The sequence below is a fragment of the Kineococcus haloalkalitolerans genome (genome assembly GCF_050871905.1).
GTDB lineage: Bacteria > Actinomycetota > Actinomycetes > Actinomycetales > Kineococcaceae > Kineococcus.
The window spans coordinates 1-53,592 of the sequence record NZ_JBJLSH010000030.1 but is presented as its reverse complement, the minus strand read 5'-3'; the positions used below and the strand labels follow the sequence as shown (position 1 = coordinate 53,592).

General features: G+C 76.8%; 59 protein-coding genes. 26 read left to right on the top strand and 33 right to left on the bottom strand.

What is annotated here, in order from left to right; genetic code table 11:
• Nucleotides 1–571 (bottom strand): pentapeptide repeat-containing protein (locus tag ACRYMY_RS12885; protein WP_432547655.1); only part of this gene is annotated, 571 nt, incomplete at its 3' end.
• Nucleotides 572–633: 62 nt separating this feature from the next.
• Complete coding sequence (locus ACRYMY_RS12880) at nt 634–1,725, bottom strand: magnesium and cobalt transport protein CorA (protein ID WP_432547654.1); 1,092 nt, start codon at nt 1,723–1,725, stop codon at nt 634–636.
• A gap of 204 nt (nt 1,726–1,929) precedes the next feature.
• Between ACRYMY_RS12880 and ACRYMY_RS12875 the strand changes: the two genes are divergently transcribed.
• Genes ACRYMY_RS12875 through moeB form a run of 3 tightly spaced genes read left to right on the top strand, consistent with a single transcriptional unit; the run spans nt 1,930 to nt 5,328 of the window.
• On the top strand, nt 1,930–3,312 hold the full coding sequence (locus ACRYMY_RS12875; protein WP_432547653.1) for a uracil-xanthine permease family protein: 1,383 nt from the start codon (nt 1,930–1,932) through the stop codon (nt 3,310–3,312).
• Nucleotides 3,309–4,103 (top strand): hypothetical protein, encoded by a 795-nt coding sequence (locus ACRYMY_RS12870; protein WP_432547652.1) that lies wholly within the window; start codon nt 3,309–3,311, stop codon nt 4,101–4,103. Before ACRYMY_RS12875 ends, ACRYMY_RS12870 begins: the two co-directional genes overlap by 4 nt.
• A 46-nt stretch (nt 4,104–4,149) precedes the next feature.
• Nucleotides 4,150–5,328, top strand: a complete 1,179-nt coding sequence (moeB, locus tag ACRYMY_RS12865; protein ID WP_432547651.1) for a molybdopterin-synthase adenylyltransferase MoeB — start codon at nt 4,150–4,152, stop codon at nt 5,326–5,328.
• Here moeB and ACRYMY_RS12860 read toward each other — a convergent pair.
• From ACRYMY_RS12860 to ACRYMY_RS12825, 8 genes are all read right to left on the bottom strand, one after another.
• Nucleotides 5,256–5,990, bottom strand: coding sequence for a CDP-alcohol phosphatidyltransferase family protein (locus tag ACRYMY_RS12860; protein WP_432547650.1), 735 nt, complete (start codon nt 5,988–5,990; stop codon nt 5,256–5,258). The two genes, moeB and ACRYMY_RS12860, sit on opposite strands and share 73 nt — an antisense overlap.
• Nucleotides 5,991–6,080: 90 nt before the next feature.
• A complete protein-coding gene (locus ACRYMY_RS12855) occupies nt 6,081–6,713 on the bottom strand; it encodes a GntR family transcriptional regulator (protein WP_432547649.1) in 633 nt (210 codons plus the stop codon).
• A gap of 76 nt (nt 6,714–6,789) precedes the next feature.
• Nucleotides 6,790–7,767: a 3-hydroxyacyl-CoA dehydrogenase family protein gene (locus tag ACRYMY_RS12850; protein WP_432547648.1), complete on the bottom strand. Its 978-nt coding sequence runs from the start codon at nt 7,765–7,767 to the stop codon at nt 6,790–6,792.
• A 75-nt stretch (nt 7,768–7,842) separates the two neighbouring features.
• A complete protein-coding gene (locus tag ACRYMY_RS12845; protein WP_432547647.1) occupies nt 7,843–8,607 on the bottom strand; it encodes a triose-phosphate isomerase family protein in 765 nt (254 codons plus the stop codon).
• 36 nt (nt 8,608–8,643) lie between these two features.
• Nucleotides 8,644–9,144 carry a ribose-5-phosphate isomerase gene (locus ACRYMY_RS12840; RefSeq protein WP_432547646.1) on the bottom strand — a complete coding sequence of 167 codons (501 nt, stop codon included), beginning with the start codon at nt 9,142–9,144 and terminating at the stop codon, nt 8,644–8,646.
• 37 nt (nt 9,145–9,181) lie between these two features.
• Nucleotides 9,182–10,891 (bottom strand): dihydroxyacetone kinase family protein, encoded by a 1,710-nt coding sequence (locus tag ACRYMY_RS12835; RefSeq protein ID WP_432547645.1) that lies wholly within the window; start codon nt 10,889–10,891, stop codon nt 9,182–9,184.
• Nucleotides 10,892–10,914: 23 nt separating this feature from the next.
• Nucleotides 10,915–11,826, bottom strand: coding sequence for a sugar phosphate isomerase/epimerase family protein (locus ACRYMY_RS12830; RefSeq protein WP_432547659.1), 912 nt, complete (start codon nt 11,824–11,826; stop codon nt 10,915–10,917).
• Between the two features lie 205 nt (nt 11,827–12,031).
• Nucleotides 12,032–12,802, bottom strand: coding sequence for a GntR family transcriptional regulator (locus ACRYMY_RS12825; protein ID WP_432547644.1), 771 nt, complete (start codon nt 12,800–12,802; stop codon nt 12,032–12,034).
• A gap of 89 nt (nt 12,803–12,891) precedes the next feature.
• On the opposite strand from ACRYMY_RS12825, the gene ACRYMY_RS12820 reads away from it, so the two are divergent.
• The gene (locus tag ACRYMY_RS12820) at nt 12,892–14,214 is read left to right on the top strand and encodes a M20/M25/M40 family metallo-hydrolase (protein WP_432547658.1); all 1,323 of its coding nucleotides are present in this window, start codon (nt 12,892–12,894) and stop codon (nt 14,212–14,214) included.
• Between the two features lie 35 nt (nt 14,215–14,249).
• On the opposite strand, the gene ACRYMY_RS12815 is transcribed toward ACRYMY_RS12820, so the two are convergent.
• A complete protein-coding gene (locus tag ACRYMY_RS12815; RefSeq protein WP_432547643.1) occupies nt 14,250–15,266 on the bottom strand; it encodes a tyrosine-type recombinase/integrase in 1,017 nt (338 codons plus the stop codon).
• 842 nt (nt 15,267–16,108) lie between these two features.
• On the opposite strand from ACRYMY_RS12815, the gene ACRYMY_RS12810 reads away from it, so the two are divergent.
• Both ACRYMY_RS12810 and ACRYMY_RS12805 read left to right on the top strand, forming a co-directional pair.
• Nucleotides 16,109–16,687: a DUF7010 family protein gene (locus tag ACRYMY_RS12810; RefSeq protein WP_432547642.1), complete on the top strand. Its 579-nt coding sequence runs from the start codon at nt 16,109–16,111 to the stop codon at nt 16,685–16,687.
• 243 nt (nt 16,688–16,930) lie between these two features.
• Nucleotides 16,931–17,863, top strand: coding sequence for a phosphotriesterase family protein (locus tag ACRYMY_RS12805; protein ID WP_432547641.1), 933 nt, complete (start codon nt 16,931–16,933; stop codon nt 17,861–17,863).
• Nucleotides 17,864–17,873: 10 nt separating this feature from the next.
• On the opposite strand, the gene ACRYMY_RS12800 is transcribed toward ACRYMY_RS12805, so the two are convergent.
• Together ACRYMY_RS12800 and ACRYMY_RS12795 are read right to left on the bottom strand one after the other, a co-directional pair.
• A complete protein-coding gene (locus ACRYMY_RS12800) occupies nt 17,874–18,488 on the bottom strand; it encodes a maleylpyruvate isomerase N-terminal domain-containing protein (RefSeq protein WP_432547640.1) in 615 nt (204 codons plus the stop codon).
• On the bottom strand, nt 18,485–19,465 hold the full coding sequence (locus tag ACRYMY_RS12795) for an EamA family transporter (protein ID WP_432547639.1): 981 nt from the start codon (nt 19,463–19,465) through the stop codon (nt 18,485–18,487). Before ACRYMY_RS12795 ends, ACRYMY_RS12800 begins: the two co-directional genes overlap by 4 nt.
• A gap of 91 nt (nt 19,466–19,556) precedes the next feature.
• On the opposite strand from ACRYMY_RS12795, the gene ACRYMY_RS12790 reads away from it, so the two are divergent.
• The 4 genes from ACRYMY_RS12790 to ACRYMY_RS12775 all read left to right on the top strand — a co-directional run bounded on the left by ACRYMY_RS12790 (nt 19,557) and on the right by ACRYMY_RS12775 (nt 22,317).
• Nucleotides 19,557–20,468, top strand: coding sequence for a LysR family transcriptional regulator (locus tag ACRYMY_RS12790; RefSeq protein ID WP_432547638.1), 912 nt, complete (start codon nt 19,557–19,559; stop codon nt 20,466–20,468).
• Nucleotides 20,469–20,541: 73 nt separating this feature from the next.
• A complete protein-coding gene (locus ACRYMY_RS12785) occupies nt 20,542–21,438 on the top strand; it encodes a hypothetical protein (protein WP_432547637.1) in 897 nt (298 codons plus the stop codon).
• An 88-nt stretch (nt 21,439–21,526) separates the two neighbouring features.
• Nucleotides 21,527–21,952 carry a hypothetical protein gene (locus ACRYMY_RS12780; protein ID WP_432547636.1) on the top strand — a complete coding sequence of 142 codons (426 nt, stop codon included), beginning with the start codon at nt 21,527–21,529 and terminating at the stop codon, nt 21,950–21,952.
• Entirely contained in the window at nt 21,949–22,317 is a 369-nt protein-coding gene (locus tag ACRYMY_RS12775) for a winged helix-turn-helix domain-containing protein (protein ID WP_432547635.1), read from the top strand. The genes ACRYMY_RS12780 and ACRYMY_RS12775 overlap by 4 nt, the downstream gene beginning before the upstream one ends.
• A 46-nt stretch (nt 22,318–22,363) precedes the next feature.
• Here ACRYMY_RS12775 and ACRYMY_RS12770 read toward each other — a convergent pair whose 3' ends face one another.
• Nucleotides 22,364–23,008, bottom strand: coding sequence for a dihydrofolate reductase family protein (locus ACRYMY_RS12770; RefSeq protein ID WP_432547634.1), 645 nt, complete (start codon nt 23,006–23,008; stop codon nt 22,364–22,366).
• Nucleotides 23,009–23,120: 112 nt separating this feature from the next.
• On the opposite strand from ACRYMY_RS12770, the gene ACRYMY_RS12765 reads away from it, so the two are divergent.
• From ACRYMY_RS12765 to ACRYMY_RS12750, 4 genes are read left to right on the top strand one after another with little or no spacing between them, the layout of a single operon-like run.
• Nucleotides 23,121–23,351 carry a hypothetical protein gene (locus ACRYMY_RS12765; RefSeq protein WP_432547633.1) on the top strand — a complete coding sequence of 77 codons (231 nt, stop codon included), beginning with the start codon at nt 23,121–23,123 and terminating at the stop codon, nt 23,349–23,351.
• On the top strand, nt 23,348–23,677 hold the full coding sequence (locus ACRYMY_RS12760; protein ID WP_432547632.1) for a hypothetical protein: 330 nt from the start codon (nt 23,348–23,350) through the stop codon (nt 23,675–23,677). The genes ACRYMY_RS12765 and ACRYMY_RS12760 overlap by 4 nt, the downstream gene beginning before the upstream one ends.
• A complete protein-coding gene (locus ACRYMY_RS12755) occupies nt 23,671–24,423 on the top strand; it encodes a DUF4037 domain-containing protein (protein WP_432547631.1) in 753 nt (250 codons plus the stop codon). Before ACRYMY_RS12760 ends, ACRYMY_RS12755 begins: the two co-directional genes overlap by 7 nt.
• 38 nt (nt 24,424–24,461) lie before the next feature.
• Complete coding sequence (locus ACRYMY_RS12750; protein ID WP_432547630.1) at nt 24,462–25,073, top strand: flavin reductase family protein; 612 nt, start codon at nt 24,462–24,464, stop codon at nt 25,071–25,073.
• A 13-nt stretch (nt 25,074–25,086) separates the two neighbouring features.
• On the opposite strand, the gene ACRYMY_RS12745 is transcribed toward ACRYMY_RS12750, so the two are convergent.
• On the bottom strand, nt 25,087–25,863 hold the full coding sequence (locus tag ACRYMY_RS12745; protein WP_432547629.1) for a phosphatase domain-containing protein: 777 nt from the start codon (nt 25,861–25,863) through the stop codon (nt 25,087–25,089).
• Between the two features lie 91 nt (nt 25,864–25,954).
• Here ACRYMY_RS12745 and ACRYMY_RS12740 point away from each other — a divergent pair, with 91 nt between their 5' ends.
• A complete protein-coding gene (locus ACRYMY_RS12740; RefSeq protein WP_432547628.1) occupies nt 25,955–26,524 on the top strand; it encodes a P-loop NTPase family protein in 570 nt (189 codons plus the stop codon).
• Between the two features lie 62 nt (nt 26,525–26,586).
• On the opposite strand, the gene ACRYMY_RS12735 is transcribed toward ACRYMY_RS12740, so the two are convergent.
• The 4 genes from ACRYMY_RS12735 to ACRYMY_RS12720 all read right to left on the bottom strand — a co-directional run bounded on the left by ACRYMY_RS12735 (nt 26,587) and on the right by ACRYMY_RS12720 (nt 28,884).
• Complete coding sequence (locus ACRYMY_RS12735) at nt 26,587–26,871, bottom strand: putative quinol monooxygenase (protein WP_432547627.1); 285 nt, start codon at nt 26,869–26,871, stop codon at nt 26,587–26,589.
• A gap of 47 nt (nt 26,872–26,918) precedes the next feature.
• Nucleotides 26,919–27,680: a DUF899 family protein gene (locus ACRYMY_RS12730; protein WP_432547626.1), complete on the bottom strand. Its 762-nt coding sequence runs from the start codon at nt 27,678–27,680 to the stop codon at nt 26,919–26,921.
• 111 nt (nt 27,681–27,791) lie between these two features.
• Nucleotides 27,792–28,124 carry a helix-turn-helix domain-containing protein gene (locus tag ACRYMY_RS12725; RefSeq protein ID WP_432547625.1) on the bottom strand — a complete coding sequence of 111 codons (333 nt, stop codon included), beginning with the start codon at nt 28,122–28,124 and terminating at the stop codon, nt 27,792–27,794.
• 82 nt (nt 28,125–28,206) lie between these two features.
• Entirely contained in the window at nt 28,207–28,884 is a 678-nt protein-coding gene (locus tag ACRYMY_RS12720) for a DUF4386 domain-containing protein (RefSeq protein ID WP_432547624.1), read from the bottom strand.
• A gap of 218 nt (nt 28,885–29,102) precedes the next feature.
• Here ACRYMY_RS12720 and ACRYMY_RS12715 point away from each other — a divergent pair, with 218 nt between their 5' ends.
• Complete coding sequence (locus ACRYMY_RS12715) at nt 29,103–29,798, top strand: TetR/AcrR family transcriptional regulator C-terminal domain-containing protein (protein ID WP_432547623.1); 696 nt, start codon at nt 29,103–29,105, stop codon at nt 29,796–29,798.
• A 15-nt stretch (nt 29,799–29,813) separates the two neighbouring features.
• Here the strand turns inward: ACRYMY_RS12715 and ACRYMY_RS12710 are convergent, their stop codons facing one another.
• Entirely contained in the window at nt 29,814–30,248 is a 435-nt protein-coding gene (locus tag ACRYMY_RS12710; RefSeq protein ID WP_432547622.1) for an SRPBCC domain-containing protein, read from the bottom strand.
• 190 nt (nt 30,249–30,438) lie between these two features.
• On the opposite strand from ACRYMY_RS12710, the gene ACRYMY_RS12705 reads away from it, so the two are divergent.
• Nucleotides 30,439–31,212, top strand: coding sequence for a carbonic anhydrase (locus ACRYMY_RS12705; protein WP_432547621.1), 774 nt, complete (start codon nt 30,439–30,441; stop codon nt 31,210–31,212).
• A gap of 38 nt (nt 31,213–31,250) precedes the next feature.
• On the opposite strand, the gene ACRYMY_RS12700 is transcribed toward ACRYMY_RS12705, so the two are convergent.
• From ACRYMY_RS12700 to ACRYMY_RS12685, 4 genes are all read right to left on the bottom strand, one after another.
• Nucleotides 31,251–31,685 carry a hypothetical protein gene (locus ACRYMY_RS12700; protein ID WP_432547620.1) on the bottom strand — a complete coding sequence of 145 codons (435 nt, stop codon included), beginning with the start codon at nt 31,683–31,685 and terminating at the stop codon, nt 31,251–31,253.
• A 9-nt stretch (nt 31,686–31,694) separates the two neighbouring features.
• Entirely contained in the window at nt 31,695–32,303 is a 609-nt protein-coding gene (locus tag ACRYMY_RS12695) for a GNAT family N-acetyltransferase (protein WP_432547619.1), read from the bottom strand.
• A 5-nt stretch (nt 32,304–32,308) separates the two neighbouring features.
• On the bottom strand, nt 32,309–32,602 hold the full coding sequence (locus tag ACRYMY_RS12690; RefSeq protein WP_432547618.1) for a Dabb family protein: 294 nt from the start codon (nt 32,600–32,602) through the stop codon (nt 32,309–32,311).
• 90 nt (nt 32,603–32,692) lie between these two features.
• Nucleotides 32,693–34,747, bottom strand: a complete 2,055-nt coding sequence (locus tag ACRYMY_RS12685; RefSeq protein ID WP_432547617.1) for a PP2C family protein-serine/threonine phosphatase — start codon at nt 34,745–34,747, stop codon at nt 32,693–32,695.
• Between the two features lie 87 nt (nt 34,748–34,834).
• On the opposite strand from ACRYMY_RS12685, the gene yidD reads away from it, so the two are divergent.
• The 4 genes from yidD to ACRYMY_RS12665 all read left to right on the top strand — a co-directional run bounded on the left by yidD (nt 34,835) and on the right by ACRYMY_RS12665 (nt 36,939).
• Nucleotides 34,835–35,143, top strand: coding sequence for a membrane protein insertion efficiency factor YidD (gene yidD / locus ACRYMY_RS12680; protein ID WP_432547616.1), 309 nt, complete (start codon nt 34,835–34,837; stop codon nt 35,141–35,143).
• 97 nt (nt 35,144–35,240) lie between these two features.
• Nucleotides 35,241–36,083, top strand: coding sequence for an HpcH/HpaI aldolase/citrate lyase family protein (locus ACRYMY_RS12675; protein WP_432547615.1), 843 nt, complete (start codon nt 35,241–35,243; stop codon nt 36,081–36,083).
• A 50-nt stretch (nt 36,084–36,133) separates the two neighbouring features.
• Nucleotides 36,134–36,469, top strand: a complete 336-nt coding sequence (locus ACRYMY_RS12670) for an AbrB/MazE/SpoVT family DNA-binding domain-containing protein (protein ID WP_432547614.1) — start codon at nt 36,134–36,136, stop codon at nt 36,467–36,469.
• Nucleotides 36,466–36,939, top strand: a complete 474-nt coding sequence (locus ACRYMY_RS12665; RefSeq protein ID WP_432547613.1) for a PIN domain-containing protein — start codon at nt 36,466–36,468, stop codon at nt 36,937–36,939. The genes ACRYMY_RS12670 and ACRYMY_RS12665 overlap by 4 nt, the downstream gene beginning before the upstream one ends.
• Here ACRYMY_RS12665 and ACRYMY_RS12660 read toward each other — a convergent pair.
• The 4 genes from ACRYMY_RS12660 to ACRYMY_RS12645 form a co-directional block, all read right to left on the bottom strand.
• Nucleotides 36,923–37,669, bottom strand: a complete 747-nt coding sequence (locus ACRYMY_RS12660) for a cupin domain-containing protein (protein ID WP_432547612.1) — start codon at nt 37,667–37,669, stop codon at nt 36,923–36,925. The two genes, ACRYMY_RS12665 and ACRYMY_RS12660, sit on opposite strands and share 17 nt — an antisense overlap.
• Complete coding sequence (locus tag ACRYMY_RS12655; RefSeq protein ID WP_432547611.1) at nt 37,666–38,589, bottom strand: DUF6807 domain-containing protein; 924 nt, start codon at nt 38,587–38,589, stop codon at nt 37,666–37,668. The genes ACRYMY_RS12660 and ACRYMY_RS12655 overlap by 4 nt, the downstream gene beginning before the upstream one ends.
• Nucleotides 38,590–39,036: 447 nt before the next feature.
• Nucleotides 39,037–39,828: a nitroreductase family protein gene (locus ACRYMY_RS12650; RefSeq protein WP_432547610.1), complete on the bottom strand. Its 792-nt coding sequence runs from the start codon at nt 39,826–39,828 to the stop codon at nt 39,037–39,039.
• A gap of 1 nt (nt 39,829) precedes the next feature.
• Nucleotides 39,830–40,168, bottom strand: coding sequence for a hypothetical protein (locus ACRYMY_RS12645; protein WP_432547609.1), 339 nt, complete (start codon nt 40,166–40,168; stop codon nt 39,830–39,832).
• Between the two features lie 108 nt (nt 40,169–40,276).
• On the opposite strand from ACRYMY_RS12645, the gene ACRYMY_RS12640 reads away from it, so the two are divergent.
• Nucleotides 40,277–41,269, top strand: coding sequence for a P1 family peptidase (locus ACRYMY_RS12640; RefSeq protein ID WP_432547608.1), 993 nt, complete (start codon nt 40,277–40,279; stop codon nt 41,267–41,269).
• An 84-nt stretch (nt 41,270–41,353) separates the two neighbouring features.
• Here the strand turns inward: ACRYMY_RS12640 and ACRYMY_RS12635 are convergent, their stop codons facing one another.
• Both ACRYMY_RS12635 and ACRYMY_RS12630 read right to left on the bottom strand, forming a co-directional pair.
• On the bottom strand, nt 41,354–42,373 hold the full coding sequence (locus ACRYMY_RS12635) for a TerC family protein (RefSeq protein WP_432547657.1): 1,020 nt from the start codon (nt 42,371–42,373) through the stop codon (nt 41,354–41,356).
• A gap of 258 nt (nt 42,374–42,631) precedes the next feature.
• Complete coding sequence (locus ACRYMY_RS12630; protein WP_432547607.1) at nt 42,632–43,957, bottom strand: PucR family transcriptional regulator; 1,326 nt, start codon at nt 43,955–43,957, stop codon at nt 42,632–42,634.
• A 331-nt stretch (nt 43,958–44,288) separates the two neighbouring features.
• Between ACRYMY_RS12630 and ACRYMY_RS12625 the strand changes: the two genes are divergently transcribed.
• The 4 genes from ACRYMY_RS12625 (at nt 44,289) to ACRYMY_RS12610 (ending at nt 48,497) form a co-directional block, all read left to right on the top strand.
• Complete coding sequence (locus ACRYMY_RS12625) at nt 44,289–45,614, top strand: M15 family metallopeptidase (RefSeq protein ID WP_432547606.1); 1,326 nt, start codon at nt 44,289–44,291, stop codon at nt 45,612–45,614.
• 19 nt (nt 45,615–45,633) lie between these two features.
• Nucleotides 45,634–46,500, top strand: a complete 867-nt coding sequence (locus tag ACRYMY_RS12620; RefSeq protein WP_432547605.1) for a glycerophosphodiester phosphodiesterase family protein — start codon at nt 45,634–45,636, stop codon at nt 46,498–46,500.
• A 59-nt stretch (nt 46,501–46,559) separates the two neighbouring features.
• Nucleotides 46,560–47,981, top strand: coding sequence for an MFS transporter (locus tag ACRYMY_RS12615; RefSeq protein WP_432547656.1), 1,422 nt, complete (start codon nt 46,560–46,562; stop codon nt 47,979–47,981).
• A 168-nt stretch (nt 47,982–48,149) separates the two neighbouring features.
• Complete coding sequence (locus ACRYMY_RS12610) at nt 48,150–48,497, top strand: RNA polymerase-binding protein RbpA (RefSeq protein ID WP_432547604.1); 348 nt, start codon at nt 48,150–48,152, stop codon at nt 48,495–48,497.
• Nucleotides 48,498–48,634: 137 nt separating this feature from the next.
• Here ACRYMY_RS12610 and ACRYMY_RS12605 read toward each other — a convergent pair whose 3' ends face one another.
• The 3 genes from ACRYMY_RS12605 to ACRYMY_RS12595 form a co-directional block, all read right to left on the bottom strand.
• Nucleotides 48,635–49,261 carry an FxsA family protein gene (locus tag ACRYMY_RS12605; protein WP_432547603.1) on the bottom strand — a complete coding sequence of 209 codons (627 nt, stop codon included), beginning with the start codon at nt 49,259–49,261 and terminating at the stop codon, nt 48,635–48,637.
• Nucleotides 49,262–49,437: 176 nt separating this feature from the next.
• On the bottom strand, nt 49,438–51,096 hold the full coding sequence (gene lnt, locus ACRYMY_RS12600) for an apolipoprotein N-acyltransferase (protein WP_432547602.1): 1,659 nt from the start codon (nt 51,094–51,096) through the stop codon (nt 49,438–49,440).
• Between the two features lie 541 nt (nt 51,097–51,637).
• Nucleotides 51,638–53,386: an amidohydrolase gene (locus ACRYMY_RS12595; RefSeq protein WP_432547601.1), complete on the bottom strand. Its 1,749-nt coding sequence runs from the start codon at nt 53,384–53,386 to the stop codon at nt 51,638–51,640.
• Nucleotides 53,387–53,592: the final 206 nt, after the last annotated feature.

Here is a 53,592-nt window from a genome sequence, read left to right as displayed (position 1 = left end):
CCCCCCCCCCCCCCCCCCCCCCCCCCCCCCCCCCCCCCCCCCCCCCCCCCCCCCCCCCCCCCCCCCCCCCCCCCCCCCCCCCCCCCCCCGCCCCCGCCAGGTCCAGCTCCTCCACGGTGCAGCCGCGCAGGACCACGTCGGCGAGGTCCGCGCCGCGCAGGTTCACGTAGCCCAGGCGGCAGTCCACCAGCTCCACCGAGCGCCACGTCGCGTCGTACAGCTCCGCCGAACCCAGCCGCGAGCGCTCCAGGCGCACCCCGCCCCAGTCCACCCCGGCACCGGCGACCACCGGCACGTCCAGGTCGACGACCTCCACGTCCCGCCAGCGCGCCGAGCGCCACCGCGCCTCCTGCGCCCGCACCCCGCGCAGGCGGCACTCGCGCACCGCACCACCGGACACGTCGAAGACCTCCAGGCGCAGGTCCGCGAACTCCAGCGCCTCCGGCTGCGCGCGCGGGCCCAGGTCGCCGGGCAGCCCCGCGGCCAGCTCCGGCAGCCGCACGGGCTCCAGCCGCGGCACCCCGCCCCGCGCCGCACCCCGGCCCTCAGGGCGTCGTCGCCGGCTCGTCACGCGGTCACCGTAGGGGCCGCGCGCACCCCCGGCCAGGCGCGCGCCGGCACCCCGGGCCGGGCTCACAACCAGCCGCGGCGCCGGAACAGCGTGAACAGCAGGACGCTGACCCCCAGCATCAGCGCCAGCGCGAACGGGTAGCCCCACGCCCACCCCAGCTCCGGCATCACCTCGAAGTTCATGCCGTACACCCCACCCACCACCGTCGGGGCGAAGAGGATCGCCGCCCACGCGGAGATCTTCTTCACCTCCTCGCTCTGGGCGTAGCTGGCCTCCGTCAGCGAGCGCATCTCCTCGTTCTGCCGCTGCGCCACCAGCGTCGCGTTCACCGTGAGGATGTCGCGCAGCATCACCCGGAAGCCCTCGATGCGCTCGGTCGCCACCGTCACGTGGTCGGCCACGTCCCGCAGGTACCGCTGCAGCTCCTCGTCCACCCGGTACTTGGCGAACCCCGCGCTGAGCCCCGCCAGCATCTGCGTCAGCGGCGCCACCGCCCGCTGGAAGTCCACCACCTCCCGCGACAGCTCGTAGATGCGCCGCGACACCGCCGGGTCGCCCCCGAACACCTGGCTCTCGATCTCGTCGACGTCCTGCTCCAGCCCCCGCAGCACCGGCGCGAACCCGTCGACCACCACGTCCAGCACCGCGTACAGCACCGCCTCGGTGCCCAGCGCCAGCAGCTCCGGCTGCTCCTCCATCCGCCGCCGCACCAGCGCCAGGTCCGGCGACTCCGCGTGCCGCACCGTGATGACGAAGTCCGGGCCGATGAACAGGTGCAGCTCCCCGAACTCCACCTCCTCGCGCTCGTCCACGTACCGCGCCGCGCGCAGCACCACGAACAGCGTGTCCCCGTACCGCTCCAGCTTCGGGCGCTGGTGCGCCAGGACCGCGTCCTCCACCGCCAGCTCGTGCAGCCCGAACTCCGCCGCCAGCGACTCCAGCTCGTCCTCGGCCGGCCGGTACAGGCCCATCCACGCGAACGAGCCCTCCTGCGCGGTGTCCTCCGCCCGCAGCAGCGCGAACGTCTCGCCCAGCGAGGCCGGGGAGGCCACCCGCCGCCCGTCCCGGTAGACACCGCTGTCCACCAGGCTGCGCCGCCCGAACGTCGCCGCCGGGATCGCGCCGTCGTGCACCAGGTCCCGCGCCCGCTCCACCTCCGTGCGCGGTCCGGACCGGCGCCCCGGCGCCGGGCGCGGCAGCCGGCGCCCCCTCACCACGCGCGCACCCCCGCGCCCACCTCCGCGCTCACCCGGTCACCCCCACGCCCGCAGACCCTAGTCTTCGGCGGGCGAGCGCCCGCCCCGGCGGCGGCGCCCCGCGAACACCCCACCACCGCGCGAGAGGCACGACGTACCGGCATGGGCACCCCGAACCGCACCCCCGACACCCCCCGCCCCCCGCAGCCGGCGGCGCCGCGCCTCGGCTGGCGCCTGCACGGCGACGGCCGCCACGTCGCCCCCGGCGAGGTCGTCGCCCCCGACGAGCGGCTCAGCTGGTGGCGCACCACCGGCATCGGCGCCCAGCACGTCGTCGCCATGTTCGGCTCCACCGTCCTGGTGCCCGCCCTCACCGGCTTCCCCGCCTCCGCCACCCTCTTCTTCTCCGCCGTCGGCACCGCCCTCTTCCTCCTGCTCACCGGCAACCGGCTGCCCAGCTACCTCGGCTCCTCCTTCGCCTTCATCGCCCCGATCCTCGCCGCCTCCGCCACCGCCGGACCCGCCGTCGCCGCCGGCGGCGTCCTGCTCACCGGCGCCCTGCTCGCCCTCGTCGGCGCCGTCGTCCACCTCACCGGCGCCCGCTGGATCGACGCCCTCATGCCCCCCGTCGTCACCGGCAGCATCGTCGCCCTCATCGGCCTCAACCTCGCCCCCGCCGCCTGGGGCAGCTGCGGCGACGACGGCACCTGCTCCGGCTTCCGCGCCTCGCCCGGCACCGCCCTGGCCACCCTGGCCGCCATCGTCCTGGCCACCGTCGCCTTCCGCGGCCTGCTCGGGCGCCTGGCCATCCTCCTCGGGGTCGTCGCCGGCTACGGCGTCGCCGCCCTGCGCGGGGAGGTCGACACCACCCCCGTCGCCGAAGCCGCCTGGATCGGCTGGCCGCAGTTCACCGCCCCCGCCTTCGACGCGAGCGTCCTGGCCCTCTTCCTGCCCGTCGTCTTCGTCCTCGTCGCCGAGAACGTCGGCCACGTGCGCTCCGTCGCCGCCATGACCGGCCGCGACACCGGCCCCCTCACCGGCCGCGCCCTCCTCGCCGACGGCCTGGCCACCACCCTCGCCGGCACCGGCGGCGGCTCCGGCACCACCACCTACGCCGAGAACATCGGCGTCATGGCCGCCACCAAGGTCTACTCCACCGCCGCCTACTGGGTCGCCGCCGCCGCAGCCCTCCTGCTCAGCCTCTCGCCCAAGTTCGGCGCCCTCGTCGCCACCGTCCCCGCCGGCGTCCTCGGCGGCGCCGCCACCCTCCTCTACGGGATGATCGGCGTCCTCGGCGCCCGCATCTGGGTCCAGCACCGCGTCGACTTCTCCGAGCCCGCCAACCTCACCACCGCCGCCGTCTCCCTGGTCGTCGGCATCGCCAACTACACCGTCGTCACCGACGGCGGCCTGCAGTTCGAGGGCATCGCCCTGGGCACCGCCGCCGCCATCGCCACCTACCACCTCATGCGCGCCGTCGGCCGCCTGCGCGGCACCACCACCCCCGACGAGACCAGCGCCACCCAGCCCCTGGACACCCCGTGACACCGGGCTGGCTGCGACCCGCCGGGGACGTCGCCCTCGCCGTCCTGGCCGCCGCCGTGTCCGTCGGCCTCGGCGTCGAGCGCACCGACGCCTGGGACCCGCCCACCTCCACCGTCGTGCTCCTCGTCGTCCTCGCCGCGGCGCTCGCCGTCGCCTCCACGACGTGGTCGGCCGTCGCCGGCGTGCGCTCGCGGCGGCGCGGGGCGCGCCGGGAGGTGCTGGACCGGCTGCTCAGCGGCGCGCTGTGGGCGGTGGTCGACCTGACCGGCCGCGACGCCCGCGAGCTGGCCACCGCCGCGTACCGGGTGCGCGGGGACCGCCTGGTGCGGCTGCACCGGGTGCGGGCCCGGCGGCGGCCCGGCGCGTCGGGCACCGCGTGGGCGGTGGGCCAGGGCGTGTTGGGACGCAGCGTCGCCGAGGGGCGCGTCGTGGCCGTCGACCTGACCGCGACCCCGCAGGAGGGGAGGGGCTCGCTGGGCGACGAGGCGTGGGAGCGGTTGCGGGGCCTGCACGAGGTCGTCGTGGCCGTCCCCGTCGTCGACGACGCGGGGGAGTCCTCGCGCGTCGTGGGGTGCGTCGTCCTGGACGGACCGGCGGGTTCGCTCGAGGAGCTCACGGCTCCTGCGGTCCTCGGCGTCCTGGAGGCGGCCGGCGGGCTGCTGCTGGAGGTCGACGGCCGGGTGGCCGCGCGCAGCGCCGATGGACTTTCAAATACTATAGCGCGAGGCCTCAACACCACCGGTGCCGCCGCCCTCCAGCGGTCCCTCGACGACCTGGACGGCCGGGGCTGACGCCCCACCCACCCGCGAGCGCCGCCGACCGGGGCACACTCCTGGCGTGCACCTGCCGCCCCTCGTCGACCCGGCTCCCGCGCTGACCACCGCCGAGCGCCGCCGGTACGCGCGCCAGCTGCTCCTGCCCGAGGTGGGGGAGGTGGGGCAGCGTCGCCTGAAAGCCGCGCGGGTCCTCGTGGTGGGTGCCGGCGGCCTGGGTTCGCCGGCGCTCCTGTACCTGGCCGCCGCCGGCGTCGGCACCCTCGGCGTCGTCGACGACGACGTGGTGGAGGAGTCCAACCTGCACCGGCAGGTCGTCCACGGCAGCGCCGACGTGGGGCGGGCGAAGGTGGACAGCGCCGCGGACGCCCTCGCGGCCACCAACCCGCTGGTACGGGTGGTGCGGCACCGCGAGCGGATGACGCCCGCCAACGCCGACGCCATCGTCGACGGCTACGACCTCGTCCTGGACGGGTCGGACACCTTCGCCACCCGGTACGTCGTCAACGACGCCTGCGTGCGCACCGGCACGCCGTGGGTGTGGGGCGCGGTGCTGCGCTTCGACGGGCAGGCCGCGGTGTTCTGGCCCGGACGGGGACCGGTCTACCGCGACGTCTTCCCGGTGCCGCCACCGCCGGGCACCGTCCCGTCCTGCGGTGAGGCGGGCGTGCTGGGGGGCGTGTGCGCCGCCGTGGGGGCCGTCATGGTCACCGAGGCGGTCAAGGTCATCACGGGGGCCGGGCGCCCGGCGGTGGGGCGCGTGCTGGTCCTGGACGCCCTGGCGGGCTCGTGGCGGTCGCTGGAGGTGCGGTCCCGGTCGGCTCCCGGGACGAGCCCGCGGTCCGCTGCGGGGGCGTCCGGGGCGGGGGAGCGGGCCGAGGGGGCCGAGGGGGCCGTGCCGGCGGACGGCCCGCCGGGGGAGGACCTGCCGGAGACGACGGTGGCCGAGCTGGCCGCCGCGCTGGCGGGGCCGCGACCGCCTTCGGTCGTCGACGTGCGCGAGGCGGACGAGCACGCGGCAGCGGCGATCCCCGGAGCTCTGCTCGTGCCGCTGGCGTCGCTGGACGCGGCCGCGCTCCCGGAGGGTCCGGTGGTGCTGCACTGCGCCGCCGGACACCGGTCCGCGACCGCCCTGCGCCGGCTGCGGCAGCAGGGCCGGCGCGACGTGACTCACCTGGCGGGGGGGATGGCCGCCTGGGTCAGCGCGGGCGAGGAGGTCGTCGGCAGCGACCGGGCCCGCTGAGCGAGCTCCGCGCCCACGCCGTCGCGCACGAAGGAGACGGTCAGGGCCGCCAGGGCGGTCCCCAGGACGACGGCGGCGAGCGCGGCGGGGACCGCGGGGACGAGGGCGACGGCCAGCGCGGCGGCCTGCGCTCCGGCCACGACGCGGCGGAACTGGCTGTGCGGCAGCGGTGCGCGCAGCGCCGGCCGCACACGGGCCAGGACGGCGTAGCCGTAGCGCATGAGCCCGAGCAGCAGGACCCAGGGGCCGACGACCGTCGCCGCGAGCACCGACAGCACGAGCAGCAGCGCCGCGTCGGACTGCATGTCCAGTTCGGCGCCGTGGTCGCTGGAGGAGCCGGTCCGGCGAGCCACGTACCCGTCGAGCGCGTCCAGGGCTGCGGCGGGGACGAGCAGGACGGTCAACGTCCAGGAGCGGGCGTCCCCACCGCCGGCCAGGGCGACCACGGTGCCGGCGGCGACCGTCCCGGCCAGCGCGAGGCGCGTCAGGGTGACGGCGTCGGCCGGGGTGGCGCGCTGGCCGCGCAGCGGGGGCACGGCCACGGACGCGACGACGGCCGCACCCAGGACGACGGCCGGGACGGCCCAGCGGGTGGGGGTCCCGGCCAGCAGGAGGGCGGACGCGCCGACCTGCCCTGCGACGGCGAGGAAGACGGCTCTCACGGGATCAGGTGACCACGGTTCCCGCGCAGTCGCCATCCATTTTCACATACTATAGGCAGAATCTAACAACACACCCATTAACAACGACGACTACAACCCCGACCGCTCGAGGACCCCGGTCAAGTGCTCGCGCATGGCGGCCTCGGCCCGGCGGGGGTCGTCGTCGGTGACCGCGTCGAGGATCCGGCGGTGCTCGACCGCGCTGGGGCCGGGGTCGAGGGGGGAGCGGGCGGCGGCGAAGCGCGCGCGCTGCATCTGCCCGGAGAGAGCGGCGAAGGCGGCGGCGAGGTGGACGTTGCCGCACCGCTCGGCGAGGAGGGCGTGGAAGCGCTCGTCGGCGACCTGCCACTCGCGCACCGCGGCGCTGTCGTCGCGCCGCTGGCGGGCGGCGACCTCCAGGACGGCGGTGGTGCGCTCCAGCTCGCGCAGCAGGTCGGCCGACGAGCGGCGCGCAGCACCGGCCGCGAGGGCCGGTTCCAGGACGATCCTCGCCTCGAGCAGCTGGCGCCGTTCGTCGTCGGTGGGCAGGGGGGCGACCTGGTAGCCCTTGAGGGCTTCGCGGCGCACCAGACCGGTGTGCTCCAGGCGAGCCAGGGCCTCCCGCAGGGGGGTCTGGCTGACGTCGAGCTCGCGGGTGAGGACGGCGATGTTGAGCGGCTCGCCGGGGGCGCGCGTCCCGGCCAGGAACTCCTCCAGCAGGATGTCGTGGACCTTGTCGGCCAACGGTTGCCGGGTGGACCGTTCCCGGGACACGCGCCCCTCCCTCGTCTCGGCGCAGCTCAGCGCAGCTCGCGGGTCGTCACTCGGCGATGGGGGAGGGCCCCAGCTCGTCGAGCAGCTCCTGCATCTTCTTGTAGGCCTTGTTGCGGTAGTCGATGAGCGCGGCCAGCTTCTCGGGCTCGAGCTCGAGGAACCCGGAGCCGGTCTTGGTGCCGTACTTGCCGGCGGCGACGAGCTCGAGGAGGTTGCCCGGCGCGGACAGCCGCTCGCCGAAGTGGTCCTCCAGGACCTTGAAGCCCTTGGCGTACACGTCGAGGCCGGCCATGTCGGCGATCGCGAACGGCCCGAAGAACGGCAGCCGGAACCCGAAGGTCGTGGAGACGATGGTGTCGACGTCGGCGGGGGTGGCCACGCCCTCCTCGACGACCGTCATGGCCTCCTTGAGCAGGACGTACTGCAGGCGGTTCAGGACGAAGCCGGGGACGTCCTTGACCTGGGCGCCGCGGCGGCCGGCGCGGGTGAGCAGCTCGTCGATGATCGGCAGGACGGCCGGGTTCGTCGCCTCGCCGGTCACCAGCTCCACGCCGGGGATGAAGGGCGCCGGGTTGGAGAAGTGGACCGTGAGGAACAGCGAGGGGTCCTCGAACGCCTCGGCGAGCACCTTGACCGGGATGGTCGAGGTGTTGGTGCCGATGATGGTGCCCGGCGCGGACGCCTTCTCCACGCGCGAGAGGACGTCCTTCTTGACCTGCGGGTCCTCGAAGACGGCCTCCTCGACGAAGTCGACGTCGGCGACGGCCTCCTCGATGGACTCCGCGGGGTGGAAGCGCTGCTCGAGGACCTCGGTGCTGCCGGGCGCGAACAGGCCCTGGCCCTCGAACAGGCGGGACTCGTTGAGCAGGCGCTCGTAGTTGCGCCGGGTCGACTCGGCGTCGGCGTCGGCCAGCCAGACGTCGGCGCCGGCGAGCGCCAGCGACTGGGCGATGCCGCCGCCCATGTACCCGGTGCCCACCTGGGCGACGCGGGTGATCCTGTCGGTGCGGGGTGCGGTGGCCACGGGGAGTGCTCCGATCGTCGGGGTCGTCGTCGACGTGCTGGTTGGTGGTCCTGCTGGTGCTGCTGCGGGTTGCGCTCAGGTGCCGCGCGTCCCGCGGTGGTCCGCGATCTCGTCGATCACGGCCCGGAAGTTGTGGACGTCGTGGGCGAAGCGGCCCAGGAACAGGCCGTCGACGCCCTCGGCGACCTTGGTGAACAGGCCGGGGCCTGCGCTGCCGCCGTAGAGGATGCGCGTCGTGCCGCTGCGGTGGGCCAGGGCCTCGCGCAGGCGGGTGGTGACGCCGACGACGTGCTCCGGGGGTGCCGGCTCGGGCTGGCCGATGGCCCAGTTGGGCTCGTAGCCGATCGCGACCTCGGCGTCCGCGGGGACGTCCTCGAGCGCGGCCAGGACCTGGTCGATGGCGCTCCGGGCTGCGTCCTCGACGTCGACGGCCACGTTCTCGCCGATGCACACGAGGGGGACGAGGCCGTTGCGGGCCACGGCCGCGGCCTTGCGGGCGGTGACGATGTCGTCCTCGGCGAACATGCGTCGCCGCTCGGCGTGGCCGATCTCCACGAACCTCACGCCGGCGTCGGCGAGGGCGGCGGGGGAGACCTCGCCGGTCAGGGCGCCGTAGTCCTCCCACGAGACGTCCTGGGCGCCGACGGCGACCGGGGTGTCCCGCAGGAGGTCCACGGCGGTGGTGACGTTGAGGAAGTCGGGCACGACGAACACGTCCACGCCGCTGTCCGCCACGACCGGGCCGAGGCCGGCGAGGTCGGCGAGGTAGCTGCGGGTGCGGGCGAGCGAGAAGTACATCTTCAGGCTCACGCCGACCAGGGGCCGTGGGCGCGTCGTCATGGTCCGCATCCTAGGAAGGGGTTCCGACAGGTGTGATCAGCAGGCGGAGGAGGCGTCCGCGTCGGCGTCGGTCTCGTACCCCTTGATGGCGTCGACCTTGGCGGCGGAGGCGCTGGCGGGGTCGAAGACGTAGCCGAGGAACTCCTTGGCCAGGCGGCGGGCGAGCTCCAGGCCGATGACGCGCTGGCCCAGGGCCAGGACCTGCGCGTCGTTGGAGAGCACGAGGCGCTCCACGGAGAAGGAGTCGTGCGCCACGGAGGCGCGGATGCCGGCGACCTTGTTCGCGGAGATGGCCACGCCCATGCCGGTGCCGCAGACGAAGATGCCGCGGTCGGCCTCGCCGGCGGCGATCTTGCGGGCGCCGGCGACGGCCACGTGCGGGTAGGCGGTGCCCTCGTCGCCCTGGACGCCGACGTCGATGACCTCGCTGACGCGGGGGTCCTTCTCCAGGTCGGCCTTGATGGCCTCCTTGTACGGCAGGCCGGCGTCGTCGGCGGCGAGCACGACGCGCCAGGTGGGAGTGGTGTTCTCGCTCACGGGGTCCCTCCTCGGGGATCGGTGGGTCGGGTGGGTCTCAGAGCTGGTCGGCGACGGTGCGGGTCACCAGCGCCAGGGAGACGGCGCCGGCGTCGGGGTGGCCCAGGGAGCGCTCGGCCAGGGGCCGGGCCCGCCCGATCTGCGGGCGCAGGTCCTTGGTGGCCTCGGCGGCCTCGGTGGCCGCCTGCGCGGCGGCGGTCCACGCCGTCTTCAGGTCGTCGCCGGCCTCGACGCGCGCGGCGAGCGCCTCGGCGAAGGGGACCTGCGCGTCGAGCATGGTCTTGTTGCCGACGCGGGCGCCGGCCAGGCGCTGGACGGCCTCGACGGAGGCGGTGGCGCCGGCGGCGACCTGCTGGGCGCTGGGGGCGTCCTCGTCGCCGAGGGCGTCGGCGAAGGCGTGCAGGAGCACGCCCCAGATGACGCCGGAGGTGCCGCCGGCGCGGTCGGCCCAGGCGCCGCCGGCGGCGCTGAGGGTGGCGCCGGCGCCGGCCCCGGCGTCGGCGGCGCGACGGGCGGCCTCGGCGGCGGCCACGGAGCCGTTGACCATGCCGGTGCCGTGGTCGCCGTCGCCGGCGATGGCGTCGATGCGGCCGAGCTCGGCCTCGGCGTCCTTGAGGGCGTCGCGGACGGTCTCGACGAGGGCGGCCACGCGCTGGCCGGCCGCGGCGGCGGCCTCGGGGGTGCCGGAGTAGTCGGGGACCTCGTCCTCGGGCGCCTCGTAGCGGGGGGCGGGGGTGGTCTCGATGACGGGCCCGACGGACATGGCCGGGCACTGGGCCGGCGCGGTCCACAGGGTCTCCAGCTCCTCGTCCAGCCAGGTCACGGTCAGCGAGGCGCCGGCCATGTCGAGGGAGGTGACGAGCTCGCCGACCTGCGGGGCGACGATCTCGTAGCCGGCCGCGCGCAGGCGCTGCGCGATGGGCCCGTACAGGAGGAAGAGCTCCTCGTACTTGGTGGAGCCCAGGCCGTTGACGAGGACGGTGATGCGCCCGGTGTCGGGGGCGCCCTCGGGCTTGCCGTCCAGGACGCGCTGCACGAGCAGCTCGGCGATCTCCTCGGGGGTGCCGATGGGCTCCTCGGAGATGCCGGGCTCGCCGTGGATGCCCAGGCCGACGCCCATGTGGCCCTTGGTCACGGTGAACAGGGGCTCGGTCTCGCCGGGCAGGGTGCAGCCGGCGAAGGCGATGCCCATGGAGCGGGTCAGGTCGTTGGCGTGGCGGGCTGCGCGCACGACCCCGTCGAAGTCGTAGCCGGCTTCGGCGGCCGCGCCGGCGATCTTGAAGGCGACGACGTCACCGGCGATGCCGCGGCGTTCGCCGTTGGCGCCCTGGCCCTCGGAGGCGACGTCGTCGGTGACGACGATGAGCTCGGCGGGGATGCCCTCGGCGCGCAGCCGCTCGGCGGCCAGACCGAAGTTGAGGATGTCGCCGGCGTAGTTGCCGAAGCCGAGGACGACGCCGCCGCCGCGGTTGGCGGCCTTGGCCACGTCGTAGACCCACCGCGTGGAGGGGGAGGCGAACACGTTGCCGCACACGGCGCCGTCGGCCAGGCCGGGGCCGACGTAGCCGGCGAAGGCCGGGTAGTGCCCGGAGCCGCCGCCGACGACCACGGCGACCTTGCCCTCGGGGGTGGCGGTGGAGCGGACGACGCCGTGCGGCACGGGCTGCACGTACTGCGCGTACAGGTCGGTGAAACCGGCCATCGCGTCGTCCACGAACGAGGACGGGTCCCCGAAGATCTTCGTCATGTCGAACGGTCTCCTTCGATCGCTCAGAGGGCGCGGAACGGCGCCCAGGCGGTCTGCTTGGGCAGGACGCGGCGGATGTACTCGCGGTTGGTGGCACCGACGCTGATGCTGTCGCCGCCGTAGTGCTCCACGCAGAAGGCGCCGCGGAAGCCGGAGTCGACGGCGAGCTTGATGGCCTTGCGGTAGTTGATGGTGCCGAACTCCAGCGGCGCGGGGTGCGTGCGCACGGAGCCGGTGGTGGGCTCCTCGTCGCGGTAGTAGTTCTTCAGGTGCCAGTAGTTCGTCAGCGGGAGGGTCTTGGCGGCGATCTCCTCCCAGCTCTCGATCGGGCGGTGCAGGCGGACGATGTTGCCCCAGTCGGGGTTCAGGCCCACGTTGTCCATGCCGACCTCGTGCACGAAGCGGACCATGGAGTCGGCGGTGCCCAGGTAGGTGTCCTCGTACATCTCCAGGGAGATCTGCACGCCGACCTCGGCCGCGTGCACGGCGAGCTCCTTGACGCGGGCGACGGCGGTGGCGCGGGCCTCGGGCGAGGGGTCGTCGGCGTAGCCGGGCTCGAGCCAGAACCACAGGGCCTTGGCCTGCGCGGGGGTGAAGCCGCGCATGAAGCCGAAGTTGACCAGCGGGATGCCGATGGCGGCGCAGGCGTCGATGGCCCGGTGGGAGTACGCGAGGTTCTCCTGCCAGTGCTCGGGGTCCATCACGCTGCGGCGGGAGGTGGAGAAGGCGGGGATGCTCAGGCCGGCGCCGCGCACGGTGCGGGCGAACTCCTGCAGCCGCTCGGGCGACAGGTCGGCGATGCGGATCCAGGTGTCGGTCGGGTCGATGCTGGTGTAGCCGGCGTCGACCATGACCTCCAGGGTCTCGGCCCAGCCCTCCGCGCTCTGCTCCTGCACCGTCGTCCCGTCGGCCAGCACGTGGGGGTGCGGCATCATCGGGACGGTGATCGGCCAGTTCTCGCGGGTGAGGACGTCGGGGTAGCCGTCGAACACGCTGGTGCTCGTCGTGCTGGTGAGGCCTGCGGCGTCGTCGCTCGTGCTCACTGATCGCTCCATCGAGGTCGTGTCGGGTGGTCGCGGCTGATTGTATAGAAAATCTGCTCAGAACCGTCGCTCAGGGTCCCTCCGGGGCGTCCTCCTGTCAACGGGCCACCACCCCCGCGGGTGCCGCCGCGCCCGGGACGCCCGGCGTGCCGGGTCCGGGGGCGGCCCGCGAGCGCACCCGCTCCAGGTGCCGGCGCATGGCCTCGGCGGCCGCGGCGGGGTCCCCGGCGGCCACGGCGGCCACCACGGCCTCGTGCTCGGCGACGCTCTCGGCGGCGTCGGGGACCTGCTCCTCGACCTGGTGCAGGCGCTGCACGAACCCGCGCACGGCGTCCAGGGTGCGGACCATGAAGGGGTTGGCGGTGCCCTCGGCGAGCAGCTCGTGGAAGGCCCAGTCGGCGCGCAGGTACTCCTTGAAGACGGGGTAGCCGGGGCCGGTGGGGGCCGCGCGCTGGGCCTCGACGGCCGCGCGCAGGCGGGCGACGAACGCCTCGTCGGCGCGGGCGCAGGCGTGCGCGGCGATGCCGGGCTCCACCAGGACGCGCACGTCGACGAGCTGGTCGAGCTCGCGCTCGGACAGCAGGGGCGCCGCGCGGTAGCCGCGGCGGGCGGAGCGCACGACCAGGCCGGTGCCCTCCAGGCGGGCCAGGGCCTCGCGCACGGGGGTGGCCGACACGCCGAGCCGGTAGGCCAGCGTCTGGGTGCGCAGCGGCGAGCCGGGCTCCACGCCGCGGCTCATCAGCAGCTCCAGCAGGGCGTCGTGGACGCTGTCGGTCAGGGCGGCGCGCCGGCCGGCGTCGACGGCATCCCCGGCCTCGGGGCCGGGCGCCTCGTCCACCTCGTCGGGGGCGGCGTCGATGTCGTCCACGGCGCCGGACGCTACCGGGCGGGCGCTCCGGGCGGGCGCCGGGCCGGTCACCTACGGTGGGCGGCGTGGACGCCGAGCAGCCCGCCCCGATGACCCTCGAGCCGTCCGCGGCCGCGCAGGAGGAGGTCGTCGGCCTGTGCCGGGACCTGCTGCGGACGGACACCTCCAACTTCGGCGACGGCTCCGGGCCCGGTGAGCGGGCGGCGGCCGAGCACGTGGCGGGCCTGCTGCACGAGGTGGGCCTGGACCCGGAGTACGTGGAGGGCTTCCCGGGGCGCGGCAACGTCGTGGTGCGCATCCCGGGGGACCCGGCGGGCACGGCCGCGCGCGGGGCGCTGCTGCTGCACGGGCACCTGGACGTGGTGCCGGCGCGGGCGGAGGACTGGTCGGTGCCCCCGTTCAGCGGCGAGCTGGTCGACGACTGCCTGTGGGGGCGCGGGGCGGTCGACATGAAGGACATGGACGCGATGCTGCTGGCGGTGGTGCGCGAGCTGGCCCGCACCGGCCGGCGCCCGCCGCGCGACCTGGTGGTGGCCTTCCTGGCCGACGAGGAGGCCGGCGGGGTGCAGGGGGCCAGCTGGCTGGTCGACCACCGCCCCGACCTGTTCGAGGGCGTCACCGAGGCCGTCAGCGAGGTGGGGGGTTTCTCGGTGGACCTGGCCGGCCGGCGCGCCTACCTGCTGCAGACGGCGGAGAAGGGCATCGCGTGGCTGCGGCTGGTGGCGCACGGGCGCGCCGGGCACGGCTCGCAGGTGGGCACCGACAACGCGGTGACGCGCCTGTGCGAGGCGGTGGCGCGCATCGGTGCGCACACCTGGCCGCTCGAGCACACCGCGACGGTGCGGCAGTTCCTCGAGGGCGTCTCGGAGATCACCGGAGAGGCCTTCGACGAGGACGACCCCTCGCTGCTGCTGCAGCAGCTGGGCACCACCGCGCGCTGGGTGGGGGCGACGCTGCAGAACACGGCGAACCCGACGGTGCTGGAGGCCGGGTACAAGCACAACGTCATCCCGGGCACGGCGACGGCGCTGGTGGACTGCAGGTTCCTGCCCGGTCGGCAGGAGGCGCTGCTGGAGACGGTGCGCGAGCTGGCCGGGGAGCGCGTGGACGTGGAGGCGCTGCACCTGGACACCGCGCTGGAGACGCCGTTCGGCGCGCCGCTGGTGGAGCGGATGCGGCAGGCGCTGGAGGTGGAGGACCCCGGTGCGGCGGTGCTGCCGTACTGCCTGGCCGGCGGCACGGACAACAAGTCCTTCTCCCGGCTGGGGATCCGCGGCTACGGGTTCGCGCCGCTGCGGCTGCCGGCCGGCCTGGACTTCGCGGGCATGTTCCACGGGATCGACGAGCGCGTGCCGGTGGACGCGCTGCGCTTCGGGGTGCGGGTGCTGCAGCGGTTCGTCGCCACCGCTTGAGCGGGTCACCCCGAGCGGTTCCGGCGCCGGGAGGCTCAGGGGGCGGGTGAGAGGGCCCGCAGCGCCGCGTAGGAGGCGTTGCCGGCGGCTGCGGTGCGCAGCTCGTGGGCCGTGGCGTCCAGGTACTGCTGGGAGGTGACCAGGCTGCGGTGCCCCAGCAGGCGCATGACCTCCACCGCGCTGCCGCCGGCGGCGACGACGCGGGTGGCGAAGGTGTGCCGCAGAGCGTGCACGAGGGCGCCGCGGGCGACGCGGTCGTGGACGCCGGCGTGCCGGTAGGCGCGCCGCACGAGGTACTGCAGCTGGTCGCGGGTCAGCGCCCGGCCGCGGGTGTCCACGAACAGCGGCGCGTCCGCCGGCAGCGCGCGGGTGCGGGGCAGGCGCTGAGCGCGCGAGCGCAGGTACCCCTCGACGACGTCGGTGAGGGCGGTCTCCACGGGGACGCTGCGGTCGCGCTCACCCTTGCCGCGCACGTGCAGGCGCTGCTCGCCGCGGGCGCCGACGAGGTCGCCCACGCGCAGGCCCAGCAGTTCCGCGCTGCGCACCCCGGTCACCAGCAGCGTCGCCACCACGGCCAGGTCCCGCTCGGGCCACGGGTCGCGGGCGGTGGAGGGACCGGTGGCCACCGCTGCCAGCAGCACCTCCGGGGTTCCCTCACCGCGCAGGGGCTTGGGGCTCGTGGAGGCCGGCCGGGGACGGTGGACACCGGCCATCGGGTTGCCGGCCAGGAGCTCCTCGGCGACGAGGAAGTCGCACACCCCGTTCCACGTCGACCAGCAGCGGGCGATGGAGCTGCGGGCGTGGTCGACGGCGAAGTCGGCGAACGCGGCGCGGACCGCGCGGACGGTCAGGTGGGCCAGCGTGAGGTCGGCGGGGGAGCAGGCCGCGCCGGAGGCCAGGCGCTGCGCGATGGCGGCCACGTCGCGCCGGCGGGCGGCGAGCGTGTGGGGGGAGTCCTTGCGGGGCAGGCGGGCCACCTCGTAGGCGGCGACGGCGTCCGCCAGGGGAGTGGCGCCGGTCCGGACCCCGCCGTCGGACGCTGGGGGAGTCATACCGCCACAGTACCGATCCACGCGTGTTGGCGCAACCAGAACCGTTGCACCGCAACGTTTCTGGCGTGAGCGTCGTGCGGGGGATTTCCTGGTCCCCGCGCCGCGGTACGCATAATCGCTGTTATGCGGAACTGGCGGAGCGGGGGTCTCGAGACCGGGAACCGCAGCCGGCCCGGGCGAGGTTCCCCGCAGTTCCTCCCAGCTCTTCCCAGTTGCTCACAGGTGCCCGAGCGGCGCGCCCGGGCGGTGCGGCAGGCGGATCCGCTGCCGTCAACCGTCGGCCGGTGCGTGCGGCGCGTCCGGGTCGACGGCCGAACAGGCCCAGCGCCGCGACGGACGGTCGCGACGGCTCGGGAGGAACGCGCAGCCCGTGCAGGCCGTCCGAGGCGTTCGATCGAGTCACGTCGTCGAGTCGCGTCGTCGAGCCGGGACGTCGAGCCGGTGTCGGGGGTGGCGTCGTCCCACCGGTGCGCGTGTCAGCCGCCGGAGCCGCGCGTGCGCGGGGTGGACTGCGACGGCGGTACTGACCGGTGGCACGTCGGAGGCCCTCTCGCGGGCCTGTCCACCCGCCCCTGCACACCGCCGATAATGCACATTATGACATTCAGCAGGTGGTGGGACGGCACGCGGCTCCCCCAGAAGTCCTGTTCCAGTGGCCATGCCCCCATCTCGCTGAACTCGTCCCACGTCGCAGTCGTGTTGTCCCGACGTCTCAGCTGCTCGTCCCAGCGACCGCCGGCTGCGCCCGTCGCCCCAGGAGAAGCTCCCGCGCCGGTGATGTTCACCTCGACACGCTCGGGCCGATCAGCGCCTGACCCGTCGCGATCGACCAGACTGCGGCCGTGGTGATCACCGATGCGCAAGCCGACGTCCGTCGCACCTACCGGGGCGGCTCGGTCGGTCAAGCCGTCTCGGCCGCGGTCTGGGCCACCGCCGGCGTCGTCCACCTCACCGCCTCCCCCGCCGCAGGCATCGCGGCGCTCTTCATCGGAGGCACGTTGATCTTCCCCGTCACCAGCCTCGTGCTGCGGCTGCTGGGAGGACCCGCGTCCCTGCCGGCCGGTCACCCGATGGCAGCCCTGGGCGCTCAGGTCGCTCTGACCGTGCCCGTCGGGATGCTGGTGGCCGTGGTGCTCGGCCTGCAGGACGCCGACGTGTTCTTCCCGGCCGCCACGCTCGTCGTCGGAGCTCACTACCTGCCCTTCGTGCACCTGTACGGCGACCGCCTCTTCGCCGCACTGGCTGTCGCCCTGATCGCCTCGGGCTGCGCGATCGCCGTGAGCGCGAACGTCCACGCCCCGGCCGGTGCCTGGGTCACCTCGGCGGTGTTGCTGGCGGCTGCTGTGGCCCTGCACGTACGTCACCGCCGCACCCTCGGGGGCGGTGCGCTCTCGGGCGAGGTGCCGGTCGAGGCCCGCTGAGCGGTTCCGGAGCCCTCGGAGCACACCGCCCCCACCGGCTCGCCGGGAGCGGTGCTCGCCCCACCACCGGCCCGCTCGTGCCGCTGACCGCCGCGCTCGCCGAGCGGTCCCTGCGCCGGGGACCGCGGTGAGCTCCCGCCGGCGGACCCTCGAGGTGCGCGGCAGCGGTCCCGTGGACGCTGCGCGTCACGTCGTGCGGCAGGTACCGTGCTCCCCGGCGTCAGCCGCCCTCCGGAGGTGACCGTGGACGACCGCGACCCCGCGGCGACGCTGCGCACGACGCTGGGACCGCTGGGCGCTCATGACCTGGGACTGGTCCTGCCGCACGAGCACCTGTTCGTCGACTTCCGCCCCGCCGACGCACCGGGTTTCGCGCAGGCGACGCTGGAGGAGTTCAACGCCCTCGCGGCTCCCCTGCTCACCGCCGCGGTCGCCGCCGGTGTCACGGCGCTCGTGGAGTGCACGCCTCCGGGTCTCGGCCGCCGGGCCGACCTCATCGGCGAGGTCAGCCGGTCGACGGGGGTGCCGGTCGCCCTGGCCACGGGCGTCTACCGCGAACCCTGGGTGCCGCAGTGGGTGTACGAGGCCGGTGACGAGGCGCTGGAGGAGTGGATGGTGCGCGAGCTCGTCGAGGGTGTCGACGACTCCGCGGTGCCGGCCGCGTTCATCAAGGTCTCCGCCGACGAGGAGGAGCTGCGACCGGTGGAGGAACGGGTCCTGCGGGCCGCCGCGCGGGCCTCCGCCCGCACCGGGGCGCTCGTCGGCACCCACACCACCGGTGGGTCGGTCCTGCTGCGCCAGCTGGAGATCGCCCTCGCGGAGGGGTTGTCCCCCGACCGGTTCCTGTCCATCCACACGCAGACCATCGGCGACGCCGGTGTGCGGCGGGCCGTCCTGGAGCAGGGGGCGTGGATCGAGTTCGACGACGTCGGCCAGGGCCCGGACGAGGGCACCCTGGACCTCGTGCTGACGACCCTGGAGGCGGGCTACGGCGACCAGTTGCTGCTCTCGCACGACGCGGGCTGGTTCGACCCGGCCCTGCCCGGCGGGGGCGAACCCCGCCCGTTCACCCACCTGACGGAGTCGTTCCTGCCGGCGCTGCGCGGCGCGGGGGTGGACGAGGGCGCGGTCGACCGGCTGTGCCGGCGCAACCCCTTCCGGGCCTTCGCCCGCTGACCGGCCGCGGCTACAGCACCGACAGGCCGCCCGGCGGCGCGGGGCGCCCGGTCGCCACGAGCAGCAGCGCGCCGGCCAGACCCGTCTCGACGGCGAGGTCGGTGACCAGGTGCAGCGCCTGCGCGGCGGCGGTGGCGGGCACGTCCGCCGCGAGGTCCAGCGCGGTGGCGAGGTCGGCGGTGTGGACGGTCAGCTCGAAGGTGCGCGTCGGCAGGTAGTCCGCCAGGCGCATGCCGCCCGCGAAGGTCGTCACGACCTCCTCGCCGTCGCGGGCGGCGACGAGGTCGAGCACGCGCGCGGCGAGCTCGGCCACGGCCGCCGCGGGGTCCGCGCCCAGGGCCCGGCCCGCCTCGTGCCCGCGCTGGGCGACCCCGGGGGCGGAGGCGGCCGCGCTCACGGCGCGGAAGTAGCCCGCCGGGGAGGTGATCTCGACGACCGGCGCCGGTCGCGCCAGGTACGCCTCGACGGTCGACAGGGAGCGGCTGGTGTGGCCGACGAGGGCGCGCACGTCCCACTCCCCCAGGCCGGGAGCGTCCCAGCGGTCCCCGACGAGGGCGGCGGTGCGGACGAACCACGCCGCCGCGTCCCCGAAGGCCCGGCGGGAGTCGTCCCAGGAGGAGGTCACGGCCGCAGGCTAGGGCCGAGCGGTCTCGCGGCGCCGGGGGTTCGCCGGCGCGGCAGCGGACTTGGCACTGCGGGCCGCTCCGGCCGCCGCGAGCCCGCGGCGGGACGCCCGGTCGCGCCGACGAGCACACCCGCGACGACGACGGCGCCCAGGGCGATCTCCACCGCGGGCGTGCGGTCCCCCAGCAGCAGCCAGGAGGAGGAGACCCCCGCGACCGGCACGAGCATCGAGAACGGCGCGACCACGCCGGAGGGGTGCCGGGCCAGCAGCGACGTCCACAGGCCCGAGCCGAGCAGTGTCGCCAGGACGACGACGTAGGCCAGTCCCGCCAGGGCCAGCCACCCCGTCGTGGTCGCGGTGGCCGTGGTCAGGGCGGTGAGGACCCGCTCGGGTCCCTCCAGCACCAGCGAGGCCGCTGCCACGGGCACCGGGGGCACCACGCTCATCCACAGCACCAGGTGCAGGGGCCGCGGCGGTCGCGCCAGGCGGCTGGACAGGTTGCCCAGCGCCCACCCCAGGCCCCCGGCGAGGGTGAGCAGCACCGCGGCCAGCGGTGCTCCCCCGTCGGCGGCGCCGCGGTGCAGCGCGATGCCGGCCAGCCCGGCGACCGCCACGAGGACACCGGCCGCCTGCCGCCCGGACAGCTTCTCGCGCAGCAGGAACGCCCCCAGCAGCACGGTGAACGGCGCGGAGGACTGCAGGACGATCGAGGCCAGGCCCGGCGGCATCCCGGCGTCCATCGCGGTGTACAGGAACAGGAACTGCAGCACCCCGAAACCCAGCCCGTAGCCGAGCAGCCAGCGCACCGGCACCCGCGGGCGCGGCACCAGCAGGACCGTCGGCACGGCCAGCAGGGCGAAGCGCAACGCCACCAGCAGCAGCGGCGGGAAGTGCGCGAGGGCGAGGTCGGTGGCGGGGAAGTTCAGCCCCCACAGCACCGCCACGAGGCAGGCGAGGGCACGGTCACGGGCAGGCACCCGCGCAGCGTCCCGCCCCGCGTACCGTGCAGTCCATCACAACTCCCAGCACCGTCGTTTCAGCGTCGCTGAACGATGGGAGGCTGGGCGGGTGGACGTCGACGCGCTGGCCGCCCTGGCGGCCGTCCGCAGCCAGGGCGGGGTCACCCGCGCCGCCGCCGTGCTGCACGTGAGCCCCTCGGCGGTCTCGCAGCGACTGGCCGCCCTGACCCGGGCCGCCGGCACGCCCCTGACCGAGCGGGAGGGTCGCCGCCTGCGCCTGACGCCCGCCGGGGAGGCGCTGGCCGACGCGGCCGTCGAGGTCGCCGCCGTGCTCGAGCGCGCCCGCGGCGCGGCGCGGGGCTCGCTGGAGCGGCCGACGGGGCTGGTGCGGGTGTCGGCGTTCGCCAGCGGCGCCGAGCTGCTGTTCCCCGGCCTGCTCACCCGCGTGGCGGGCCTGCCCGGTGTGCGGGTCGAGTGCTCGGACGAGGACGTCGCGCTGGACGCGTTCGCGCCGCTGACCGACCGCCTCGACGTCGTCGTCGCCCACCGCCCCGAGACCGAACCGGCCTGGAGCGCCCACCCCGCGCAGGTGACCACCACCCCCCTGCTGCGCGAACCGCTCGACGTGGCGGTCGCCGTGGACCACCCGCTGGCCGGGCGCAGCGGCCTGGACCCGGACGACCTGGTGGAGCAGGAGTGGGTCGCGGTGCGCGAGGGTTTCCCCGTGGCGCCCGTCCTGGACGCGGTCGCCGGCCGCCACGGGCCGGCGCGGATCGTGCAGCGCGTCAACGACTTCCACGTCGTCCTGGCCTTGGTCGCGGCCGGGCACGGGCTGGCGCTGCTGCCCCGCTTCACCTGCGGGCACCACCCCGGGGTGCGCCTCGTGCCGCTGACCGGGGTGCGCGCCGGCCGGCTCGTGGAGGCCCTCGTGCGCCCGGACAAGGCCGAACGCCCCCTGGTGCGCCTGGTGCTCGCCGAGCTGACGGCGCTGGCGCGCGAGCTGACCCCCGGCGCGAGCTGACCCCCGGCGCGAGCTGACCCCCGGCGCGGGAACTCCGGCGCGCCCGCCGGGGCGCCCGGAGCACACTGCCCGCGTGAGCGACCTGGTGGACCGCCTGGAGGAGTTCCTGGACGCCCCGCTGGCGGCCGCGTTCTTCGTCGTCGCCGACCACGACGGCCTGGGCGCGGACGACCTGGCCGACCCGGCCACCGCCTGCACCCTGGCGGCCACCGCGGTGGGTGAGCTGGACCCGTGGAGCGGTGACGCACCGCGCGTGCGCGCCCGCGCGGTGGAGGCCGTGCGGGACCTGCGCCCGCTCGTGCGGCGGGTGCTGGCCGACGAGCGCAACACCTGGTGGCAGGCCCCGCTGCGGCGCGAGGCGCAGCTGCACCTGGCAGGGCGCGACGACCGGGTGCCCGACGCGTCCGCGGTGCCGGTGCTGCAGGGGCCGCTGAACCGGTGGGAGACGTACGCGCAGCGCGGCGAGCACACGCTGATCACCTCCACCGAGCTGCCCGTGCCGCCGGAGTCGCCGGTCCGCTCCGGCGCGCACGCCGTCCTGGCCCACGGCGGCGGCGACTGGCAGCCGGGGTACCCGGTGCGCCAGCAGCGCCTGCGGGTGGCCGAGCACGCGCGGGTGGCCGAGGTGCACTCGCCCGCCGACTGGCACGACCTCGTCGCCCGCTACGGCGACCCGACCACTCACCCCGGCTCCGACGCCCACCTGGCGCGCAGCGGCGAGGTCGACAACGGCCTCGCCCCGACGTGGAGCGCGCTGGCCGCGGACCTGGACGGGGTGCACCTGAGCTTCGCGGGCCTGCTCAGCGCCCTGTTCGTGCCCCTCACCTCCGCGGACGTGGGCACGACGACCCTGTGGAGCTGGGAGCACGAGGGCACCCGCTGGGTCCGGTCGGTGTTCACCGCCACGGGCGAGCTGCCGCCGCTGGAGCGGGCGCCGGAGGTGGCGGGCCACGCCTCCCCGTGGTGGTGATCCTCCCCACCGGGCACTTGCCTGACGGGAAAGTCAACGCTACTTTCCTGACAGGCAAGACGCTCCGACGACGAGGAGGACGAGACCCGTGGACGCACGCGAAGCCGAGACCGCGCTGGCGCAGGCCGCCCGGCGCCGCCAGCAGACCATCGAGGCCGGCACCCGCGGTTGGTCGGCCCGCGCCACCTGGACCCTGTGCCTGGCCGTGCTCACCCTGGGGATCCTCACCGACGCGGACATGACCTGGTTGTGGTTCGTGCTGGTGGTGCTGGGCGGCGGGACCGCCTGGAGCAGCGGGGTGCGGTTGCGGCGCACCGGCGCCTCGCACCGCTGGCAGCTGGCGGTGGCCGCCAGCGCGCTGGTCGCGTTCGCCGCCTACGTGCTGTTCCAGTTCCCGGCCCGCGCCCTGGACTGGCCGCTGCCCAACACCGTCGGCGCCCTCGGCGCCTGCCTGGTGGTCGTCCTCCTGGTGCGCCCCGTGCAGGCGCGCCTGGCCGCGAGCCTGCGCCCGTGAGCCCGTCCCGCGGCACCGGGACGACGTCCCGGGACACCGAGGACACCGGGGTCCCCGCCGGCGCGCCGCTCCCCCGCCCGATCGACGAGTTCCTGCACACCCCCGCGCGGCTGAACATCTGCTCGCTGCTCGCGCCGGCGGAGTGGGTGCTGTTCTCCTTCCTGCGCGAGAGCATCGGCACCAGCGACTCGGCGCTGTCCAAGCAGCTGAGCGCGCTGGAGCAGGCCGGGTACGTGGAGGTCCGCAAGGAGCGCTCGGTGCGCCGGCAGACCTCCGTGCGCCTGACCGAGGACGGGCGCACCGCGTTCGAGGAGTACCTGCGCGGCCTGGAGGACCTGCTGGCCCGCGCCCGCGGCCGGACCTGACCGAGGAGGCCCGGCCGGCCCGCCGCGCGAGCACCCGCCGCGAGCCTCAGCCCTCCCGCTCCACCCCCCGGTCGGGGGCGTCCATGTCGCCGGTGGCCGGGGTCCCGGGCGCCAGCGCGTAGCGCAGCAGGACGGTGCCGCTGGGACCGGCCACCGGCGCCTCGAGCAGCCTGAGGTTCGCCGGGACCGTCCCGTGCGCGAACACCGTCTTGCCCACCCCCAGGACGACCGGGTGCACCCACAGGTCCAGGCGGTCGAACAGCCTGTGCCGCAGCAGGGTCTGCACCAGGTCCAGGCTGCCGACGACCGCGACGTGCTCGTGCCGCTCGCGGACCTCGCGCACCGCCGCCGGCAGGTCCGGGCCCAGCAGCGTCGACCCCGCCCACGACAGGTCCGGCCGGCCGCGCGAGGCCACGTACTTGGGCACGCGGTTGAACAGCGCGGCGATGCCGCCGTCCTCGCCACCGGAACGGTGCGGCCAGTACGCGGCGAACACGTCGTAGGTGCGCCGGCCCAGCAGCAGCGCGTCGGTGCCCTCGTAGGCGGCGGCGACCTGCGCGCCGGCGACCTCGTCCAGCAGCGGCGCCTGCCAGCCTCCGAACGGGAACCCCTCCGGGTCCTCCTGCGGGCTGCCGGAACTCTGCCCGACGAGGTCGAGGGTGGCGAACAGCTCGACGTGGATCGTTCCCACGGCGTCCTCCAGGTGGGTGCGGGGTTCCTGTCCGGGGTGGACCCGCGCGGGCCGCGGAACTCACCGGCGCCTCCTGCCCGCCCGGGCGCCGCGGCGCGAGATGCTGACCGGCGTGGACGCACGGGGCAGGCGCTGGTGGAACCTCACCCGCACGCGGGGACAGTCCCTCGCGTTCGGGTTGCTGTGGCTGGTGGTGACGCTGCTGCAGGCCAGCCTGCTCACCGGCGGCGACGTGCCCTGGTGGCGGTGGGCGCTGGTGCTGCTGATGGCGGGCCTGAGCGCGTACTACCTCACCGCGTGGTGGGTGCGCGGCCGGCGCGAGGACGGCAGCGGCCGCCGTTGACGGACCGCGAGGAGCAGCCACCGCCGGGGGCGGACCTGGCGCGCCGCTTCTGGCACGAGGCCGTCGAGCCCCTCCTGGACCGGCAGCTGCCCGGCCTGCGCTGCGCGGCGGGGCGGCTGGGCACCGGCTCGGACGTCCTCGGGCTGGACGACGCGACCAGCCGCGACCACGACTGGGGGTTGCGGCTGACGGTGCTGGTGCCACCCGGGCGGGAGGGGTCCGTGCGGGAGGTCCTGGAGGAGGGCCTGCCCGAGCGGTTCGCCGGGCACCCCGTCCGGTTCCCCTCACCGGCGATCCGCACCCTCGGCACCGCGTCGAGGTGCTGAGCCTGGAAGACCTCAGCGACCGTCACCTGGGCACGGCCCCGGACGGCCCTCTCGGGCCGCTGGACTGGCTGTCCCTGACCGGGCAGGCGGTGCTGGAGGTCACCGCCGGGCCGGTGTTCCGCGACGACGACGGTGCCCTGACGCGGCTGCGCGAGCACTTGTCGTGGTACCCGGACGACGTGCACCGCTACGCGCTGGCGTGCGACTGGCAGCGCCTGGACCAGGAACTGCCCCTCCTCGGTCGCACCGCCGACGTGGGCGACGACCTCGGCTCGCGCCTGCTGACCGCCCGCCTGGCCCGCGTCGCCGTGCACCTGGGTTTCCTGCTGCACCGGCGCTGGCCGCCGTACGCCGAGTGGACCGGCACCCTGTTCGCGCGCCTGCCCGTCGCCGCGACCGTGCGCCCGGCCCTGGAGGACGCCGTGCGCGCGGACACCCGCCAGGGGCGGCAGGCAGCACTGGGCGCCGCGCTGGACGCCCTGCTGGACCTGCAGCGCGCCGCGGGCCTGCCCGCTCCCCGGGCGCCGGCCGCGGCGACGCGGCCGTTCCACGACCGCCCCCACCGCTGCGTGCACCCGGAGGTGGTGCCGCTGCTGCTGGACGCCGTGCGCGACCCGGCCGTGCGGCGCCTGCCGGCCGGGGTGGGCAGCGTGGAGCAGTGGGTCGACGACGTCGACGTCCTCGTCCACCCCGACCGGCGCCGCGCCGTCACCGCCGCCTGGCGCGCCGCCACCGGTGGGGCGTGAGCGCGCCACCCCGCCCGCCGGTGCCTAGGGTCGCGCTCGTGCACTCCTACGAACCGCGCCACGGGCACGGCCTGGCTCACGACCCGCTGAACTCCATCGTGGCGCCGCGGCCCATCGGGTGGGTGTCCACGCGCTCGGCGGCCGGGGTCGTCAACCTCGCCCCCTACAGCTTCTTCAACCTCTTCAACTACTCCCCGCCCGTCGTGGGCTTCGCCAGCACCGGGTGGAAGGACAGCGTCGCCAACGTCCGCGAGACCGGCGAGTTCGTGTGGAACCTGGCCACCGTGGCGCTCGCGGAGCAGATGAACGCCACCTCCGCGCCGGTGCCCGCCGACGTCGACGAGTTCGCCCTCGCCGGGCTGGAACCGGCCCCCTCCACCCTCGTCGCGCCGCCGCGGGTGGCGGCCAGCCCCGCCGCCTTCGAGTGCCGCCTGAGCGACGTGGTGCGCCTGAAGGACGCCGCCGGCCGCGAGGTCGACACCTGGCTGGTCCTCGGCGAGGCCGTCCTGGTCCACCTCGACGAGCGGGTCCTCGTCGACGGCGTGTTCGACCTGCTGGCCGCCGACCCGCTGCTGCGCGCCGGCGGCCCGGGCGACTACTTCACCCTCGCCCCCGAGCGGCGCCTGCGGATGACCCGGCCCGGCGCGTGAGCGAGCCGGCCGATCAGCAGACCGCCGGCTCCCCGTCCCGGCCGAGGGCGCGGTAGCGCCGGAGCAGTTCGTGCCCGTCGCGACCCCGCAGCACCGGCACGCCCGCCACCTCCTCCTGCTGCTCCCCCGCGTCGCGCGGTCGCGGGGAGGCGGTGGGACCGACCTGCCGCAGCGCGACGGCGACGACCGCGTCGGGGTGCTCCCGGGTGAAGTCGGCGCACACCGCCGGGTCGTCCTCCCCGTCGTCGCCGACGAGGAACCAGCGCACCCCCGGGAACTCCTCGCGCAGGAACGCGGTGAGCAGGTCCGCGGCACCCTCCACGGGCCGGCGCTGCGCGAACGCCCGCGCAGCCGTGCGCCACGCGGCGCGCAGCGGGTGCCGCAGGCCCGTCACCAGCGCGGTGCCGTCGATGCCGCAGACGATCCCCACCCGCGCGTCCGGGTCGGCGACGTGCACGGGGGCGTGCACCGGCCCGCGGCCGCCGGCGCGGAACGCGACCGTCGCGGTGCCGGGGGTCGACGGAGCGGGCAGGACCACGTCGATCATCCCGCCTCGGTCGCTGCGCACCACGTGCTCCTGCACGTCCGGTCCCGCCGGCAGCGCCACGCTGACCGGCACGCGGGAGCGCTGCAGCGTCAGCAGGCGCCGCCAGCCGGCCACCCCGCGCACCGCGCTCGGCTCGGTGCCCGCCGGGGCCAGCACCACCCGGCCCAGGACCCGCGCGGAGCCGTCCACGCCGTACCCCGGGTAGGGCAGCACCGCGTACGTCCACCCGCGTCTGGTCAGCACCGACGCGATCCCGGTGCGGGTGGCGCGCTGGAGGTGGAAGAACCACTCCGCCGCCCGGGGGAGGACCCGGCGCCCGGCTAGCGTGGGGGCCGTGCCGCTGCTGGGCCCCGACGACCCCCTGCCCCACCGACCCCACCGGGTCCTGCTGGCCGGCACCTCCGGATCGGGCAAGACCACCACCGCCGCGCGGGTGGCCGAGCTGCTCGGTGCGCCCCACGTGGAGATCGACGCCCTGTTCCACGGACCCGGCTGGGTCCCGCGCCCCGGTTTCGTCGACGACGTGCACCGCTTCAGCGCCGGCCCGGCGTGGGTCACCGAGTGGCAGTACGACCAGGTCCTGCAGCACCTGGCCGAGCGGGCCGACCTGCTCGTGCACCTGGACCCGCCCCGCCGCGTCGTCCTGCGCCAGGTGGTGCGCCGCACCCTCGAGCGCCGGCTGCGCCGGCAGGAGCTGTGGAACGGCAACGTCGAACCCCCCCTGCGCACCTTCTGGACCGACCCCGAGCACGTGGTCCGCTGGGCCTGGAACACCCACCCGCGCACCGCCGCCCGCGTCCAGGCCCTGCGCCGCGACCGCCCGGACCTGCCGGTCGTGCGGCTGCGCTCGCGCGCCGAGGTGCGCCGGTGGCTGCGCGGTCCGCTGGCCCGCGCCGCCGGCTGACGGCGGACGGCGGGCTGCTGACGGCGATCGAGCAGGAGCCGCCGCCCGGGTCCCGCCCGGCCTCAGGTCAGCGACCTCGCGGCGGCGACCTCGTGCTCGACCACGGACGCCGCGCGGACCTCGGCGCGCTGCTCCTCGTCCGGGCCGCTGCCGCGGAACGCCTCGGCGGCCGCCCGCGAGACCCACCGCTCCAGCACCAGCACGCGCCCGGGGTCCAGCGGGTCCGCCGCGACCGCGAACTCCAGGCAGCCGTCCGCCGCGCGGGCCAGGCGCACCACCTCGGCGCACCCGGCCACGTACTCGTCCCGCCGGCCGGCGTCCACGACGAGGAACCCGGTGACGACCACCGCGGTCTCCTGCGCGCCCGTCCCCCGGGCGCCCGGCGCAGCGCCGTTCACCGGTGGCCCGCGCAGTGGTCGTCGGCGCCCGCACCGGCCGGGACGTCGGTGAACGCCCACTGCACCGTGGGACGGCCGGCGGTGCGGAACTGCCCGCCGCGCACGTCGAACGGCTGCGGCCAGCCCGGCGGGGAGTCCTCCCACGCCTCCTGGCGCCCGTACGCGGTGCGGTCCAGCAGGTGGTAGCTCCACGCCATCGCCTCCGTGCCGCGGCCCGTGGTCCACCACGTCTCGAACACCCGCGCGCCCACCCTCAGGTAGGCGGCCAGGAACCCGAACCCCCGGCCGGCGAGCAGTTGCCCGGAACCGCTCGCCGACCACCACGGCAGGCGCACGCCCACCGCGGCGGCGTACGCGGCGCTCTCCTCGTACCCGCCCTGGCACAGCACCGCCAGGGTCACGTCCCGGCTGTGCAGGTACTCCGGGCGCTGCACGCCGGCGACGAAGAACGTGCACCCCTCGCACTGCCCCTCCGGCGGCTGCCCGTCGTGCCACATGTGGAAGTAGGCCAGCAGCTGACGGCGCCCCTCGAAGACGTCCACGAACGGCACCGGGCCGTCCGGGCCCACGACCCGCGCACCGGCGGGCACCTCGGTCATCGGCAGGCGGCGGCGCGCGGCGGCCAGCGCGTCGCCCTCGCGCGTGTGCGCCTTCTCGCGCACCAGCAGCTCCTCGCAGGCGGCCAGCCACGCGGCCCGGTCCACGACGGGCGGGGCGGCGGTGGCGGTGACGGGTTCCAGCGGCAGACGGACGGCCACGGTGTCCTCCTCGGGTCGGTCCCCCTGTGACCGGTCCGGCCCGCGGAACTCACCGGCCCGCGGAACTCACCGGCGCGGGGCCGGCGGTGCGCAGCCGGCGGCGCGGAACGGTCAGGACCCGCCGGCCGCCCGCTCACGCCGGTACCGCGACCACGCCGCCGTGCACGCCGGGCAGCGGCAACCCAGGTTGCGGTACCCGTTGGCGCTGCCGTGCCGCTCGTCCCCGGGGTCGGCCCGGAACGCCTCGCGCGCCTGCTCGGCCGTCGGGCGGGCCACCGCCACGGACTGGCCCGCCGCCGCTCGCCACGTGCGCACCGTGGGGTGGCTGACCCCCAGCACCCGCGCGGCCTCCTGCTGGCTCAGGCCCGCCGTCGCGGCCACCGCCTCGCGCCAGTCGCCGAACCCGGCGCGGCGCGCCACCTCGTCGCGGTCGTAGCGCGGCACGTGCCCGTCCTCCCCGTCGCCGGAGCGGTGCTGCCCGCCCCACCGACACCGTCCCGGACCTCGGGCGCGGGCGCCAGCGGGCTCACCGCCGCCCGGGACGACCGGGCCGACCGCCCAGCACGAGCAGGTGGGCGATGACCCCGAGCTCCGCGACCGTCGCGGGAACCGTCAGGGCCCCCGACAGCGCACCGGCCCCCGGCAGCGCCTGCGCCACGACGACGCTGAGCACGTACCCCGCGCCGCCGGCCACGAGCAGGTGCCCCAACGGCCGCGGCCGCCAGCGCGCCCGCAGGACGCACACCCCCATCGGCACCAGCCACAGGCCGAAGAACACCGCACCCACCCCCCACAGCGCGTCGCTGACGGTGAAGGCCAGGTGCACCAGGCCGGCGTCCCCACCACCTGCCAAGCGCACCGCCGTGGCCAGGAAGGCGGCGCTGACCAGCACCGCCACCGCGTTCACCAGGCCGAACACGGCCGTCGCCGCCGCCGCGAACGGGTCGACCGCGCGGAACAGGCGCCACCACCACAGCGCCGTCAGCGACTGCGTCACCACCAGTCCCAGCTCCAGGACCACCGCCAGCCGCGCCAGTCCCTCCTGCTGCACCACCGCCGCCAGCGTCGCGGCGGGGTCGCCCGGGCTGAACAGCACCGGGCGCAGCAGCAGGAACGCCGGCACCCCGGCCAGCGCCATCGCCAGGTACAGCGCCCCGGTCGTGCGGGCGGTGCGCGGGGACCACGGCGGCGCGGCGGTCGCCACCGCGCCACCGGGACCGGCCCGGTCCGGGTGACCGGCCCGGTCCGGGTCCTCCTGCTGCGGCGGTGCGGGGCTGGGTGGGCGAGCTGGACCGGGCACGACGGGCTCCCTCCGACGTCCTTACGTTGTAAGGGAACCGTACGCTGTCAGGGACCCCGACGGAAGGGGCGCGGCGACCGCACCGCCGACGGCGGGACGGGCACGAGCGGGGAGGACCACCGGTGAGCGCACCCACCACCCGCGGCACCCTCAACAGGCAGCGCGTCCTCGCCACGGCGCTCGCCGTCGCCGACGCCGACGGCCTCACCGCCGTGACGATGCGCCGCCTGGCCCGCGACCTCGGCGTGGAGGCCATGTCGATCTACCACCACGTGCGCGGCAAGGACGCCCTGCTCGACGGTCTCGTCGAGACCGTCCTGGACGAGGCCGCCGCCGAGCTCACCCGCGCCGGCGACGCGCCGCGGCAGTGGCGCGCAGCGCTGCGGCACCGGTGCCTCGCCGCCCGGACCGTCATGCTGCGTCACCCCTGGGCACCCGCGCTGCTCACGTCCCGGCCCGCCGTCCCGCCCAGCGCCTTCGCGTGGTTCGAGGCCGTGCTGGCCACGCTCGTGGAGGGCGGTTTCTCCTACGCCCTGGCCCACCGGGCGCTGCACGCCCTCGGCAGCACCGCCCTGGGATTCACGCAGGAACTGTTCACCCCCGCTCCCCCCGCGTCGGCGGCGACCGGTCCCGCCGACGCCTCCGCCGACGCGCTGAGCGCGCTGTCACGGATGGCCGACGTCCTGCCGCACACCGCCGCCATGGTCGCCGCCGAGGTGAACGCCCACGACGGCGACGTGCTGGGCTGGTGCGACAGCCAGGCCGAGTTCGAGTTCACCCTCGACCTCCTGCTCGACGGCCTGGAGCGCGCCCGCTGAGCAGCGGGCCGCCCCTCAGCCGTCCGCGGTCGTCCCCTCCCACACCGGTTCCGGCCCCCGGCGGCCACCGGCCGCCCACGCCAGCCGCCGCAGGTAGAACTCCCACCCGCTGCGCACGTCCTCCGGCCGCAGGTCCTCCGCCAGCAGGTGCGTCGACCGCACCCGGGCGCCCGTCCCCGCCGGCGCCACCTCCAGCTCCAACGGCCACCCGTCCACGACCACCGCGAACGAGCGCGGGGGGTCGCACGCGCTGACCCGCAGCGCCGAGACCGGCGCGCCCTCCTCCACGGTCAGCCGCAGCCGGCCCTCCTGCCCCGCCGACAGCGGCCCCTCCAGCTCCCCCAGCCACGTCGCCAGGTCCGCCGGCGCGGTCAGGAACCGCCACACGACCGCGGCGGGCGCGTCCACCGCCCCCTCCACGACCAGCCGCCGCTGCGCGAGGTCCGACACACCGGCCAGCGTCCTCGCCACCGCGCCGGGTGTCCAGACCCGCACTGGTGCAACGGACCCGGCAGGTGCACCCGCCGGGGAAACTCCCCGCGCCCACGGCACCGGCGCCGCTAGCGTCCCGGCCGCGCGGTCCGGGGGGACCGCGCCACCGCGCAGCCGGGGGGCGCGCGGTACCACCAGGGGGGACGAGATGACGACGCACGACCACACCGCCAGCACGACCACCAGCACGACCGCGACCGCGGGGGCACCGGCCGGTACCACCCGCCGCCACCTGTTCCGCTGGGGCGCCGCGCTCGGCGGTGCCGCGGCGGTCACCGGGTGCGCCCGCAGCGTGTCGCGGGCAGCGGCACCCGCACGCCCGGAGCAGGTCAGCGACCCCGCTCAGGCGCTGGACCTGCTGCGCGAGGGCAACCGCCGCTTCAGCGCCGCGCCCGAGCGGCGCACGCCGATCAGCGCGCATCGCCGCGAGCACCTCGCGGACGGGCAGCACCCCTTCGCGGCCGTGCTGTCCTGCGCCGACTCGCGCGTCCCGCCCGAACTGGTCTTCGACCAGGGCCTGGGCGACCTGTTCGTCGTGCGCACCGCCGGCCACGTCGTCGCCCCGCCCGTCCTGGGCAGCCTGCAGTACGCCGTCGAGCACCTGCACGTGCCGCTCGTGCTGGTCCTCGGCCACAGCAGCTGCGGGGCGGTGAGCGCGACCCTGGACGCGGTCCGCGACGCCTCGGCGCCCACCGGCACCGCGATCGACTCCCTCGTGGAGGCGATCCGCCCCGCGGCCGGGCGGGCCCTGACCGGACCCGACCCCGAGCACCACCTCGCCGACGCCGTGCGGTTCAACGTGGCCGCGGGCGTGGACGCGCTCTCGCAGGACCCGCTGCTCGGGCACGCCGTCGGCGCCGGCCACCTGCGCGTGGTGGGCGCCACCTACGACCTGCGCGAGGGCACCGTCACCTTCCTGTGAACGGCCGTCCCCGACGACCGCGGCCGGCGGGCCCCGGCTCAGCGCGCCGGGCCCGCCGCCCCCAGCAGCTCCGCCGCCCGCGACCGCAGCAGCTCGGCCAGCTCGACCGACTCCCCGTCCCGGGCACCGCGCCCCACCTGCAGCGGCGGGTCGGACGGCTCCACGCGCACCCCCAGCAGCAGAGCGCGCACGCTGGGCGCGACCACCAGCACGTGGTAGGACCCGTCCTCGGCCACGCCGAGGGAACCGTCGCGCTTGAGGTACCAGCCCGTCAGGCCCGTGCGGTAGCGGGCGCGGCCCGCGCTCGCGCGCAGCGGCACGGGCGGCACCCCGGCCGCGCGCAGGTCCGCCGTGAACGTCCGCAGCATCGCGCGGGCGCGCTCGTGCTCGCGCTGCCGGGCGCGCTCGGCCGCCCGGGCGTGCGCCAGGGCCGCCTCGCTGCGCTGCTCGCGCCACCGGGCGCGCTCGTCCACGCGGGGAGCCTACGTCGGGGCGTCCGGGCCGGACCGGCCGCTGGAGCACTGCCCGCGCCAGCGCTCACGGGTCAGCCGGTGCAGCACGTGCCGGCGCAGCGGGTGCCCCACCGGCAGCGCGGGGTGCTCGAACTCCCCGTCCGCGACCATGCCGAGGCGGCGCATCACCGCCCGCGACCGCGTGTTCGGGGCGGCGGTGAAGGAGACCACGTCGTCCAGCGCGGCCTCCTCGAACGCCACCCGCAACGCCTCCCGGCCCGCTTCGGTGGCGTACCCGTGCCCCCACGCCCAGCGGGCCAGGCGCCAACCCACCTCCACGCAGGGGGTGAAGCACGCCTCGAACCGCGGCACCGACAGACCGGCGAACCCGGCGAAACCCCAGCGGTCCGCCGCTGGGTCGACGACCTCGACCGCCCACAGGCCCCACCCGCGCTCGGCGATCCCCGCGTCGGCCCGCGCCGCCAGCGCGTCGCTGTCCGCCCGCCCCAGCGGGGCGGGGAAGTGCTCCATCACCTCCGGGTCGGCGTTCAGCCGGGCGAACGGCGCGAGGTCCTCCTCGCGCCAGCGCCGCAGCAGCAGCCGCGCCGTGCGGTGATCCCCCACCGGCGGCTCGGGCACGGCGCTCAGTCCTCGACCTCGATCTGCACGCGCAGCACCTGCTCGGCCTCCGGGCCGATCAGCTGCGAGCGGATCCGCTCGTGCTCCGGGTCGGTGTCGTAGCGGTGGTAGGCGTCCGCGTCGACCAGGTCGACGACGATGCCGTAGTCGCCGTTGCCCTCCCGCAGCCCGGCGTCCAGGCGGGCGTGGGCGCGCAGCAGCCCTTCCAGGCGCAGGGCCTCGATGCCCGCCAGGCCCTCCCGCACCCGGTCCAGGTCCGCGCCCGGCTTCAGCCGCCCCGTCACGACGTTCCTGATCACTGCCGCCCCTCTCCTCGTCCTCGACCGGCCCACGCCGACCGCGTCGTCCCACTCACCAGCACCTCGCCCACCGCCCGACCCGGACCCGGGTCACGGCGCCGGACGCGCGCGGACCTCCACCGCCAGCACCGCCACGTCGTCCGCGGCCCCCGCCACGCCGCCCAGGGTCGACAGCAGGTGCTCGCACAGCGCGTCCGGGTCCGCCGGCCCGGACGCGACCGCCGCCCGCACCCGCTCCAGCCCCACCGACAGCACCTCGCCGCGCCGCTCCACCAGCCCGTCGGTGTACCCCACCACCACCGACCCCTCCGGCACGTCCACCGTGGCGCTGACCCGCCGACCCGCCCGCACGCCCAGCAGCAGGTCCCCCGCCTCCGACAGCACCCGCACCGCCCCGTCCGGCGTGCGCACCAGCAGCGGCGGGTGCCCGGCGCTGGAGTGCTCCAGCCGCCACCCCCCGTCCGGGCGCGGGCTCAGCCGCGCGTACGCCAGGGTCGCCATCGTCGGGATGCCCAGGCCCAGCAGCAGGTCGTCCACCCGCTCCAGCACCCGCGCCGGGGGCCGGTCGGCGAACTCCCACGCGCTGGCCCGCAGCAGTCCCCGCAGGTGGCCCATCGCCGCCGCCGCCAGCACGTCGTGGCCCACCACGTCGCCGACCGCCAGGCCGACCGCCCCGCCCGGCAGCGGCACCAGCTCGTAGAAGTCCCCACCCACCTGCGCGCCCGAGGCCGCCGCCCGGTACCGCGCCGCCGCCCGCAGCCCCGGCACCACCGGCAGGGCCGGCAGCAGGCTCGCCTGCAGCGTCTCGGCGATCTCGTGCTGCTGCTCGTACAGCCGCGCGTTGTCCAGGATCAGCCCGGCCCGCCGCGCCAGGTCCCCCGCCACCCGCCGGTCCCCCGCGCCCAGCGCGGGCGCGTCGCCGTCGCGCAGCAGGACCAGCACGTCCCGGGTGCGCTCCCGCCCCTCCAGCGGCACCACCAGCGCCGAGCGCGCCCCCAGCGCGGCCGCCGCGCCCGCGTGCTCGGCGGGCTCACCGCCCGCCGGACGCTCCCGCAGGACCTCCCGGACCCGCCGCACCGCCGCCTCCGGCCACCCCGCCGCCGGCGCTGCCGGCGCCACGGCCTCGCGCCCGTCCGCTGCCAGCACCACCGCCCGGTCCGCCAGCACCGGCACCACCAGGTCGGCCAGCGCCCGCAGGCACTCCGCCACCCCCAGCGCCCCCGCCAGCCTCGTCGTCGCCCCCGCCAGCAGCTCCAGGCGCGCCCGCGCCCGCTCCGCCGACGCCCGCGACGCCTCCGCCTCGGCCCGCGCCACCTCCGCGTCCCGGCGCGCCCGGCGCTCCGCCGCCAGCGCCCGGTCGCGCTCCTGACCGGCCACCACCCGCTCCGTCACGTCCAGCTGGATGCCCACGTAGTGGGTCACCGTCCCCGCCCCGTCGCGCACCGGGCTCAGCGCCAGCTCGTTCCAGAACGCGCTGCCGTCCTTGCGGTAGTTCAGCAGCGTCGTCGACCCGTCCCGGCCCGCGCGGATCGTCTCGCGCACCTCCCGCGGCGCCGCCGGGTCCGTCCCCGGCCCCTGCAGGAAGCGGCAGTTGCGCCCCACGACCTCCTCGAACGCGTACCCCGTGGTCACCGTGAACGCCGGGTTCACCCACACCAGCGGCATGTCCGGCGTCTGGGCGTCCGCCACCGTGAACGACAGCGCCGTCGCCAGCACCGCACGGTCGCGCAACCGCGACCCCTCGTCCTCGCCCGGCGGACCCGCCTCCACCGGCAGCAGCGTCACCAGCACCCGCCGGTGCAGCCCGGGCGTGCCCTCCAGCGGCACCGCCACCACCCACCGCTGCTGCACCTCGAGCCCCACGCCGACGACCGCACCGCCCACGGCGCGCCCCCGAGCCGCCAGCGCCAGCGGGTCACGCCCCGGCGGGCACGGCGCCCCGTCCGGCGACCGCAGCCGCACCGCCGCCGACCACTCGCCCACGGCCACCGGCAGCCGCGTCCCCGGCGCCAGATCCACCGCCGCCGCGTTGGCGTGCACCACCGCACCCGTCTCGGTGTCCACGACGACCACGGCCGCGCGCTCGCTGACCACGCGCGCCACGTCGCGCGCACCACCCCCGGTGCTGGAGGTCGCCTCGACCACGAGCCCTCCTCAGCACGCGCGGACGTCCGCCCGCCGGACGGTCCGGCCGACGAGCCTAGGCGCAGGTCCGTGGCTACGGTGGTCCGGGTGAACCCCGCTACCCGCGCCGCCGACGCCGCCTGCCGCGCCTACCAGCGCCACCTGTCCCCCCGCAAGCGGTGGGCCTGCGCCCACCGCGTCCACCACGGCGGGGACTCCTGCTCCGGCGCCGTGCGCACGCTGCTGCTCCAGCGCGGCCTGCTCGGGGCGCTCGCCCCCACCGCCGGACGGTTCCTGGCCTGCTACCGCGCCGCCGCCGCGCTGCGCGCCCTCGGCGCCGTGCCCGGCCCGGCCATGGCCGGCGGTGCGCAGGGCGTGTGCTGCTGCGGGCCGATCCCCATCCCCTTCCGCTTCTGAGCCCGGCCCGGCGCCCCACCGGGGCGGGGCGCCGGAACCCCCTCCTCTAGGGTCGGCGGGCGAGACGCCCCGCACGACGACGAACGGGAGGGCCGGCATGAGCCCCACGGGCAGCACCCACACGATCGAGCCGCGCTACTCGCGCACGTGGCTGCTGGTGGCGGCGACCCGCCCCGACACCTTCGACCGGCTGGCCGCCTCCAAGGCCGACGAGGTCGTCCTCGACGTCGAGGACGCCGTCGACCCCACCCGCAAGGACTCCGCCCGCGCCGACGTCGTGGAGTGGCTGCGCGCCGGCGGGCGCGCGTGGGTGCGCATCAACGACCGCGAGTCCCCGCACTGGCAGGCCGACGTCGACCAGCTGCGCGGCGTGCCCGGGCTCAAGGGCGTCATGCTCGCCAAGGCCGAGTCCGGCCGGCAGGTGGAGGACACCTACACCGCCCTGGGCAGCGAACTGCCCGTGCTGGCGCTCGTGGAGTCCGCGCTGGGCATCGAGGACGCCCGCGACATCGCCACCGCCCGCGGCGCCTTCCGCCTGGCCTTCGGCAGCGGCGACTACCGCCGCGACACCGGCGCCAGCGCCGACGACATCGCCATGGCCTACCCCCGCAGCCGGCTCGTCACCGCCAGCCGCATCGGCGGCCTGCCCGGACCCATCGACGGGCCCACCGTCGGCGGCAGCCTGCCCACGCTGCGCGAGAACTCCCACATGGCCGTCTCCCTCGGCCTCATGGGCAAGCTGTGCCTGGACGCCGAGCAGGCGCCCGTCATCAACGAGGTCATGAGCCCCACCGGCACGGACTTCAGCTGGGCGCTGGGTGTCCTGCGCGACTTCGAGGAGAGCGGCGGCGTCGTCCGCGACGGCAGCGACCTGCCCCGCATCGGCCGGGCGCGGCGCATCAAGGAGCTCGCCGAGGCGTTCGCCGTGGCACCCGCCTGAGCTCGTCCCACCCCTGGCACACCGTCCCACCGTCGGCGTACTGTGGGACGGTGCCCTCCTCGTACACCGTGCGCCTGGACGCCAAGCGCCGCCCGACGCTGCCCGCAGAGCTGCTCGCCGCCGTCGACGCCCGTCCCGGCAGCGAACTGGTCGCCACCGTCGAGGACGGCCGCATCGTGCTGGAGACCCGCGAAGCCCTGATGGAACGGCTGCGCGCCAAGCACGCCGCGCACCCCGGCGAGCAGGACGTCCCCCAGGTCGAGGACGACGCCTACGGGACGACCAACACCCCCGACCCCCTGCCCGCCCACGTCCTCACCAGCGACCCCGCCGCCCTCGCCCGCGAGTTCGACGCGCTGTACGGCGGCGCCCACAGCGCCGCGTGACCACCCAGAGCATCGCGCAGGCCGGTTTCCTCCTCGACACCTCCGCCGTCCTGTCCTGGCTGGACCCCACCGGCGAACCCGAGCACGCCCGGCGCCGCCTCGACGTCCTCTTCGGCGCCCACCGGCCCGCGGGGTTCCCCCCCGTGCACGTCACCGCCCCCACCCTGGCCGAGGTCGTCCACGTGCGCGCCCACCGCACCCGCACGCCGGCCGCGGGCGCGGCGCTCGCCGAGGACCTGGAGCAGCTGGGCGTGCGCGTCCTGGACTGGCGCAGCGGGTTCCTCACCGAGCTGCCCGCCGTCCACGCCGCCGAGCAGGCGTCCGTCCTCTACCCGCTGCGCTCCTTCACCCTCGCCGACGAGCTGGTCCTGGCGGCCGCGCGCCACCTGGGCCTGACGGTCGTCACGACGGACCAGTTCTGGTGGTCGGCCCCCGACCTCGGCGTCAGCCTGTTCAACTACCGGGCGTGAAGGACGGCGCGTCGGCCGGCAGGTAGGGCGAGAGGAACCCGCACATCCCCAGGACGGGCCGCTCGCGGCGCGACAGGCCGGTCACGGTGGCCCGCCGCAGGTGCGCGGCGTCCCCAGCGGCCAGCGCGTTCAGCTGCTCGTCCGTGGCGCGCGCGGCCGCCGCCGCACCCTCCTCGACGCGGCGGCGGAACTCCGCGACCCGGTGCCGGACCAGCGCCGCGGCCGCGGCGTGGAACTCGGCCAGCGCGGAGCCGTCGCCGTCGCAGGTGCGGCGCAGGATCCGCGCGTACCCCTCGACCGCGAGGTCCCGGCGCGCCCGCGCCCGGTCGGGCGACGGGCTACCGTCCGGGCCGGCCAGCGACGCGGCCGCCGCGTACGCCTCCGGGCTCACCAGGTGCTCCGGCGGGAACGTCATGACGGCGTCCCCGGCCTCCGGCAGTCCGCTGTTCTGCATGACGACGACGACGTCGAGGTCCCCGGTGTTCACGGCGCGGTGCACGGTGCCGGGCGTGAACCACACCACGTCGCCGGGGTGCAGCTCGCGCTCCTGCGGGCCGTCGGCCGTCAGGGTGTGGAGCTCACCGCGACCACCGACCACCACGTAGCACTCCGTGCAGGCGGTGTGCACGTGCGGCGACCCGCCGTGCAGGCCGTCGACGCTCTGCCACGGGTACACCGCCAGCCGGCTGATGCCGACCGCGCCGGGCAGCTCCGGCACCGGAGCGCTCACAACGCGAACTCCGCCGCCCGCGCCTCGATCTCCTCGCGGTCCCAGGCCCCGTCGCCGACGACGACGCGGTGGCGCAGCGCCAGGACCTCCCCCGGCTCCAGGCGCACGACCTCGGAGAACGCGAACGAGGGCGCGACGGCCGCGAACGGCTCGTGGCGCACGAACCAGCGCAGCGGCACAGGCGCCGAGGAGGACCCCGCCAGGAACAGCAGCGTGCCGCGGCCGTCGACCTCGTCGTGCTCGCCGCTGTACGCCAGCCACGGGCTCGTCGTCCCCATGGCCTCCTCGCCCGTGACGTCGGCGGTGGTGATCGCACCGCCGCGCCAGCCGCGCGGCCCGCGCCAGAACAACCCCGTGTACCCGGCGTCCGGCCGGCCGTTGGTCGTGGGGCTGCCCAGCTCCAGCGCCTCGCCGCGCACGTTGCGCACCTCGGTGGCGAAGTCGAGGACCCACAGACCGCGCTCGGTGTCCACCCCGTGGAAGCGCCAGCGCCGGCGCTCGTCGGCCCACTCCTGGCCCGCGGCGCTCAACCACGTCAGCCGCTCGGCGACGACGACCTCGCCACCGGGAGCCTCCAGCGCCTCGAACTCCTCGTGGCGCATGGAGCCGACGTTGTCGAGCGGGACGTACCCGCGGCCGTGGACGTAGGTCCCGCCGCCCCACAGGTTCTGCCCCGACACGTCCGTGGCCGTCATCTGCAGGCCCTTGTGCCAGCGGTGGTCGTTGGGGCGGAACCCGGTCACGACGGCCCCGCCGAGCGTGCGCAGCGGGTGCAGGTACGGCTTGCGGGACTCGGAGGCGGCGAAGTCCCCGTCGTGGACGTAGGTGGCGAGGTCCACACCGGCGGCCCGGACGGCGAGGCGACCCGGGACGCTCTCGTCCACGGTGACGGGCGCGGTCCCTGCGGTGGTGGTCGGCACGGCGGTGTACTCCCTCGTACGGTGGAAAGCGCTTGCCAGAGTTTGTCCCCGCGCTCGGGGGGCGTCAACCCGCTGGCTTGGCTGGTTGGATCTCCAGTCGTTTGAAGTTGCAATGGCTATAGTATTTGAACTTCACTGGCCGCCACCCGGGCCGACGACCCGAGAAGATCCCTTGGTCGCACCTGGTCGACGCGCGGACCTCGGAGCCGTCGAGCGGTCAGCGTCCGGAGACCCCCGCGCACTCCCCCGCTGCCGGCACCGCGACGAGCCGAGGAGGTCGTCGCGGCAGCCCTCCTCGCCCGGTGCGGGCGGCGCCCAGCGCGGCGCCGCCCGCACCGGGCCGCACGACCGGCTGGCCGACCCTGGCGCGGGGCGCAGCCGCCCTCTCCCCGGCGTGGTGTGTTCACCGGCTCTACGGGTGAGCGCAAAGGCTATAGTATGTGAATACTACTCGTCCCAAGCCGTCTCCGGCTGGTCGCAGGTCTCGCGGAAGACCCACTGCGAGGGGCGCTTGCGCTGGTGGCTGCTCCAGTCGATGGCGGGCCTGCGCTGCTCGGGCGGGACGTGGCCGATGCGGTACACCGCCATGAGCTCCAGGTCGTCCGGCACGCGCAGCAGCTCCTCCAGCTGCGCCCACGCCCCCGGCACCTCCATGGGGAACGAGACGAACTGGATGCCCAGACCCAGCTGCGTCGTCGTCAGCCAGACGTTCTCCATCGCCGCGCCCATGCTGAACAGCGAGTAGAACTCCGACAGCTCCCCCGGGCGCTTCTCGGCCCGGTCGAGCATGACGCCCAGCAGGAGCGGCGAGCCGGCCACGAGCCGGCGGTTCTCCTCCCCCAGCGTCTGCGGCACGCGCAGGGCGTTGACCAGCCGCTGCCCCCGCGGGGTGAACACCTGGCGGGTGAAGGGGCGCAGCGGCGCGGGCATGCGGTCGAACAGCATCCCCGAGCGGGTGCGCTCCATCTCCTCGGCGCTGAAGCGGAACCAGCGCTTGTACCGCTCGAAGAAGGTCCCGTTGGACATGGCCTCGGTCATGCTGGCGCCGCTGACCTCGGCCACCCGCTCGATGGTCGCGCGGTCCTCGACGAAGACGAACCGCCACGGCTGGGAGTTCAGCTGCGACGGCGCGCGCCCGGCGACCTCGGCGAGCAGGCGCTGGTCCTCCCGCGAGACCGGGTCCGGCAGGAACGGGCCGTTGGTGGTGCGGCGGCGCCGGACGGCCTCGAGCAGCTCCACGTCAGCGCTCCCCTCCCCCGCGCAGGACGGCGGTGAGCGCCGCCGCGTAGGCGGGGGCCGCGGACAGGGCCAGGAGGACGTGGCCGCGGGTGCGGGCGGACACGCGGGGGATGACGGCCAGGGGGACGGCGGCGGGCAGCAGGCGCAGCAGGGCGCGGTCGCGGCGGGTGGCCAGCTGGAGCGCCGCGGCCGCGGACAGGGCGACGGTGCTGACGTAGACGGCGTGGTGGACCCAGCGGGCGCCGGAGGTGTCGAGGACCTTGGCGGCCACGGCCAGGCCGAGGGCGCAGTTGGCGACGTAGCTGCCCGTCGCGGGCAGGAGCAACGACGGGGAGGCCACGGGCGCATTCCACCACGCGCCCGCGCGGGCGCCACCGGCCGCGCTCCCCGGCCCGTCCCAGCGCCCGTCTCGGGTGCGGCACCCCGTGCCGCGCGGGACGGTGACGGCGTGGACGTGACACCGGGCGGGGGCGGGCTGACGGACGTGGCGGGCGTGCGGGTGGGTCACGCGACCCGCCGCGCGGGCGGGTGGGCGACGGGGGTGACCGTCGTGCTGCCGCCGCCGGGGACGGTGGCGGGGGTGGACGTGCGCGGCGGGGGGCCGGGCACGCACGAGACGGACGCCCTGGACCCGCGCACGCTGGTGCCCACGGCGGACGCGGTGGTGCTGACGGGGGGCAGCGCGTTCGGGCTGGTGGCCGCGCACGGGGTGCAGCGGTGGTTGGAGGAGCGGGGCCGCGGCTTCCGGGTGGGGCCGGGTGAGCGGGACGTCGTGCCGGTGGTGCCGGCCGCCGCCGTGTTCGACCTGGGCCGCGGTGGTGACCCGCGGGCCCGTCCGACCGAGGCGATGGGCTACGAGGCGGCGGAGGCCGCCGGCTCGGGCGGCGGCCTCGTGGAGCGCGGGTCGGTGGGGGCCGGTGCGGGTGCGCTGGTGGCGCGGCGGTGGGCGGGCGGGGTCGGGACGTCGTCCGCGGTGGTGGCCGGTGCGGGCGCCGGCGGGGAGCCGGTGGTGGTCGGGGCCCTGGCGGTGGTCAACGCGGCCGGTGCGCCGGTGGCGCCGGGAGCGCCGGCGGCCCCCGGGGTGGGCGTGGTGGGCGGGGAGCCGGGCGGAACGGGCACCGCGGGGCTGAACACGACGCTGGTGGTGGTGGCGGTGGACGCGGTGCTGGACCCGGCGGAGACGTCGCGGACGGCGACGGCCGCTCACGCGGGGCTGGCGCGTGCGCTGGACCCGGTGCACACCCTGTGGGACGGGGACACGGTGTTCGCCCTGGCCACGCAGGAGCGGCGGCTGCCGGTCGACCGCGAGCGCCGGGTGGTGTCGCTGGTGGCGGTGCAGTCGGCGGCGGCGGGGGTGGTGCGGGAGGCGGTGCTGGACGCGGTGGTGAGCGCGTCGCCGCTGGTGGTGGGGGGGCGGGTGTTCGGGGTGTGGCCGGGCTGAGGTGGTGCGGGCTCCCCCGCGGTGGTGGGCGTGCCGAGCGCCGGCACCCCGTGGGGGTGCCGGCGCTCGTGGTGGGTGGTGCGGTCAGTCGCGGGGGCCGGTGCTGCCGCTGGTGTCGCGGGTGGTGCCCTCGCGGGGCTGGGGGGTGCCGGGGACGTCGGGGTGGCTGCGGTCGGGGCCGTCGACGGTGCCGTTGCCGGCGGGGGTCTCGACCTCGGCCTCCTCGGGCTGGGGGCGCTTGAGGCTGAGGACGATGGCCAGGGTCAGGGAGACGACGATGACGGCGAGGCTGATCCAGGTGGGGATGTGGGGGATGGACTCGCTGATGACCTCGTGGCCGGCCTGGAAGAAGAGCTTGACGCCGATGAAGGCGAGGATGAAGGCGAGGGCCTTGGACAGCAGGTGGAAGCGCTCGAGGAGGCCGGACAGGAGGAAGTAGAGGGCGCGCAGGCCGAGGATGGCGAAGGCGTTGGAGGAGTAGACGATGAAGGGGTCGCTGGTGACGGCGAGGACGGCGGGGACGCTGTCGACGGCGAAGACCAGGTCGGCGGCCTCGATGGCGGCGACGACGGCGAGCAGGGGGGTGCCGTAGCGCTTGCCGGCTTCCTTGATGAAGAAGTGCTGGCCGTGGTACTCGTCCTTCATCGGGATGAGGCGGCGCAGGAGCTTGACGGCGCGGCTCTGGCCGGGGTCGATGCTGTCGTCCTCGTCGCGCAGCATCTTCCAGGCGGACCACAGCAGGATGGCGCCGAAGGCGAAGAGCACGATGGTGAAGCGCTCGACGATGGCGACGCCGAGGCCGAGGAAGATGCCGCGGAAGACGAGGGCGCCGAGGACGCCGAAGAAGAGGACGCGGTGCTGGTACTCGCGGGGCACCTTGAAGTACCCGAAGATCAGGGCGAAGACGAAGAGGTTGTCGACGGACAGGCTCTTCTCGAGCAGCCAGGCGGTGGTGTAGTCGACGCCGGCCTGGGTGCCGAGGGTGGCGAAGACGATGCCGCCGAAGATGACGGCGATGCTGACCCAGACGGCGCTCCAGATCGCGGCCTCGCGGAAGCCGATGACGTGCGCTCCGCGGTGGGAGAACAGGTCGATGGCCAGCATCACGAGGATGACGGTCCCCAGCGCCAGCCAGGCCCAGGCGGGCACGGTGTCGAACACGGACTCTCCAGGGTGTGTCGGGGTGCGCCGCGGGGGCGCGCAACCTGTCCATGGTCGTCGTGCGGGGGTGCTGGGGGCAGGGTCGAGCGACGGACGAGATGGGGGCGTCTGGTTGCCGGGTCTCGGCAACCGGGTGGTGGTGGGGTCGGTGTGGCGGGGGTGGTGGCTGCCGGGTCCGTGCGTTGGGCGGGGTGGCGGGTGTCAGGGGTGGGGCCAGTCGAGGGCGCGGGCGGCGAGGACGGCGGCGTGCAGGCCGAAGCGGTCGCGGTGGTGGGCGGGGTCGAGGCCGGTGAGGTCGCGGACGCGGTCGAGGCGGTAGGTGACGGCGCGCACGGACAGGTGCAGGCGGCGGGCGGTCTCGGTGGCGTTGCCGCCGGTGTCGAACCAGGTCTGCAGGGTCCGCAGGTAGGGGGTGGGGCCGCCGCGGGCGGCGCGCAGGGGGCCGAGGTGGTGCTCGACGAGGTCGGCGGCGGCGGTGCGGTCGCGCAGGAGGACCTCGTAGACGAGCAGGTCGCTGGCGTCGGAGACGGGGCGTCCGTGCCGGTCGGTGAGGTCGAGGCGGGCGCCGACGTCGAGGGCGTGGCGGGCTTCCTCGTAGGAGGCGACGACGCCGCCGGGGCCGTGGCCGGGGCGGCCGACGCCGGCGTGCCAGCGTCCGTGGGGGGTGTGCCCCCGGGGGCCCTGGGAGGCGGTCGGGTCCGTGGGGGGCCGGTGGCCGAGGAGGTCGGCCAGGCGCTGCACGACGAGGTCGACGGCGGCGGGGTCGGGGGCGGCGAAGACGACGACGAGGGCGCCGTCCTTGACGGCGACGAGGGCGTCGGCGTCGGCGCGGGCGCCGCGCAGGGCGCGCTCGAGGCGGGGCACGAGGCGGGTGCCCTCGGTGAGGGGTTCGGGAGTGCGGGCCAGGCACACGGCGTGGGGGGCGGCGAGGTCGAGGCCGAAGCGGGCGGCGCGGCGCAGCAGGCCGGGCACGTCGGAGGAGCCGCCGAGCAGGTCGTCGACGAACTCGCGGCGGGCGACCTCCTCGCGGGGGACGAGGTGGCGGCGGGCGAGCTGGTAGCCCTCGGCGAGGGCGGCGGCGGCGTCGTCGGCGGCGCGCAGGACGACTTCGCCGGCGGCGGCGAGGTGGGCGGGCAGGTCGACGGCGGTCGCCGCGGCTCCCCCGGGCTCACCGGTGCCCGCGGGGGTGCGGGCGGCGGTGACGGGGGGCAGCTCTCGCCACAGCCGCCAGGCGGCGGACAGGTACAGGTCGAGCAGGGCGCGCAGGGCCACCCCGTCGGCGGCGGCCTGCTCGCCGCGGCGGCGGTAGCGGGCGGTGCGGGCCGCGCTCAGGCGGCGGCGCTCGGCGACGGCGTGCCAGACGGCGTCGAGGAAGTCGTCGAGCAGCTCGGGGTCCAGGCCGCCGGCGTCGTCGGCGGCCGCGGCGGCCACGGCGGTCAGGACGGCGGCGGGTGGGCTGCCCGCCGCTGCGCCGGGCGGGGTGGGCTCGCCGGGGGCTGCGGGGTGCGCGGGCGCCGGGGGTGTCACCCGGGCCACTGTGGCAGCCGGGTCCGGGTGGCGAGCGGTGCAGGTGGGGGTGCTCGGCGCGTCGGATCGCGGGACGGGCACCCCGAGTGGTGTGATCAACCTGTGACTGTCCGCACATCCCGTGCTCACAGCTCCAGGTCGGTGGTTCTGGTGCCGAGGTAGCGGGAGGTAGTCTCCGGCGCGGCGGGCCTCCACGGGTCCTCCACACCGGAGCGGCCCGGTCACCGCGCACCACCGGCGGGCGGGCCCGGACGACCCGCGGGCCACCCCGCGCCACGCACCAGACGACGCCACAGGGCTCGCGCCCCCGACCGCACTGGACGTACCCGCTGTGCTGAGCACCTCCCGCCCGACGCCCGCCCGCACCCCGCGCCCGGCCCGCTCGCTGCTGGCCGCGCTGGCCGTGTCCGCGGCGGGTGCCTGCACCGTGCTGGCCGCCGCCCCGGCCGGCGCCGCACCGGTGGCCCCCGCGGCTCAGGTGGCGCAGGTGGTCGCCGCGCCGTCGCCGGAGGAGGTCGAGCAGGCCCGCCGCGCCGCCGAGGCCTCCCGGGCCCAGGCCGACGCCGCGCAGGCGCAGCTGAGCGGCGCGCAGGCGCAGCTGGACGCGCTGGCCGCGGCGGCCAGCGTCGCGCTGGAGCGCTACCAGGTGGCCGTGGAGGCGCGGCAGGCGGCCGAGGGCGAGGAGGCCGCTCAGCGCGAGCGCCTGGCGCAGGCGGAGGCCACGCTGGCCGAGGGCAAGGTCGACCTGGGGCAGTGGGCCTCGCAGGCCTACCGCGGCGGGGGCACGCTGCAGCAGTACTCCAGCCTCGTGACGGTGCTGCAGGACGGCGCCACCGACGAGGCCGCCAGCGCGCTGGCGTCGGTCAAGCGCATCGGTGAGGGGCGCAGCAACGCCGTCAACGAGTACCTGGAGGCGCAGCGGGTGCAGGCCGACGCCACGCAGCGGGCGGCGGCGGCGGCCGAGGAGGCGCGGGTGCAGGCGGCCGCGGCCACGGCGGCGCGGCAGGAGGCCGACGCGCTGGTGGCCCAGCAGCGCGAGCAGGTGGCCCAGTTCGCCGTCCTGCAGCAGGAGGCCACGGGAGTGGCGCTCAGCGACGCCGAGCGGGCGGCGAACCTGGCGCGGGCGCGCGAGGAGGCCCTGGCCGCGCAGGCCGCGGCCGCCGAGGCCGCGCGCGCGGCGGGGGCGGGCGCCTCGGGCGTCACGTCGTTCTCGGGCGGGATCACCGGCGAGGTGGGCGAGTGCGCGGGTGCGAACACGGCCGGGTACGCGAACGGGATGATCCCGCGCAGCGCGCTGTGCCCGGTCGTGGCCGCTCCCGGGCACGTGCTGCGCGCGGACGCGGCCAACGCGTTCAACCGGCTGTCGCAGGCGTACGCGGAGGCGTTCGGCTCCTTCATCTCGGTGACGGACTCCTACCGGACGCTGGCCGGGCAGATCGACGTGGCAGCGCGCAAGCCGGGCCTGGCGGCGCGTCCGGGCACCAGCCGGCACGGGCTGGGGATCGCGGTGGACCTGGGGGCCGGCATCCAGAACGCCGGCTCTGAGCAGCACGCCTGGATGAAGCGCAACGCGGCGCTGTACGGGTGGATCAACCCGGCGTGGGCGCAGAACCGCGGCGGGCAGTTCGAGCCGTGGCACTGGGAGTACACCGGCTGAGGCCGGTGCAGCGCCGCCGGTGACCGGTGACGTGGAGCTGCCCGCGACGGGCGGTGGCCGTGGGGCGCTGCGGCGCGCGCGCGGGCCGGTGCCGGCGCACCCGTGGTTCGCGGCGGACGGGCCGTTGGCGGTGGCGCACCGCGGCTTCGCGCACGGGCCCACGGCGGGTCTGGAGAACTCCCTGCCGGCGTTCGCGGCGGCCGTCGCGCTGGGCTACCGGTACCTGGAGACCGACGCGCGGGTGAGCGCCGACGGGCGGCTGGTGGCCTTCCACGACGAGCGGCTGGACCGCGTCACCGACGGCGCCGGTGCGCTGGCCGACACGCCGTGGGCGCTGCTGCGGCAGGTGCGCATCGGGGGCCGGGAGCCGGTGCCGCTGCTGGAGGACCTGCTGGCGGCCTTCCCGGGCGCGCGCTTCAACGTGGACCTGAAGGACGCGCGCGGGGCGCGGGAGCTGGCGCGGGCGGTGGCGCGCACGGGCTCGGCGCAGCGGGTGCTGGTGACGGCGTTCTCCGACGCGCGGCGGCGGGCGGCGCTGCGGGAGCTGGCGCGCGCCGGGTGCCCCCCGGTGGCGACCTCGGCGGGCACGAGCCGCACGGGGCTGGCGCTGGCCGGGGCGGCGGGCGGGTCGGCGCCGCTGGTGCGGCGGGCCCTGGCGGGGGTGGGCGCGGTGCAGGTGCCGGTGCGCCACCGGGGCGTGACGGTGGTGCACGAGCGGTTCGTGCGCGCGGTGCACGCGGCCGGGGCGCAGGTGCACGTGTGGACGGTGGACGAGGCGCAGCAGGCGCACGCGCTGCTGGACCTGGGCGTGGACGGGCTGATCACCGACCGCGCGGACGTGCTGCGCGAGGTGCTGCGCGCGCGCGGTCAGTGGACCGGCGCGTGAACGGCGAGGGGCGCTCCCCCGGTCCGTCCGGTGCGCGCGGGAGGCGCGGGGCCGACCCGATGCGGCGCGAGCGGCGCGCCTGGTACGTGTACGACTGGGCCAACTCCGGCTACGTGACGACCACGCAGACGGTGCTGTTCGCCCCGTACCTGACGGTGGTGGCGCGGCGGGCGGCGTGCCCGTCGCTGCCGGACGGGCAGGTGTGCCGGCAGACGCTGTCGGTGCTGGGGTTGCCGGTGGCGCCCGGCTCGCTGGCCCTGTACGCGATCACGGTGGCCACGCTGCTGTCGGCGCTGGTGCTGCCGCTGGTGGGGGCGCTGGCCGACCGGGTGCGCCGCCCGGCGCGGCTGCTGGGCGCCTTCGCCTGGACCGGGGCGGCGGCCGCGAGCGCGATGGTGGCCCTGGGCGGGGACCGCTGGTGGCTGGGGATCCTGCTGGTGCTGGTGGCCACGGTGAGCCTGGTGTGCTCGCTGGTGGTCTACGACGCGCTGCTGTGCGAGGTGTCCGGGCCCGAGCAGCGGGACGCGACGTCCTCGCGGGGGTGGGCGCTGGGCTACCTGGGCGGGTTCCTGCTGCTGGCGCTGAACCTGGCGCTGGTGTCGGACCCGCAGCTGCTGGGGGTGGGCGAGGAGGGCGCGGTGCGCCTGTCGCTGCTGTCGGCGGGCCTGTGGTGGGCGCTGTTCACGCTGGTGCCGGTGCTGGGGCTGCGCCGGGTGGTGCGCGCGCGGGTGCCGGACGCGGTGGTGGCCGGGACCGCCCTGGACGCGCGGGCGGGTGCCCGGGCGACCGCGGTGGTGGTCGCTCCCGTGCGGCAGCTGGTGAGCACCCTGCGGGGGCTGCGCCGCTACCCGCAGGTGTGGCGCTTCCTGCTGGCGTACCTGGTCTTCAACGACGGCATCCAGACGGTCATCGCCGCCGCCAGCGTGTACGGGCAGGAGGAGCTGGGCTTCTCCTCGGCCCAGCTGATCACCACGGTGCTGCTGGTGCAGGGGGTGGCGTTCGCGGGGGCGCTGGTCTTCGGGGCGGTGGCCGCGCGCACGGGCGCGCAGCGGGCGGTGCTGGGCGGTCTGGTGCTGTGGAGCGTGGTGGTGCTGCTGGCCTTCGGGGTGCCGCGCGGGGCGTTCGGCACGTGGCTGGCGCTGGCGGTGCTCATCGGGCTGGTGCTGGGCGGCACGCAGGCGCTGGCGCGCTCGCTGTACTCGCAGCTGGTGCCGGTGGGCGCGCAGGCGGAGTACTTCAGCCTCTACCAGGCCGGTGAGCGGGGCACCAGCTGGGTGGGCACGCTGCTGTTCGGGCTGGTGGCGCAGCTGAGCGGGTCCTACCGGCCGGCGCTGGTGGCGCTGCTGGCCTTCTTCGTCGTGGGGGCGCTGCTGCTGCGCCGCGTGGACGTGGCCGCCGGGATGCGCGACGCGCAGGCGGCCGCTCCGCGGGGGCCGGCGGACCCGGACGGCTCGGGCAGCGCGGTCCAGCGCTCCGCGTGACGTCGTGCGTGACCGTCGGTCACGCGATGGCGCCCCTGCGCACACGACCTCCACACTCCGCGGCCTCCGCTGGCGGAACAGGAGCCTGCTGCGCACCGTTGTCAAGAGCAGTCCCCCTCGTCCCGGTCTCCCGGGAGCGTCAACCGGGGGGAACGTGGGGAGGTCACCATGAGCGAACGCAACCTGCGGGGGTCCCGCCTCGGCGCGGCGAGCCTGGAGAGCGAGTCCGGCGTCGAGCTGGCCGAGCGCCAACGCGTCACCTACCAGTGCCCCAACGGCCACACCGTGGTCGTGCCCATGTCGGTCGAGGCCGAGGTCCCGCCGCTGTGGGAGTGCCGGTGCGGGGCCGAGGCCCTGCGCACCGACACCGAGGCACCGGAGAAGAAGGCCGGCAAGCCGGCGCGCACCCACTGGGACATGCTCCTGGAGCGGCGCACCATCGCCGAGCTGGAGGTGCTGCTCGACGAGCGCCTGGAGCTGCTGCGCAACCGTGCGCTGATCAAGCGCAGCGCCTGACCCGGGCCGCCCGGACACCCGGGTCACCCCGAGCGCCCGAGGGGGCCGGTCCACCACCTGGTGGGCCGGCCCCCTCGTCGTGCGGGCCTCCTCGTCGTGCGGGCGCGCTGGTCGTGCGGGCGGTGCCGGCGCCCGGCTCAGCGGTCCCGGCGCGGCGGGTCGAGGACCTCGCCCTGCAGCACCTCGCCCTGCAGCACCTCCCCGCGCAGCACGCCGGCGGGCGCACCGGGAGCGCCAGGACCACCGGGCTCGCCCGCTCCACCAGGTCCCCCGCGCACCACCTGCCCGTCGACCACGACGACGGCCGACCCCTCGCGCACGGCGCGCTCGACCCGCCGCTGCACCCACGCGCTGCTGGAGCGGCGCACCAGGGCGCGCACCGGCGGCAGGAGCAGGAGCAAGCCGGCCACGGTGCTCAGCGGGCCGGGCAGCACCAGCAGCGCGCCCGCCAGCCCCAGCAGCACCGCGTCGCCGACGCCGCGCTCGGCCTGCGCGGCGGGGGCGGTGCGCCCGGCCGCGGCCGCTGCGCGCACGGCGCGCACGGCCCGCCCGCCGGCGCGGCGCAGCACCAGCAGCCCGGCCAGCAGCCCGCCCAGCAGGACCACCAGGACGCCCAGGCCGTCCAGGACGCGGGCCAGCTGCACCAGCAGCCACACCTCCAGCACCAGCAGCGCCAGGACCGCCACGGGCAGCGCCCGCGGCCAGCGCGGGCCGCGGGCGGGGCGGGGCCCGGTCCCGGGCCGCGGGTGGGAGGCGGTGCTCACTGCTGGATCACTCCCGGTCAACTCCTCGACTCGCCGCCGCGCCGCTCGCCGGCACCGGCTGCCCCGTCCAACGCGCGAGCGGCGTCCGGCGATCCCGCGGCGCCCGCGAGCGCCCCTCCGCGGCGGGCGCGGGCCCCGGCGGCTCCGCGAGGCCCCGGAGGGCCGTGCGGGGCCGCTCAGGCGGGCACGGGGCTGTCGGCGGCCGTGCGCGCCGGCGGGGCGGCGCCCCCACCGCGGCGCGAGCGGGTGCGGGGGCCGGGGCGGGCGGTCAGCCACAGCAGCAGCCCCAGGCCGCTGAGGGCGACCTCGGGGGCGGCGCCGACCCGGGTGGCGACCGTGGTGCTGGAGCGCAGGGCCACGTCGTCCTGCAGGACGGCGGCGGTGAACAGCTCGGTGCGCTGGTGGACCGCGCCGTCGGGGGTGATGAGGGCGCTGACGCCGACGGTGGACACGTGCACGACGGTGCGCCCGCTCTCCACCGCCCGCAGCCGCGACATGGCCAGCTGCTGCACGGCCTCGTCGGAGAAGCCGAAGGTGGCGTTGTTGGTCTGCACCACCAGCAGCTGCGCGCCGGCGCGCACGGAGTCGCGCACGAGGTCGTCGAAGGCGACCTCGAAGCAGATGACGTCGCCGACGGGGACGCCGCCGACGTCGACCAGGCCCACGCCCCGCCCGTGCACGAAGTTCCCCGCCAGGTCGACCTTGTCGCTGAAGAGGCGGAAGAAGGAGCGGTGCGGCATCCACTCGGCGAAGGGCGCCGGGCGCTGCTTGACGTAGCGGCGGCCGGCCTCGTCGGTGGCCGCGGCCAGGCCCTCACCGGGCACCACGACCAGGCCCGTGTTGGAGGTCTGCTGCCCCGGGCCCCGCAGGACCGCGCCGACCAGGACGGGGGCGCCGACGGCGTCCGCGGCCTGCTCGATGACGCGGCGGGCGTCGTCGTTGACGTAGGGGTCGATGTCGCTGGAGTTCTCCGGCCACAGGACCATGTCCGGCTGCGGCGCGCTGCCGTCGTCCACGGCGCGGGCCAGGGCGCGGGTGGCGCCGGCGTGGTTGTCGAGCACCGCGCGCCGCTCGGCGTTGAAGTCCAGCCCGGCCTGCGGCACGTTGCCCTGCACGGCGGCCACCCGGCGGGTGCCCTCCTCGGCGGCGGTGGGCCGCGGCACCAGCGCACCCGCGGCGGTCACCGCGAGCGCCAGGGCCAGCGCGAGGGCGGCCGGTCGGGCGCGGGGCACCGGGCGGGGGCTGCCGGCCGGGGCCGGGTGGCGCAGCAGGGCCAGGGCGGCGGCGGCCAGCAGGGCACCGGCGGCGGCGACGGCGGCGGTGACCAGGGGGCTGCCGCCGAGAGCGGCCAGGCCCAGGGTGGGCGCGTCGGTCTGGGAGAACGCCAGGCGCCCCCACGGGAAGCCGCCCCAGGGCACGCGGGCGCGGGCGGCCTCCACGGCCACCCAGGCGGCGGTGACGGCCAGCGGGCCCAGGTGCAGGCGGGCGCGCTGCAGGCGCGGCAGGAGCGCGCCCAGGGCGGCGTAGAAGGCAGCGCAGGCGGTCGCCAGGGCCGCCCACGGCACGACGCCGACGTAGGTGCCGCTCCAGGCCAGGTGCGGCACGAGGAAGGCCCAGCCGAACAGCAGCCCCAGCAGGGCGCCGCGGCGGGCGCGCGCCCCGTGGGTGGCCACGGTCAGGGCCGCCACCCCCAGCGGGGCGGCCCACCACAGCCCGGCGCCGTCGGCCACGGAGGGCAGCGCGCCGGGGAAGGCGCTCCAGGTCGCCAGACCGCCCGCGACGGCGAGCGGCCCGGCGGCGGGCAGCGGCAGCGGGGCGGGCGGGACGGGACGCACCAGCGCAGCGTACGTGGCGCGGCGAGCGGTCGCGGCGCGCGCGGGACGGCCGCGGGTGCGAGCAGGTCCGGGCGGCACGGGCGCAGGTGCGCTGCTGGGTGTTCGACCGCGGGAGGGGACGAGCGCGCGGGCCCGCGGCGCGGGTTGCAGGTCGGGTCCGACACGCCCCTCGGTCCGTCGCGCACCCCGGTGGCTCCGAGGTGCACGTCGTTGTCTAAAGGACGTGCGGACCCGACCTCGCCCACACCCGGCCGGTGACCCCGCCCGGCGTCGCAGGTGGTGCGGCTGCGACGCCGCTGGCGGGACCGGACGGCTCGGCCGGTCTCGTCGTTCGTGGACCGGCTGCGAAACTACTCCGCCCCCCGGTGCTGTCAACCGGCCCCTGACCTGCACCTTCGCGCATCGTCGCTGGTCAGCGGGGGGTCGGGGACGGGCGCATCCGTGCCCGGCGGACACCGTTCCCGGCGTGTCGCGCGGCGTGTCGGGCTCTAGAAAATGATCGACAACCGGTCACCGACCGGTCACCCGCAGGTGAGCTGACTCACGCGCGCGGGGCACCCGAGGGACCGTCGCCGCCCAGCGCGTCGTGCACGAGCACCCCGTCCACGGCGGTGCGCAGGCACACCGGCAGCGGCGCCCCGGGCGTCAGGTCCGGCAGCCCCGGGGTGCCCGAGCGGGGGTCGGTGCTCCAGGTGGACACGCGCCGGTCGGGAACCTGCACGACGAGGTCCCCGGCTCGCCAGACCGCGTAGGTGGCCGGGGCCCCCGGTCGCAGCACCCCGCCGTCGCCCGCCCCGCCACCGGCACCCGCGCGCGCCAGACCGGCCAGGCGGTGCCCGCCGCGGGTGGCGGCCAGGAACGCCGCGCGCACCGAGACCGCGTGCCCGGCCGTGCGGTGCAGGGCCGCCGCGCGCACCCCCGCCCAGCCGTCCAGGGGCGTCACCGGGCTGTCCGAACCCAGGGCCAGCGGCACCCCGGCCGCTGCCAGGGCGGCGAAGGGGTGCAGGGCGGCGGCGCGGGCCGGCCCCAGCCGGCGCGCGTAGGTGCCCTCCGGCCCGCCCCAGGCGGCGTCGAAGGCCGGCTGGACGCTGGCGCCCACGCCCAGGCGGGCCAGCACCGCGGTGTGGTCGGCGTCGGCGGCCACCGCGTGCTCCACCCGGTGCCCGCACGAGGCCACCGCCGCCGCGCCCAGGTCGGCGGCCACCTCCTCCAGCGCTGCGCACAGCACGTCCAGGGCCGCGTCGCCGATGGCGTGGAAGGCGGCGGGCACCTGCGCGCGGGTGCAGGCGTGCAGGTGCCCGTGCACCTGCGCCGCGCTCAGGCGCAGGACGCCGCGCACACCGGGAGCGTCGGCGTAGTCGGCGCGGAAGGCGGCCGTGCGCGAGCCGATCGCCCCGTCCACGCTCAGGTCCCCGCCCAGGCCGCCCACGTCCACGCCCTCGACGCGCAGGGCCGCCACCGCGGCGGCCGCGGCCTCCGGGTCGGCCACCAGCTGCGCCGACCAGCCGACCACGCGCGGCAGCGCCTCGCGGCCGGCGGCGCGCTGCTCGGCGGTGCCCGGTCCGGCCAGCGCCGCCAGGGCGGCCAGGTCGCCGGCGGGGGCGAAGCCGGGCCCGGACATCTCGTGCACGGTGCCGGTGCCCGCCGCGGCCGCGGCGCGCAGCGCCGCCCGGCGCGCGTCGGCGGCCGCCGCGGCCGGCAGCGCCGCCCAGCGGGCCTCCAGCGCGGCGGCGTGCTCCTCCAGGCGCACCAGGGCCTCCTCGCGCGCGGGCAGGCCCGCGGCGGCGGCCAGGGCACCGGAGACGAGCCCGGAGTGCCCGTCCACGCGCGAGAGCTGCACGGGGGCGCCGGCGGCGGCGCGCTCCAGCTCGGCGCGGGTGGGCAGCCGCGGCCCGCTGCCGTCCGGGTCGGTGGCCCACGCCGACTCGTCCCAGCCGAACCCGGTGACCAGCGCGCCGGCCCCGTAGCGGGCGCGCTGGCGGCGCGCGTGCTCGGCCACCGCGTCCAGCAGCGCGTCGGGACCGCTCGTGCCGCTCAGGTCCAGGCCGGTGCGCTGCAGGCCCGTCTCGGTGGTGTGCACGTGGGCGTCGACGAAGGCGGGGACGACCAGGGCGCCGTCCAGGTCGACGACCTCGTCGCCCTCGCGCGTCCAGGCGGGCGCGGCCTCGTCCGGGCCGACCCACGCGATCGTCGAACCCTCCACGAGCATCGCCGTGGCGAAGGGGTCGGCGGGGCTGTAGACCGCGCCGCCGCGGTACAGGCGGCGGGCGGGCGCGGGCGCGTCGGGCACGAGCGCACCCTAGGCGGCGGGCGCCGGCGCGCACCCGGGCACCCGTCGCCCCCACCGCTGCCCGGCGCCGCCCGGCGCCCGCACGCACGAGCGGCGCCGGCCGGCGGGGAAGTCCCCACCGACCGGCGCCGCCGGCCGTGGTGCTGGTCCTGCTGGTCCTGCTGGCTCAGGCGCCCCGGGGGGCCCCGGGCGGGTCCTCGGGGCCC

Excerpts from the sequence above, each read along its gene's own strand:
- ACRYMY_RS12875 (WP_432547653.1), top strand. The coding sequence starts at position 1,930 with ATGGGCACCCCGAACCGCACCCCCGACACCCCCCGCCCCCCGCAGCCG.
- ACRYMY_RS12845 (WP_432547647.1), bottom strand. The coding sequence starts at position 8,607 with ATGACGACGCGCCCACGGCCCCTGGTCGGCGTGAGCCTGAAGATGTAC.
- ACRYMY_RS12835 (WP_432547645.1), bottom strand. The coding sequence starts at position 10,891 with ATGACGAAGATCTTCGGGGACCCGTCCTCGTTCGTGGACGACGCGATG.
- ACRYMY_RS12830 (WP_432547659.1), bottom strand. The coding sequence starts at position 11,826 with ATGATGCCGCACCCCCACGTGCTGGCCGACGGGACGACGGTGCAGGAG.
- ACRYMY_RS12820 (WP_432547658.1), top strand. The coding sequence starts at position 12,892 with ATGACCCTCGAGCCGTCCGCGGCCGCGCAGGAGGAGGTCGTCGGCCTG.
- ACRYMY_RS12815 (WP_432547643.1), bottom strand. The coding sequence starts at position 15,266 with ATGACTCCCCCAGCGTCCGACGGCGGGGTCCGGACCGGCGCCACTCCC.
- ACRYMY_RS12705 (WP_432547621.1), top strand. The coding sequence starts at position 30,439 with ATGACGACGCACGACCACACCGCCAGCACGACCACCAGCACGACCGCG.
- ACRYMY_RS12675 (WP_432547615.1), top strand. The coding sequence starts at position 35,241 with ATGAGCCCCACGGGCAGCACCCACACGATCGAGCCGCGCTACTCGCGC.
- ACRYMY_RS12635 (WP_432547657.1), bottom strand. The coding sequence starts at position 42,373 with ATGCTGGCCATCGACCTGTTCTCCCACCGCGGAGCGCACGTCATCGGC.
- ACRYMY_RS12615 (WP_432547656.1), top strand. The coding sequence starts at position 46,560 with ATGCGGCGCGAGCGGCGCGCCTGGTACGTGTACGACTGGGCCAACTCC.
- ACRYMY_RS12610 (WP_432547604.1), top strand. The coding sequence starts at position 48,150 with ATGAGCGAACGCAACCTGCGGGGGTCCCGCCTCGGCGCGGCGAGCCTG.